We start from the raw sequence: 57,671 nt of genomic DNA, 5'->3' as shown, positions 1-57,671 counted from the left end.
TGCCATACTAATATCGCACTCGTTATAGATAAGCTCAAGCGCGCGGCGCACACCATCTTCGCCATAAGCGCCTAGCCCATAAAGAAAAGCGCGGCCAATCATCGTGCCTTTTGCGCCCAAGGCGATGGCTTTTAGGACGTCTTGACCTGAGCGAATCCCGCTATCGAGCCACACCTCGATGTCGCTGTTTTCGGCATGGACTGCCTGTACGATGTCAGAGAGGGCAGAGATAGAAGACAGCGCCCCGTCCAACTGACGACCACCATGGTTGGAGACGACCAGTGCATCGGCACCGCTACGGGCGGCGAGTATCGCATCTTCAGGCTCCATGATACCCTTTATAATCAGCTTACCGCCCCACATGTCTTTGATACGCGCCACATCGTCCCAGCTAAGACGCGGATCAAACTGCTCTGCCGTCCAAGCAGAGAGTGATGACAGATCCTCAACATTTTGTGCATGACCGACGATATTACCAAACGTGCGACGTTTGGTGCCGAGCATATTCATGCACCACTGCGGCTTGGTCATTAGGTTTAGGATATTGGTCAGTGTCGGTTTGGGCGGGGCAGAAAGTCCATTTTTGATGTCTTTGTGACGTTGTCCAAGCACTTGTAAGTCGGCGGTTAAGATAAGTGCTGAGCAATTGGCTTCTTTGGCACGGCGAATCAGATTGGCCATAAAGTCTTGATCGCGCATGACGTACAGCTGAAACCAAAACGGCTTACTGGTGTGGGCGGCGACATCTTCAATAGAGCAGATGCTCATGGTCGACAACGAAAACGGCACGCCGAATTTTTCCGCGGCGCGTGCGGCATGTATCTCACCATCGGCCCACATCATGCCAGTAAAGCCTGTCGGCGCGATGGCGACTGGCATCTTGACCGGCTCGCCGATCATCTGTGTCGCCAGACTGCGGTTATCCATATCGACCAATACGCGCTGGCGCAGCTTGATACGGTCAAAGTCAGTCTCGTTATTACGATAGGTGGTCTCAGTCCACGAGCCTGAATCGACATAGTCATAGAACATACGCGGCACTTTACGCTCAGCGACGCGGCGCAGATCTTCAATCTCAGTCACTTTTTTTAATTCAGTCATTTTTTTAACTCCAGCAATTTTTTAATGTTGAGTGTGAGGCGTTTATAGATGTTTTATTATTATGGCAAGCTGTCTTGCGACGGCGCAGACATAAATAACTGCTGCAAATCCAGCACCGAAAACGGATAATTTAAGCGTGCTGTCGGTGTGATTATCACAGGAATGGTAGTGGCAAATGTCATCATCAGCGGCTCATCGAAGTCGGCAATATCGACATACTGATAGGTCAGCCGCTGTACGGTTTGAAACTGCGCGATGACTTGTTCAGCGACATCACACAGATGGCAGCCTGTGGTGCCAAGTAGCCACCAGTTATCGATATTTTCACTAGTGTCAAGGCTAGGGTTGGCGGCTACTATGCGTGCCCGCAGCTCTGCTATATCCTGCTCTGCTATATTATTATCATAATCCATGTTTATACTCGTGCTCTATTGTTTATATCTAACGTTCTACTGCTGGCGCTTGTTTTTATGTGGGTGGCAACCGCTTCGTTTATTTGGATGGGTCATAAAAAAAGCTTATTGTAAAAAGCTTATATTGCATTGTGCTACTGACATGATAAAGAAATGGGGTAAATAATGACAGCGATTATGAGATTAGGTAAGATGACCTGCTATTTGAGTTAACTGCTTGGGCTGTTTTTGGATAAGCGGCTACCTTTTATCTTTTCAATCACTTGGATATCGCGCATGGCAAGTTTTGGCACATTTATCAAACGAGTATTTTTGGCGTTCATGTTGTTGGTCGTGGTTTTTCATGTTTTGGTCGCAGGGCTATTATTGATTTGGAAAACCCAGCCCATTAACAACAGCATGTTTATGCTGACCCATCGTCTGACCGGCGGCGAGGTCACCCAAGAGTGGGTAGAATATGATCAAATTGCCAAGTCCGCCAAGCAAGCAGCGATCGTCAGTGAAGACTCGACTTTCAGTCAGCATAATGGCTTCGACATTAAAGGCATAAAAGAGGCGCAAAAGAAAAATGAAGCGTCAGGAAAAACGACAGCTGGCGGCTCGACCATCACGCAGCAGTTGGCCAAAAACCTGTTTTTGACCGCGCATCGCTCCTATATTCGGAAAGGCGAAGAGGCGATTATCACCGTGATGATAGAGACGTTGTGGGACAAACAGCGTATCTTGACCGCTTATCTTAACGTGGCTGAGTTTGGCGATGGTATTTACGGTATCGAGGCGGCTGCACATCACTATTTTAATAAAACTGCGGCCAATCTCAACCGTGACGAGTCCGCGCTGCTCATCAGTATGCTGACCAATCCAAAATACTATGAAAACAACCAAGGTGATAGACGGCTACGTAACAAACAGCGTATCATCAAAAAACGCATGAAAAATGCAGTCTTACCACAATCAGCATCATGACGTATCGAGAAGGCAAAAGGAGTAGGGACGTGGCAGATACCAAAAGCAATGATAAGCAGCATCAGACTGACAATAGCGCCGCCGTGATGAGCATAAACGATGGGGCGCATGGGAAAAAAGACGATGATCTCGTCCACATCGCATGGCAGCGGTTTGAAGATGGCAGTTATTCACCCAGCAGTTATATCAATCGCGACCTGTCTTTGTTGCAGTTTCATCTGCGTGTGTTAGCGCAGGCAGCCAGTCCGCGCCATCCGCTACTCGAGCGCTTGTTTTTTTTGATTATTTTTTCATCAAATATCGATGAGTTTTTTGAGATACGTGTCGCTGGTATTATGCAAAAACTCAATATCGGTGATGTGTCGACCAGCGCGCACGGTATGCGGCCCAGTGAAGTGCTCAATGATATCTCTGCTGTAGCGCATGAAGCCATCGCTGAGCAGTATCGCATTCTCAATGAAGACATCTTGCCTGCGCTGGCCAAAGAAGACATCCGTTATCTCAAACGCGATGAGCTAAATAGCGAGCAGTCGGCATGGATGAAGCGCTATTTTACCGAACAAGTCTCGCCTGTACTGACGCCGATTAGTATTGATCCTGCCCACCCGTTTCCGCGTTTGGTCAATAAAAGCCTCAACTTTATCGCTACCCTAGAGGGCAAAGATGCCTTTGGTCGTGATATCAATCTCGCCATCGTTCCCGCGCCGCGCAGTCTCCCACGCGTCATACGCTTACCTGATGAGCTGACTGGCGGCAAAGAGCATCACGTCATGCTATCGGCCATTATTCATGAGCATATTGGCGAGCTGTTTCCGGGGATGAATGTCACCGGCTGTCATCAGTTTCGACTGACGCGTAATGCGGACTTAGACCTAGCGGACGATGTCGAGGATATCGCCAAAGCGTTAGAGGGTGAGCTTGAAAACCGCCGCTTCGGTGATAAGGTGCGCCTTGAGGTCACCACCGACTGCCCAACGCCCATCAGCGACTATCTGCTCAATGAGTTTGAGCTGCACGACAATCAGCTGTACCGTGTCAACGGGCCGGTCAACCTCACGCGCTTATTGTTCGATTTTAATATACCAGCGCTGCGCTATCAGCCCTTTACGCAAGCGATACCCAAGGCGTTTCGCCGCGAAGAAAAAAAGCTGGACAAAACCAGTAGCATGTTTGCTGCCATGCGCAAAAGCGATGTACTGGTGCATCACCCTTTTCATTCATTCTCGCCTGTCGTCAACCTATTATGGCAAGCTGCCAATGACCCAAAAGTTTTGGCAATCAAGCAAACGCTGTACCGCTCAGGCACCAATTCAGAAATCGTCAAAGCGCTGGCCGCTGCTGCTCGAAATGGCAAAGAAGTCACTGCCGTCATCGAGTTGCGCGCCCGTTTTGATGAAGCCTCAAACATCGCAGTCGCCAATTATCTACAAGAAGCAGGGGCGGTGGTGGTGTATGGCATCGTCGGCTACAAAACCCATGCCAAACTGATGCTAATCATACGCCGCGAGGATGATCGCATTCGCCGCTATGTACACCTAGGGACAGGTAACTACCATGCCGCCAATGCTAAGGTCTATACCGACTACGGCTTGTTTACCGCCGATCCTGATATCTCAGAAGACGTGCACAAGATATTCCAGGAGCTAACGGGTATGGGCAAGCCTGCCAATCTCAAAAAACTACTGCATGCGCCCTTTACCTTGCATGATAAGTTGATGAGCTTTATCGATGATGAGATCGCTCACGCAAAGGCAGGCAAACGTGCTCATATCATGGTCAAGGTCAATGCTCTGACGGAGCGTCGCCTGATCGCCAAGCTCTATGACGCCTCTCAAGCAGGGGTAAAAATCGAGCTGATTTTGCGCTCAATGTGCTGTTTGCGTCCACAGGTCAAAGGTTTGTCGGAAAACATCACGGTACGCTCGGTGATTGGCCGGTTTTTAGAGCACACGCGCATTTACTATTTTTATAATAACGGTGATGAGCGTCTGTATTGTGGTAGTGCCGACTGGATGGATCGTAACTTGTTTCACCGCGTCGAAGTGGCGTTTCCGATTGAAGATAAAAAACTGTTTCAGCAGATATATCAAGATGGCTTGATTAACTACTTACAAGACAATACCCAAGCGTGGACACTCAATGGCGACGGCGTCTGGCAGCAACTACAGCCCACTGCTGGTACGCCGCCACATGCTGCCCAAGAGCATTTATTAACGCTCATCAACGGGGTAGAGGCGTCGTCTTAACAGCCCTCTAATACTGACTCAAACCAAACGTTGGCTATACTGGCGTTTGGTTTTTTTTGTGGGTGCATTTGGGTACTGTTATTTACATGCTGCTGGAAGGAAGTTACAAACTGTCTTGTAACCTCACATTTATTCACACATTGATACCGCAGCACACTGGTGTCTGGCCGAGCCTTGTTTCTATAATAAAAATACACTCAATCATAAAAGCATAGAACGTAGAACGTAAAAGCCAATCATAAAAACATAGGAAAAAAGGAAGCATCTATGAGTAATCACGATACGACGCCTGATAATTCTGATACAAAATCAGACATCAAAAAAGCAGCCGAACAGGCAGACAGTCAAAAGATTCAGCAAAACCTCAAAGAAGACAAGAGAGTCGATGCGCCTGAACAGCTAAGCGAAGAAGAGCAAACCGCCTTTATCGAAGAGGATTTACGTACCGATAAATAAAAGGATAACAAATAAAAGGATAACAAATAATAGGATAAATAGTTACTCCACTTATTAGGACGTGTCCTCATTTTAAAAATGGTGATAAAAATGAAATAAGTCGCCGTCAAACAAGGAAGATAGCGCAGGTAATATCGAGATATTAGTTAGCTATTTGACAGCGTTTGGCTAGATTTGGCCATTTTTAGCCCATTTAGATGACTATCGATTGAATTGAGGACACGTCCACGCCAATACATACGTGAGGGATATAGCATGTCAGACAATACACGCCCAAATAATGAAGAAGCAGTACCGATCCACGACCCTGCCATCAAACAGCCAGACAACCCAAAAGGCAGCTATGAAGGCCGAAAGTACCAGCCAAACATAGATGGGCCAGAACAAGCCTCACAGGAGACAGACGAGGTCTATGTCGACCCGCGCAAAGAAGAAAACCTACCTGATGGCGGCAAAAACGTGGCTGATCTCAATGCTCATGATTTGAGCCAAAAAGGCAACGAATAATTCGTTGTCAATGTAGGTTGGACCCATATAAGCTATTGTAAGACGTAAGGTCGAGGGTTGAGCACGTTATTTCGTAGCCATGTAAAAGAAGTACTACGAACATGAAGTACTACGAATATCAAGTATTAATGAAAAAAATAACGATAAAAAAGACAAGGATAAGATGATGCAAACCAAAGATCCAGCATTAACCAAAACGCCCATAGATAATCATAAAGATCATAAAGATGCGCTTGGTCGCCACGATATGAGCAATAATGGCAAAAAACATGATATCGAAAATCATGAGACTGAAGAGAACACGACAGAGAATAAAGGCACAGATACCTTTGAAGAGGGCATCGTAGAGACAGAGCATGTCAATGATGGTGATAACCCTGCGCGCCAGCCAGATCGACGCGATCAAGAAGGTACTGCGTTTGATGATAACGTCAATGAAAGGACCGTCGGTAGCGAAGCACCTGATAGCCATAAGATTAACGATAAAAATCGCTATGCCACTGTCGATAATGCCCAGACACGGGTGCTAAATCCTGACGAAAAAGATCATAAAAAAGACAGATAGTTTTTTTATGATCTAGGGCACATCCTTCATTCACTTGATTTACTTTCATCTTTCTATCATAAGGAAATGCTATGAATAATCCCAATGATCACTCATTAAAACCAGCAGAGACAGCGCGATCGCCAAGACACCAGCAGCATGAACTAAAAGATGCTGACGATAATGACGGTATCGTGCCTGATGATGCGCTGCAAAAAGTCAATCCTGCGGCTGCAGAGCGTGTCACAGATGATCACGACCCGCATCACGTCGCCAAAGACCATAAGCAGTATGATAGCCCGCTGATGGAAGATGATAAATAGTTAAGCGGGCGAGCCACTATGGAACCGTAGCTCGGCATCAGGGCTGATGATAAGCTCTGCTTCTACTTCTCTAAAAAACGCCACTCGCTCATCGATAGCCTCTATCGATAGTGACTGTGCCAATGCCAAATAATCCTCAAAATGACGACTCTCTGATTTGAGCAAATAGCGATAGTATTTTGCCAATCGCTCATCATCAATCACCTCAGCCAATGCTGCAAAGCGCTCACAGGAGCGCGCTTCGATAAACGCGCCGATGATCAGCACGTCAATCATTGCCGCAGGCTCATAAGTGCGCTTATGCTTGAGCATGCCTTTGGCATAGCGCCCCGCACTTAAGTACCGCCATTCTTGACCGCGCTCATTCATGATACCCAGCACTTGCTCATAGTGCAGCATCTCCTCACGTATCAGCTGTGCCAATTTACGCTGCAAATCATAAGAAAACTCATAGCGAAACAGTAGGTTCATCGCGGTGCCAGCGGCTTTTTTTTCGCAGTTGGCATGATCTTGAATGATCAAAGGTAGGTCAGCGATAGCGGCGGCTACCCAATCTGGCGTGGTACGTGCGCCCAAAAAACCATAAACCGCAGATAAGTCTACTTTGTTCGGTGTGCGCAGCTGCGAGATATCTACACTGTCTTCTTCTGTACTGCGTTCTACTGTAGTGTCGTCATTTATAGCATGGGAATTGGTTGGCATGGTCGGTTTACTCATAGTCTGTGTCATGGTCAAAAAGTATTAGATAAGATAAAAGGTTGTTTTACAGGTTTGGGTTTGCCGCCTGAGCTTATTAAGTATTAACTATCGTTTTTATACAGAGCTGACTATATAAAAGCTTAAGAAAACGATTACCACGATTTGAGGATAAACAGCCTTAGCGCTGATAGGCTGTAGGGTATCATTATTATACAACCCCAATATTTACTTGGTGAATGGTGTTTTCTTGTTTATTTCTTTATTTGATAGTAGGATGATATTTTGTTTAGGCGGCATTTTGTTTGATGACTCAATAAAGGAGCGATCAAGGAGCGATGAGCGCCCGTTCGAGATGGCAAACATTATAACAACTGCCAGCGCGATATAAAGCAGATATCACTATCGACGAAAAGGCACAGCCATCACGCAGATCACCCGCTCATATCAAGGACGCGCCATTTTAGAGAAATGCACGCCATCTACTACTGCTATAGTGGTAGCAACTTCGTAGGTACACCCATCACAGATAGATAAGGATAACAGCATGAGCCAATCTTCTAACGCCAATCGGATTCAAAAAGGTATTCTTGCCATCGACCAGCAGTTGTATGACTTTATCGAAAACGAAGTGCTGCCAAAAGTCGGTGTGGACTCAGACAGTTATTGGTCAGGTTTTGAAAAAGTCATCAAAGAGTTCACGCCGCGCAACAAAGCGCTGCTTGCGACTCGTGACAGCATTCAAGCGCAAATCGATCAATGGCATCTAGACAATCCTACCAAAGAAGGTGAGATTGACTTCCCAGCTTACAAGGCTTTTTTGCAAGAAATTGGCTATTTGTTACCAGAAGGCGATGACTTTACGGTAAGCACCCAAAACGTCGATGACGAGATTGCTCATATTGCTGGTCCACAGCTAGTCGTCCCCGTACGCAACGCGCGCTATGCGCTAAATGCCACCAACGCCCGTTGGGGCAGCTTGTACGATGCTTTATATGGCACCGATGTCATCAGCGATGAAAATGGTCAAGAAGCAGGCAGCAGCTATAATCCCACGCGCGGCGCGGCCGTTGTCGCTTATGCCAAAGCCTTTTTGGACGAGCATTTTGCGCTAGCCTCAGGCTCTTATACAGATGTCACAGGTTTTAAAGTCGTCGATGGCAAGCTGGAAGTCAAGCTGGGCGATAGTAGCACTGAGCTAAAAGACGCCGAAAAATTCGTCGGTTATGTCGGCGAGGCAGATAGCCCCTCTGGTATTTTGCTCAAAAACAATGGCCTACACGCAGAGATTCAAATCGATGCCAGTCATCCAGTAGGTAAAGATGACCCAGCAAACATCAAAGACGTACTATTAGAGTCCGCCATTACCGCGATTCAAGACTGCGAAGACTCAATCGCTGCGGTCGATGCCGAAGAAAAAGTCGAAGTGTATCGCAACTGGCTAGGTTTGATGAATGGCGATTTGCAAGAGACGTTTGAAAAAGGTGGTAAAACCCGCACCCGTAAGCAAAACCCAGATCGTGAGTACACCACACCAGAGGGCGGCACACTGATCTTACCCGGTCGCTCACTGCTTTTGATTCGTAACGTTGGTCACTTGATGCAAAACCCAGCGATTTTGGTCGATTTGGGCAATGGTCAAGAGCAAATCTTTGAAGGCTTGATGGATGGATTGATCACACCGCTGTTGACGCTAAACGATCTAAAAGGCAAAAACGCGCTATCAAACTCACGCAAAGGCTCGATGTATATCGTCAAGCCAAAAATGCATGGCCCTGATGAAGTCAAAATGGCCAATGATTTGTTTAATGCGGTAGAGGATTTGCTCGGTCTAGAGCGCCATACGCTCAAGATAGGTATCATGGATGAAGAGCGCCGCATGACGGTAAACCTAAAAGAAGCCATCCGCCAAGCCAAAGAGCGCGTTATCTTTATTAATACCGGCTTCTTGGATCGTACAGGCGACGAGATGCATACCAGTATGAATGCTGGCCCATTTGTACCAAAAGGCGAGATGAAGTCGCAAGCATGGCAGCCCGCCTATGAGCAGTGGAACGTCGATATCGGCCTAGAAACTGGCCTGCAGGGTGTGGCGCAGATTGGTAAAGGGATGTGGGCCAAGCCTGATGAGATGAAAGAGATGCTAGAGACTAAGGCAGCGCATCCAAAATCTGGTGCCAGTACCGCTTGGGTACCATCACCGACAGGCGCCACCTTGCATAGCATGCATTATCATCAAGTCAATGTCGCCGAGGTACAAGACAGCCTAAAATCACGCGAGCGTGCTAGCCTAGACGATATCTTGACCATTCCATTGGCCAAAGACACCAACTGGACAGAGGAAGAGAAGCAGCAAGAGCTGGACAACAACGCGCAGGGTATCTTAGGGTACGTGGTACGCTGGGTAAACCAAGGCGTCGGCTGCTCAAAAGTGCCTGACATCAACGATGTGGGCCTGATGGAAGACCGTGCGACTTTGCGTATCTCAAGCCAGCATATCGCCAACTGGTTGCATCACGGTGTGGTCAGCGAGCAGCAAGTCATGGATACCATGAAGCGTATGGCGAAGATCGTCGATGAGCAAAATGCCGGCGACAGTAGCTATCAGCCTATGGCAAACAACTTTGAGCAGTCTTATGCCTTTAAAGCGGCCTGTGACCTCGTCTTTAAAGGACGCGAGCAGCCAAGCGGCTATACTGAGCCACTATTGCACCAAGCACGCTTGGATCTAAAAGCCAACGTCTAAGCCAGTGTGCATCGCTATCCCATAAATCGGCATAAAAGCTGTGTCGATGCATGTATATATCGCTACATGGCTATATTGACCCGGTGTCGATAGTAGATAGCGATAATGCTGTTTCGCTTATAAGCGCTACTTATCAGTGAATAAGTAGCGCTTTGTTTTTGTACACAATACAATGGGCATAATCGAATGGTTTGTCATAAAACTTACGATAAACCATTGGTATTTAAGCGCATTGTATAGCCATTTTTTTCAACGCCTGAGCACTATAAAAGATATGGAGTGCACCAGATATCGCGTTAAAAGTACAAAAAAATATGTTGCAAATTATGTCAAAGTTGTTATGCTTGTACTCGAAGTATGAGTTTGGTAACGGATGTTACGCAGCAGAAGGATAAAGACCAACGTTTACATGGCAGTTACTTTTTTTGATGCTGGTTATGTAAGTCATGGTTTTTTCATCTTACTGTAATAAAACTTCGCCACACTTGTTTCTGACTAATCTCGGTAGCCAGTTACACATTATATCTTTGAGGATTTGTGACGATACCATATTGGGCACTGGCTAATAATAGCTCGCTCATTACTAAAATTGTAAAGTGGAGATACCCCATGAAAAAACTACTTTTAGCTACAGCCGTTGCTGCTCTATCTGTTTCTGCAGCCAATGCCGCTCCTACCGTTTATGGTAAAGCTTTCTTAACTCTTGACCTTGTAGAAGCTGATGTCGATGTTTCTGGCTCTGGTGGTAGTGCTGAAATTAATGCAGATGAGCGTACTTCATTAAACTCTAATGCTTCTCGCATTGGTTTAAAAGGTTCTGAAGCTTTGACTGCTAACACTGATCTACTCTATCAACTAGAGTATGGTGTAGATGTTGATAACAATAAAGATCAGTTCTATTCACGTGATACCTACCTTGGTCTGCAAAACGCCCAATACGGTAAAGTGCTTGCTGGTCGTCTGACCGCTATCGATGACTACGTTAACTTTGCTAACGTTACCCAAGGTGGCGTATTAGGTGGCGATAACGTACTTGCTAGCTATGATGCTCCACGTCTTAACAACTCTTTTGCCTATTTCTCGCCTAGCTATAACAACATGCAATTTATGGCAATGTATGGCATGGATGAGTTAACTCCTGACGCAGATGGTCGTGATGTTGAAGTATTTGCTCTTGGTGGTAAATATTCAATGGGGCCAATGAACGTTGGTGCTACTTATACTCAGGCTGCTGGTGATGAGCTTAAAGCAATTCGTGTTAGTGGTAACTATGCTATCAGCCCAGTAGTGACGCTAGGCGCTCTATATCAAAACACTGATTCTGGCAGTGATGATAACGAAAATGCATTTACTCTAAGTGGCGAGATGAAAACGGCTACTCCTTGGACTGCATATGCTCAAGCTGATGTAGTTAGTAATGTTGATGGTGATAAAGATGCTGATGCTTTACGTGGTGTTGTAGGTGGCAAATATGCTATCAACGCCGCAACGACTGGTCACGTTTATGGTGCTTACCTAAACGAAGAGTACGATGATGGTACTTCTAAAGTAGATTATGATGGCTTTGGTATCGGCGGTGGTCTAGAATACAAATTCTAATCTAAGCATTAGAATTTGACTCTAAAAAACTCATCCTTCGGGGTGGGTTTTTTTGTTGTATGTATTATTTGTGACAAAAGTCTACCGCTGAGGTAGAAAATAAGACTTTCAGACAGTTTGCATTTTTGCCCTATATTTTATGGCGTATTTTTAGTAAAATCCTTCTTTACCAATTGTTGATGAGTACTATGACCAAGTTTATATTTGTGACCGGTGGGGTAGTGTCCTCACTAGGAAAAGGTATCACCGCCGCTTCTCTTGCTGCGGTCTTAGAAGCGCGTGGCGTGACAGTCACGATGACCAAGATGGATCCGTATATCAACGTCGATCCCGGTACGATGAGCCCATTTCAGCATGGTGAGGTGTTTGTCACCGAAGATGGCGCAGAGACCGATTTGGATTTAGGCTACTATGAGCGCTTTTTACGCCATTCAAAGATGAGTAAGAGCAATAACTTTACCAGTGGCCGTATCTATCAAAACGTTTTGAATAAAGAGCGCCGCGGTGAATATTTGGGCGGTACGGTACAGGTGATTCCGCATATCACTGATGAAATCAAAAGTAAAATCCTTGCCAGTGGCCAAGGCTACGACATCGCTATTATCGAAATTGGCGGTACGGTCGGTGATATCGAGTCACTTCCCTTTATGGAAGCGGTACGCCAAATGCAAGTAGAGCTAGGTCGCAATCGCGCCATGCTGATGCATTTAACGCTGGTGCCTTATATCGCCAGCGCGGGTGAAACCAAAACTAAGCCTACTCAGCATTCAGTAAAAGAGCTACGTTCTATCGGTCTGCAGCCAGATATCTTGATCTGCCGCTCTGACCACCATATCTCACAAGACAATCGCCGTAAGATTGCACTATTTACCAACGTCGAAGAGCGTGCGGTTATCATGTGTGAAGATGCGCAAAGTATTTACCAGATTCCGCGCACCCTGCATGAGCAAGATCTTGATGATTTAATCTGTGAGCGTTTTGGTCTTGATGTACCAGAAGCGGATTTAAGCGATTGGGATAAAGTGCTCGAAGCACAGCTCAACCCTGAAGCGACGGTGACGGTCGCAATGGTAGGTAAATATGTTGAATTGCCAGATGCTTATAAGTCTATCAACGAAGCCTTGCTACACGCTGGTATCACTCATAAAGCCGACGTCAAAATTGACTATATCGATGCTGAGCTATTAGAGACGGACGATGAGCTGTATGCGCGTCTAAACGATGCCGATGCGATTTTGGTACCAGGTGGTTTTGGTGAGCGCGGTACTACTGGTAAAATGAGAGCCATCACTTACGCCCGCGAAAACAAAGTGCCGTATCTGGGTATCTGTCTGGGTATGCAGTTGGCGGTGATTGAATACGCCCGTAATGTGCTGCATATCGATGCCAACTCTTCTGAGTTTGATCGTAAGACAGCTGAGCCTATCATTGGTCTGATCACTGAGTGGTTAGATGAGCGCGGCGAGTTACAAATTCGTAGCGATGATTCAGATCTCGGCGGTACCATGCGCCTAGGCGCGCAGCAAGCAGAGCTGGTTTCTGGTAGCAAGCTTGCTCAGATTTATGGCGCGAACAATATCACTGAGCGTCATCGCCATCGTTATGAGATGAACAATCGTTACATCGAGCCACTAGAGCAAGCGGGCATGACCATCTCAGGCTACTCGGCTAAGCAGCATTTGGTTGAGTCGGTTGAAATTGCAGATCATCCATGGTTTATCGCGGTACAGTTCCATCCTGAGTTTACCAGCTCGCCTCGTGGTGGCCATCCGCTGTTTAATAGCTTTGTCAAAGCGGCAAAAAAATACAGCGAAACGAAGTAGTCGTTAGCGTAGTAGGAAGTAACCGCTGCTTAGTAGAGAGAGTTGCTACTATTAAAAAAGCTATGAGTGACCCGGTAATAATTGTGCTCGCATCAATCATAAGTGCTATGCGATAACAGCATTACTATAAAAAGACTGATCTTCGGATTGGTCTTTTTTGCTTTTATACATGCAGGGGTTATGCCTAGCTGGTCGGGCAATGACAATGCTTGATCATGGCTAATTACGCTAGGATACTTTCTTTCATTGGGTTATCGGTTACAATATCAGGCAGAGACATCACTATAATAAAGAGGATAACAGCGGTATGGACAATCTAACCACAGCGCAATCGCATATCACGCTCACCACCCCCAGTCATAGCAGCATCACGATCGGTAATGATCAGCCGTTTGTGTTGTTTGGCGGCATGAACGTTTTAGAGTCCAAGGAATTGGCATTTGAGATTGCTGAGCAGTATATAGATATCTGTCAGCGTTTGGGCATCGGCTATGTGTTTAAAGCCAGCTTTGATAAAGCCAATCGCTCTAGTTTGCATTCATACCGAGGCCCAGGCCTAGAAAAAGGCATCGACTGGCTGGGGCAAATCAAAGAAAAGTTTCAAGTACCGATTATCACCGATGTACACGAGCCGTATCAAGCCGCACCGGTCGCAGAGGTTGCCGATATCATTCAGCTGCCTGCGTTTTTGTCGCGTCAGACTGACTTGGTGCATGCGATGGCAAAGACAGATGCCATCATCAATATCAAAAAAGCGCAGTTTTTAGCGCCGCATGAAATGCGTCATATCATCAATAAATGCTTGGAAGGCGGCAATGATAAGCTCATACTTTGTGAGCGCGGCAGTGCCTTTGGTTATAACAATTTGGTCGTGGATATGCTCGGGTTTGATACCATGAAACAAATGAACGTACCGGTGTTTTTTGATGTGACCCACAGTTTGCAGCAGCCAGGCGCGCGCAGTGACAGTGCTGGCGGTCGCCGTGAGCAAATCACCACCCTTGCCCGTGCAGGAATGGCAACGGGACTGGCGGGGCTGTTTTTGGAGGCGCATCCAAACCCAGAGGTGGCAAAATGCGATGGCCCCTGTGCGCTCAGAACCAGCCAGTTGGCGCCATTTTTGCGTCAGCTTAAACAGATTGATGACTTGGTCAAAGGTTTTGAGGTGTTAGATACTCACTAATACCGTCAATGGAACCCATGATAGGAGGATAGGATAATGGCGATTCAGACAGCACAAGTCAGCATCGAAAACATCGATGATGCCAAAGGCTTGGACAGTGTGATGACCGCGCTAAAAAACATCACAGGAGTGACCGCGATAGATCTGGATGCGGCAAGCAGTATAGCAACCGTGCGTTATGATGATACCGATACCAGTATTCAGGCCCTAACGGCGGCGATTAGCATGGTCGATTATGTGACGCAGCCATATCCTATCGATGCGCCGCAAAATCCACGCTATCATGATTAAACGTTATCATAATTAAAAGATACTGACGTCGCAAAGTGAGCGTCGAGCATCGCCTGCTGGATAACGTCAATCCGATATAAAAACGACGTGACAGCCGTGTATCTGATTTATTTGGATTCGACTATATAAAGTATGAAGGCCTTAGTTAATAAAGTCATACCAAAGCGCCTTGTTGTTGGCTCTGATAGGGCTTATGCTAGGACACGCCCTTAGTAAATGACTGTATTTACTTGAAACTAGGTTAGTTATATAACAATAAGGAGGCCCTCATGGCAACCCAGACTCGTATTATCAATATCGATGGCATGACTTGTGGCGGCTGCGTGGCAAGCGTCCATACAGCCACAGGTGATATCGACGGTTTAGATACCATGACTGTCGATTTGGCTGACAAGCTGGCAACGGTGACATTTGATGATAGCAAAACCAGCGCAGAAGCCATTGCGGCCGCGATCGAAGAGGCAGGTTTTGATGCAACCGTTGCCAACTCGTAAGTCTTACCGCTTTAACGCAAAACCAGCTGTCATGGCTGGTTTTTTTCATGAGAGATGCGATGGCAGCGCCTGTTGCTGACTGCAGGGCTTGAATAGAGCATAGTCGTAGCCATTTACTAGGTATGAGGCAATAGCCACGCTTGAGTAGGATTTATCTCTCATTAGATTAGGGCGTGTTCTTATTGTTATCGTTGAGCCACTATAAAATAAATACAGTGCGACTGGGAGTAATTTTGCGCAGCCTCTGGGAACGCAGCACGCAAGTAAAATTTATACCAGTAGCGCGTTTAAACTTATATAACAGTTTTATTTTCAATTGATTATATTTGCCTGCAGACGCTTTTTTCTGATTTTGACGTCTGATATTTAGATTTTTTCACCGATTTTATTATACATTTATAAACGCTATAGTCCGCCTACCCAAAACGAAGCGCCTGTTATGTAAGAGATGGCAGTTGCCTTTATAGATGCCTTGACCGCTTTTAGAGTAAACCGACTATGTAATGCGCTATAACGCAACCACGAGTTTTATTTATGAAAGATTCTACCCGCACCAGTATTGACCCGTCTTATGAGGTGGCGACTGATATTGAGTCCAAAACTGCGATAGCGCCTGAGCGTGCGCACTTGCAGCTGGCGATCGATGGCATGACGTGTCAGGCGTGTGCTTCGCGGATTGAGAAGGTACTTAGCAAAAAGCCAGCGGTATATGAGGCAAGTGTGAACTTCGCTGGTGAGACTGCCAATATCGATTATGATCCGGCGCAGACCACCCCTGAGCAAGTCACAGAGTGGGTCAACAAAACCGGCTTTGTCGCCAACCTGCAAGCCGCTGACAGCTTGTTTGCGCAGACGGATAAAGACACGGCAACCGAGTATCCATGGCGCTTGATCGGGCTATGGATTTGTCTGTTGCCGTTTTTGGTTGGTATGGCGGGTATGCTAACGGGGTTTGGTATGGCGTGGATGCCGCCTGTTTGGATTCAGTTTGTCCTAGCCACCATTGTCCAGTTTGGGCTGGCATTGCCATTTTATAAAAGTGCGTGGGCGTCTATCAAAGGTGGCCTTGCCAATATGGACGTGCTGGTGGTCATCGGTACGGTGACTATTTGGGCGTATTCTACTTATCTGTGGTTGACTCATGGCGATGGCACGTTAAGCAGCCTATTGCAAAGTGGATATGCTGGCGGACATGGCCCCGCTGTGTATTTTGAAGCCGGGGTGATGGTCATCGCCTTTGTGCGAACGGGTAAGTATTTGGAGGAGCGCACCAAAAAGCACAGTCTAAACAGTATCGATTTATTGTTATCACTGACGCCAGATGAAGTAGAGCAGCAGCAGCCCAACGGCGACTTTCATAATGTCGCATTGCAGGCGGTGCAAGTCGGTGACATTCTGCGTGCCAAGCAAGGCAGCCGTGTGGCAACCGACGGGGTGGTCATAGATGGCGGCGGCTGGTGCGTGGAGAGTCATCTGACGGGCGAGTCTGTGCCCCTAAAAAAACAAATAGGCGATGAGCTGCTGGCAGGGGCATTGGTCGAAAACGGCAGTTTGCTGTATCGCGTCAGTGCCAAAGGCAGCGATACCCAGCTTGGCGATATGGTCAAAGCCCTTAGCGACGCCCAAGGCTCAAAGGCTGACTTGGCAAGGCTTGCCGATAGAGTAACGGCTGTTTTTGTACCAGTGGTGGTGACCATCGCTTTGGCTACTTTTGGGCTAACGTGGTGGCTGACTGGCATGGTGGATACCGCCTTGATGCATGCGGTGTCGGTATTGGTCATCGCGTGTCCTTGTGCGCTCGGTCTGGCCACGCCAGCGGCTATTATGGCGGGCATGGGCGTGGCCGCGCGCCATGGCGTTTGGTTTAAAGACGCGCAAAGCCTCGAGGCGGCAGGCAATATCGACACGGTCGTGCTTGATAAAACCGGCACATTGACTGTCGGTAAGCCGTCTATCGTCGACCATGTCATGGTGGACAGCTCCATTGCTGTCGATGATGTGCTACAAATTGCGGCAAGCGTTGAGGCGCATGCCAGTCACCCCTTAGCGACCGCCTTGATCAATGCTGCGGCCGAGCGTCATTTGCCACTGATGACTGTCACTGACATCAGCGTCATCAAAGGCGCGGGTATCCAAGCCAATATCGAAGGCTTGGGTCTGGTAAAAGTCGGCACAGCAGAATTTGCCAATCTAACTTTGCCAAAATTTATGCCAAAAGTATGGCAAATCGCCAGTACCGTAGCGCTTAGTATCAATGATGAACCGCTCGGGGCGTTTGCTTTGGCAGATGATCTAAAGGCAGATACCCCGCAGGCGATAGCGGCATTACAAGAGAGCGGCATCCATGTCATCTTGATGAGTGGTGATAAGCAGTCTGTGGTCGATCACGTGGCAGGCAAGCTGGGCATCGACAAGGCATATGGCCAAATGAGCCCGCGAGATAAAGCCAGTCAAATCGCGCTGTTGCAAACTGCTGGCCATAAAGTGGCCATGGTCGGTGATGGTGTCAATGATGCGCCAGCGATGGCCACTGCCGATGCCAGCTTTGCTATGTTTGAGGGTACTGATGTCGCGCAGCATAGCGCCTCCGCTCGCTTGATGGGCGAGTCGCTGATGCATATCGATGCGGCACAAAAAATCGCCAACGCCACACTGCGCAATATCAAGCAAAACTTATTTTTTGCGTTTCTTTATAATACGCTGGGCATACCGCTGGCAGCGTTTGGGTTTTTAAACCCGATGATTGCCGCGGCGGCAATGGCGCTGAGCTCCATCTCTGTCTTGATGAACGCGCTACGTTTGACCCGTTTTCGCACTGAGGTTGAGCTAGATAATACTGTATCTACTCATCAAACTGATGATAAGCGCTTGCCAAGTGCCTAAGTCTGCTAGGGCAGTCACCTTCGCCGATATCGCCGTGAGGCCAGATAGGCGGATAACCGAGCGTTTGTATGACTTTATGAGCGTCAGTCGGTGCAAGAGAAGGGAAGTTTGGCGAAATTTATGCTATGATGCCACGTACGATAGCCGCTCATGAAAGCCGTAAATAAACGCTTGGTTTTGTCCAAACCTAGCCGATTATACTAAGTAGGCAAGATAGGTTTGGACCTGCGCTATACGATATTTTATTTTATTTTATCTTTTTTGTATTCTAGTTGCCGTTATTTATCCCACAAACTTGGCATGACCAAAGGAATTAACAGACATTATGTACGCTGAAGAAACCACCAACGTCACCGCAATTAAAGACATTCGCGCTCGTGAGATTTTAGACTCACGCGGTAACCCAACCATCGAAGCTGACGTCATTTTGGCTGATGGTACTATCGGCCGTGCTGCTGCACCTAGTGGCGCGTCTACTGGCTCACGTGAAGCCCTCGAGCTACGTGATGGCGACAAAGATCGCTACATGGGCAAAGGTGTCAAAAAAGCCGTGGCCAACGTCAATAGCCAGATCCGTAGTGCGCTTATGGACAAAGACGTCACCGAGCAGCAAGCCATTGATGATGCGATGATTGCATTAGATGGTACAGAAAACAAAGACAACCTTGGCGCAAATGCCATGCTCGCGGTCTCTCTTGCCACAGCAAAAGCCGCTGCTAAGTCACAAAGCTTGCCACTGCATCAATACATTGCCAACTTGCGCAATCAGACATCATTGACCATGCCGGTACCGATGATGAATATCTTAAACGGCGGCGAGCATGCCGACAACACCGTTGATATCCAAGAGTTTATGATTGAGCCAGTTGGTTTTACCAGCTTCTCAGAAGCCCTGCGCGCAGGTACAGAGATTTTCCATAGCCTAAAGTCTGTCCTAAAATCACAAGGTCTCAATACTGCGGTTGGTGATGAAGGGGGCTTTGCGCCCAACCTGCGTAGCAACGAAGAGGCCATTACTGTCATCATGCAAGCGATCGAGCAGGTCGGCTATAAGGCCGGTGAAGAGATTCATTTGGCGCTAGACTGTGCGGCCAGTGAGTTCTATAAAAACGGACAATATGTCTTGGCAGGTGAGGGCAACAAGGCCTTTGATAGCCAAGGCTTCTCAGACTACCTTGTAGGCCTAACGCGTCAATATCCGATCATCTCTATCGAAGATGGCTTGGATGAGTCAGATTGGGACGGCTGGAAGTACTTAACTGAGCAAATCGGTGATAAAGTTCAGTTGGTTGGTGATGATTTGTTTGTGACCAACCCTGCTATCTTGAAAGAAGGTATCGACAAGCACATTGCCAATGCGATTTTGATTAAATTTAACCAAATCGGCACGCTGTCAGAAACCCTAGACGCCATTTATCTGGCGAAGAAAAATGGCTATGCGACGATTATCTCGCATCGCTCAGGTGAGACAGAAGACAGTACCATTGCAGACTTGGCAGTCGGTACCGCAGCCGGTCAAATCAAAACAGGCTCACTATGCCGTTCAGACCGCGTAGCGAAGTACAACCAATTGCTACGTATCGAGCAGCAAGTACGCGCCAGCTACCGTGGCCGTGAAGAGTTCATTGGCCTACGTGGCTAAACGCTCTTATAGTTACAGTCGATAAGTAAGTGTATGCTGGACGATAGGCTGCTTTTGCGGTATCGTTCAGCATACTGAGCTGTGTTGATCCTCTCTGTCTTGTTTGGCGCAAACCCTTTATGAAATACTTTAGCCAATTTATGCTACTTGCCTTAGCCGTTGCAGTACTCTTAGGTCTGCAATATCAGTACTGGCTGGGTGAAAATGGCCATTTTGAGCATCAAAAACTGCTGACACAGATCGAAGAGCAGCAGCGCTTAAATGACAATCAAGTATCAGCAAATAACTTGTTGCGTACGGATGTTCATGACTTAAAAAACGGTCTTGAGGCGGTAGAAGAGCATGCTCGTTTAGACTTAGGTCTTATCAAACCTAATGAAACCTTTGTACAGGTATCCACGGCGCCGACGACGCACAGTCGTTATTAAGGCGGGCACATTAAGCCCAGTCGTTTGGCGATACCTTGGTCTTGTCATTATAACCACGATGACATTCAGACATTTTTCAATCTCTCTCTTTTTATCTTTTCCCCTTTTTTAGCGCCACCTCATGGCTCCCCGTGATTTTTCTTTGATAGGCCTTGGCTCATGAATACCACTCCTCGCATACATGCCATGATCGTTGCTGCTGGTCGCGGCAGTCGCTTTGGTGCGTCTATGGCCAAGCAGTATACCTTGTTTCAAGGCCAGACATTGCTGCAGCATAGCGTGGAGCGGCTCGCTTGTAGTGCCTTTATCGAGCAGTGCTGGTTGGTCATCGCTGCGGACGATACTACCGCGCAAATGCTCAATTTTGCCTTGCCGGTACAGTACGCCACTGGCGGTGCTGAGCGTTGGCAGTCGGTGCAGGCGGGCGTGGAGGCCATTCGGCAGTCAGGTGCTGCAGACACAGATTTGGTCTTGATCCATGATGCTGCGCGCCCAGCGGTGCCCAGTTGTGATATTGATAAGGTCATTACGGCGGCGATGCATGAGCCGTATGGCGCCATCTTAGCGACGCCAGTCGCTGACACCCTCAAGCACTCCTATGCACAAGACGCGGGGCTGCCTACTTATATTGCGCAAACGCTTGATCGCAGCAATATATGGCAAGCACAAACGCCGCAAGTCTTTCGACTAGACCAATTACAAAAAGTCCTACAGCATGTCAGTGAACAGCAGATAGCAATCACGGATGAAGCCAGTGCTTTTGAGTCTCTGAGCTTACCCATCCGCTTGGTGGCTGGCAGTCGCCAAAATATCAAATTGACGTATCCTGATGATGCCGCCTTGCTCTCTGCTATCTTGAGTCTACAAACTTGATAGCTTTTACCTTGGTAGCTTTTACGTAGACGCTAGAACCATCAGTTTTATTAACCCCCTTGATTTTTTGATACAACCGTATATTATCGCTGCAAAAAGTACAAAGCGATACTTCTATTATATTTGTTTTAGTGGATATAAAGGCGTACTAATATATCATTATTTATCTATAACCAAACTTATAAGGTAAACATAGGTTGCTTTAATGACGAAACTAGCCTATGATGTAACTAACTTAATACAATTGATATAAACACTTATAAAATCAATAATATAACAAGCCAGTTGATTGCTTCTAATTGTCTTGTCTCTAGATTTTTTTCAACGTTAGTATGGTTGTTTTAACTACATTAACCTAAATATAGGGAGAAGCGGATTGTCAATAATCAATGATTCGACAAATCCAGTAACGACGGATCTTTTCCAGCTGGTGTACATCAGCCGGATTACTTCGACTGGTCTGTCAAGTCCCAGTACACTTAATGACATCTCAGAGATTGCGATTGAACGTAACCAAACGGATGAGATTACTGGTATCCTTTGCTATGGCAATGGATATTTTTTGCAATGTGTAGAGGGGTCGGAGCAAGCTTTGACCAATCTAAAAAATCGCTTGTTGGCAGATGAGCGACACAAAGACATGGAAATTTTGGATTTTTCAGCGATTGATGAGCGCCGTTTTTCGAGCTGGTCGCTGCGCTCTATCACACTTGAGCGCTGGATGACAAGAGACCCCGAGTTGAAAAAGCTGATGCCGTTTAAGCCCTATAGCTGGAGTGTGGATGAGTGGCACAGGTTTTTGGATATCTTGCAAAACTACTACGAAGAACAAATCAGAATAGGCAATACTGATGCCCAGCCGATCAAGTACAGTACCTTAGGGGTAACCTTAAGTAAAGTAGTCGGTCAACACCAAGCGTTCTTTTTGATTCAAACGGTATTGGGCTCGATGATAGTCGTCGCATTGTTGTGGCTGATGCTATCAGATAAAATCTGGTAGGAAGTTAGCCTGCGCCGACGGGTACGGCAAAGATTTATACCAGCCTTTATTCCAGCTTCGCTATATCTTATTTATTTGACCGGACTATAAGCGGTGTGTAGCTAACTTTAAACTTGCAAACACAAAAAAGCCAGCATTCATTGCTGGCTTTTTTGTGGCTATCTATCAGACAGATAGCGTTTAATTTTGGTGGTGGGAGTACGTTGAGTCTAGAGCTTAAAAGTTAGAAAAAGGGTAGCTCGTTAGAAGGAAAGGGTGTGGCTTGCTTAACTATACCAAGTCATTGAGTCAACAAACAAACATAAAAAAAGCCCGACTCATAATATCTTATGAGTCGGGCTTTTTTGGTGGTACGCTTATCAGTCTTATCTGATGCTAAGTAAAAGTTATGCTAAGCAAAAGGGCTAATAAGCGACGCCTTATAGTGGCGTCCCCAGGGGGATTCGAACCCCCGTTACCGCCGTGAAAGGGCGGTGTCCTAGGCCTCTAGACGATGGGGACTAGTAACAATACCTCAGCTGCTTTCACCATTTATGCTGAAGTGGTGCGTATTTTAATGGCGTCTGCGTTTTCTGTCAAGCCTTTTTCTTCGTCTTTTTAAAATTAAATATCTTTTTTTGATAGCACGGCGCGGATGCAGGTCTTTGCGCTTTAAATGATGCCGAATCCATAGAGAGGTGCAAGCGCTGATGGTCAGGGCTAGTAGCATATAACCGAGGATGGTGCCCCATAACTTGAGCTGTGGATCCATAGTAGAGTCCCTCCTATCAAGCCTTGCAGTGATGACTCACATACTGCAAGGACGTGTGGGCGACTTTGACCATCTGTAGGGTGGTAAGAATACTAAGCAGTAGGCTGGTATGGCTCGTCAGCGTACTGTTTTTATTCTCATATCCTTCTCAATTAAAACACCAAGAGGGTAAAGTCAGCTAGTCTTACCAATAGCATTATTATGAGGGCATAACAATATAGGATATGTGATTAAAGGCTTATTTGTCAGTTTGCGTAGCGGTGTCAGTTTCGGTAGGCTCAGTAGCCATGGCATTTGCGAGCATGGGGTAGCTGTTTAAGATATGACAAAAAAGCTCGGCAGTTTTTTGCGTATCGTATAGCGCTGAGTGCGCGTCTTTACCATCAAACTCTAACCCTGCCGCTTTACAGGCTCGTGCCAGTACCGTCTGACCAAAAGCAAGGGCCGACAAAGTGACGGTGTCAAATACCGAAAAGTTATGAAAAGGATTGTGGTTTTTGCTATTGGTACGTAGCACTGCGGCATTTAAAAACGCCAAATCAAAATGGGCATTGTGGCCGATGAGCACGCACTGACGACAGTCCTCTGCGCGTCTGACCTCTTTTAAACCTTTAAAGATACGCCGCAAGGCAGTCTTTTCGTCTTCGGCGATGGCTTTGCGCATAGGGTTTTTGGGATCTATGCCGGTAAATGCCAGCGCACTTGGCTCTAGGTTTGCTCCTTCAAAGGGTTCGATATGGGCGTTGAGCGCATCTCCTGGATAAAACACGCCCTGCTCATTAAGCAAGATAGGGATGCAGGCAATCTCTAGTAGCGCATCTGTTTGCGCGTTAAACCCTGCTGTCTCTACATCGACGACGACAGGCAAAAATTTACGAAACCGGTCTTTTAGGCTCAGTGCTGCTTGCTCATCTGACGAACCTGCAGTGCTATCTGCGCTAGTCGCCGGTGTGTGCTCAGGGTTGCGGGGTAAGGCGGTATCGTTTTGAATGGTCATATCACGTTAAATCACTTTTGTCAGTCGTGCTGTTATATTGAATAAATAATTATTAAATTGAATAAACAATCACTAAAAAACCCTCCTACGATCTCAGCTACGCTTTAGGTAATCAAGGTAGCGTCGATATCGTCGGATAGCAAATAAAAGCGCGGGTTTTAGCATCCGCTGCCACTTATTCTTGAGTTGGCTTAGTTTTTAATCAACTTAGTCTTTAGTCGAATTAGTCTTTAATCGACCAAGGGAGTGTCTCGCCCGCCAGCAGCGGTGTCAATGAAGTGCCGTCAAAATACGGATAAGCGTTTGGCACTTGCATTGGAGTGTTTATAAGGGTGATGGTGCTTTGGTTGACAGGCAGACCATAGAACTGTGCGCCAAAACGACTGGCGAAGCCTTCTAGTTTGTCTATCTTGCCGACACTGTCAAAGGCAGTGGCATATAACGGCAACGCGATAGAGGCGCTATAGCAGCCGGCACAGCCGCACGTGGCTTCTTTTTTGTCGGTTGCGTGCGGGGCGGAGTCAGTGCCCAAAAAGAACTTTGGGTTGCCACTTGTTGCCACGTCTAACAGGACTTTTTGATGGCTTTCACGCTTTAAAATAGGTAAGCAGTAAAAGTGCGGCTTGATACCACCGACCAGCAAATGATTGCGGTTAAACATCAGATGCTGCGGGGTAATGGTCGCGGCAATATGATTGCCTTGTGCCAAGACAAAATCAGCAGCGTCACTGGTGGTAATGTGCTCGACGACGATTTTTAGAGTGGGAAATTTGACGATGATTTGTGCCAATACCTCGTCTAAAAACCGCTTTTCACGGTCAAAAATATCCACATGATCTTGCGTCACCTCACCATGTAACAATAAAGGTAAGTCGTATTTTTCTAACGCTTCAAACACATCGACGCATGCACTGATGTCAGTGACACCATCAGCCGAGTTGGTCGTGGCCCCTGCCGGATAAAGTTTGACCGCTTGGACGATACCGGATTTTGCGGCCATCTCGATGTCTTGTGGCGTGGTGTTGTCTGTGAGGTATAACGTCATGCGGGGGTCAAACGCTGCAATGCGCTCAGCGCTTATGTCGCTGTTTTGCAAGTGCGTCATGATACGCTCACGATACGCGCGGGCATCATCGACAGTTTTGACAGGGGGGACAAGGTTTGGCATACAAATGACACGGTTAAAGCTACCTGCAGCATGTGGCACGGTCGTGCCCAGTGCCTTGCCGTCGCGCAAATGAATGTGCCAATCGTCTGGCTGAAGAATGGTCAACTCTCTAATCGAATCAGTCATAAGGTCGTCGCGCTCTATATCGTCATATACGGGAAATAAAAGGGAGTGATACTGCCCGACTATCATAACAGATTTGCCTACTTGACTAAATATGTGACCAGATATAGTCGCTATGAGAGGCAGGCGGGCAACGACCTAGCTGGCATGCCAAATAACTGCCGCCAAAATATATTTATTTGAGATTTAACGCAAAAGCGCGCCGCACGGGGCAGTGGTACTTTTGCCCATAGTAAATATGATGTACACTGAGCAGGTGGTTTATTTTTTTGTCTACGATTAGCGCTTTTATCCCCACTCAATTCTCATCATCAAAACTTTATAATAGGAGTTATTCATGGCTCAACTTGATCCAAAAAATATTAATAAAATCGTATTGGCTTATTCAGGTGGTCTTGATACCTCCATCATCGCTAAATGGCTGCAAGAAACCTATGATGCTGAGGTGATTACTTTTACCGCTGATATCGGTCAAGGCGAAGAAGTTGAGCCGGCCCGTGCCAAAGCCCAAGCCATGGGTATCAAAAATATCTATATCGAAGATTTGCGCGAAGAGTTTGCGCGTGACTATGTCTTCCCGATGTTTCGTGCCAATGCCATCTATGAAGGCGAGTACTTACTCGGTACGTCTATTGCCCGTCCGCTCATCGCCAAGCGTTTGGTTGAGATTGCCAAAGAGCACAACGCCGATGCCATCAGTCACGGTGCGACAGGTAAAGGGAACGATCAGGTACGTTTTGAGCTTGGTGCGGTCGCGTTGTCACCTGATGTTGTGACCATTGCGCCGTGGCGTGAGTGGGACTTGTCAAGTCGTGAGAGCTTGATGCAATACGCCAAAGAGCATAATATTGCCATTGACTATGCTGGCAATAAGAAAAAATCGCCTTACTCAATGGATGCCAACCTACTGCATATCTCTTATGAAGGCGGTATTTTAGAAGATCCATACGCTGAAGCAGAAGAAGATATGTGGCGCTGGTCGGTCAGCCCAGAAGACGCCCCAGACGAGGCGCAGTATCTAGAGCTAGAGTATGAAAAAGGCGATATCGTTGCGATTGATGGTGAGCGCCTCAAGCCATATGAGGTAATGATTAAGCTAAATGAGCTAGGCGGCAAGCACGGTATCGGTCGTTTGGATATCGTCGAAAACCGCTATGTCGGTATGAAGTCGCGCGGCTGCTACGAGACGCCAGCAGGTACCATCATGCTAAAAGCGCATCGCGGTATCGAGTCGCTGACCCTAGATCGTGAAGCAGCGCATCTAAAAGATGAGCTGATGCCGCGCTATGCAAAAATCATCTACAACGGCTACTGGTTTAGCCCTGAGCGCATGATGCTACAGGCATTGATTGACAAATCACAAGAGTATGTCAATGGTACGGTACGTGTGAAGCTGTATAAAGGCGCGGTGAGCGTGGTTGGTCGTAAGTCAGACGACTCACTGTTTGATGAAAAAATTGCCACGTTTGAAGATGATGCGGGCGCATATGATCAAAAAGACGCAGAAGGTTTTATCCGTCTAAACGGCTTGCGTTTGGCCATCGAAGCCAGCCGCGGTCGTGATTTATCAAAATAAGCGCTTACGCTGCTTTTGATAACTTGATCATCAAAAAGCACGTCATTATATAAAATATAAAACAGAGGCCGCTATCGATAGCGGCCTCTGTTTTTTTTATGACAGTATTATGAAGATGTTATGGGGGTGGTCATAAAAAATATTGTCTATTTGGTTTGTTGAGCATTTGCGGGTGCAGTCTCGTCATCGTCTACTCGAACGATGGCGACATCTTGCTGCTGACGCTCTTTTAGGCGGTCTTGCTCTATGACTTCCTCGGTTGCCAGCACCATACCGTCTGACTTTTGGTTTTGATATTTGAGCATCGCAAGAGTACCAAGAACACCGATCACAGTGACGATCAAAAGGATAACGGGGTTTTTCCAAAGTGGCGTGGCCGCGTCATATTCAATTGGTTTTTCGCTGATGGTGGCCGGAGTGTTGTCGTTATTACCGCCGATTAACCCTAAACTGACCAAAGGCGGCTTTGGTGGATTGGCAGGCTCGGAAGTTATGCGTAGGCGATTGCGGCTCAAATAGATATCAGATATCTTTGCCAGCTGTAATAGCCAGCGCTGATGTGGTAGCGCGACGGCAGGCATTTGGGCAAAGACCAGCATGTCATTGTGATGACCTTGCTGGACATTGTCAGGTGAGCGGCCGATGGCCTTAAGGTAGTTGCCAGTGGCCAGCTGCATATCTTGTACAGGGCTTTGATTGTCAGGTCTAAACCCAGTCAGCTCATACCAATAAGGGTCAAAAATCGGGGGCACGCTAGATAGCGGCGCGCTACTCAATAGACGGTGCTCGGCAGCGTTTACAGGTGATGTTTCTGTCGCAGCAGACGGCGTGTCTATACTGTCATGTTGGCTCGGCGTTTGTGCGGCGACTGTTTTAGACGTATGAGCCTGCGCAAAACGCTCCGCTGCCAAAAACTGCGGCTGCAGCGCAAACCACTTATCGATCTCATCATTATCTAGCTGACTATAATCTGCTAAGATAGCCAGCTCACGTAGTGCAATCACGCACAAAGACGTGAGCAAAATTTGTACTTGTGGCGAGGTGGCTTTTATCTGAGAAGCAATGCGCTCACTGGCTTTGATGACTCGGGCACTATCGCTAAATATCGCATCGGCAGCGTCGTGGCGATGGTACAGCGTCGCCCCTAACGTCGCAAAGTTCATCGAGTTGTATTGGCGTAGCTCTTTGACCGCACCGCGCCCAAATAGCTTTTTGCTGACCGCCTGTCCTTGATAGCGCTGCTGATAGGCGAGGAGCGCACTGACAATAGCTTGTAGGCTGGCATCCATCGCTAAACGCGCCTGCGGTAGTGAAAGCTGGGCGGCATCTGCCAAAAGTGACACCATCGGCTGGGTATCATGATATAAAAAATCATACATCGACACACGTGTCGGTGAAATAGTCGTCATAATCTGCTAGCATCAAAAAGTGTGCCCCTATATTACGGTGCCAAATGTCTCGGCACAATCCCTTGACAATAGAAAAATTCAATCCATTGACTTACAACGCGGTTGGCAAAGATGTCAATTAGATAACTGACCGCTGGATATATCCTATGAAAAATCATGAAAACCTTGATATGCATTTGGTGATTAATATTGCTCAGCAAGCCTTAATACTCTACCAATATGATAAAAAAATAGCGCAATACGCCGTATCTACCGCCAAAAACGGTATCGGCAGCCAGCAAGATAGCGGTTGTACGCCGCTTGGCGAGCATGTCATTGCTCAAAAAATAGGTGGCAATGCGCCGATCAATGCTGTGTTTGTCGGACGGATGCCAACTGGGGAGATCTATGATGATGCGCTCGGAAAGCAATATCCTGAGCGCGACTGGATACTAAGCCGCATTCTATGGTTAAGTGGTCTCGAGGAAGGGTACAATAAAGGCTGTAATGCCCAAGGTGGCTGTGATACCTATCAGCGCTATATCTATATTCATGGCACCCCTGACACCGAGCCGATGGGCGTTGCGCGCTCGCATGGCTGCGTGCGTATGCGTAATGACGACATCGTAGCGTTATTTGCGCAAGTCAAGGAAGGTACGCCTGTGTCTATCGTGGCAGCGTAGATGGGCAGATAATGGCTTTGATCAATCAAGCGTGTCAGATACATTGCAACATCAAGCAGAATAACTTTATAGAGTGATTGATAAAACTAACTTTATAGAGGCTAGATATTATTTAGCATATTGATATAATATTTACTTTATTAAAAGTGAGCGTGTCGTGCCAGATATCGCTCACTTATGATGTCTTTTATGATAAGGATAATGATCATGTCTCAAGAAAGTCTAGTCACGTTACAACAAGCTTTTGATGAGCGCCGTTCGGTATATGCATTAGGCAATGAATTACCAGTCGCGCCGCAAGCGATTATTAACATGGCAGAGCGAGTGCTTTTGCATACGCCTTCAGCCTTTAACTCGCAGTCTTCGCGTCTGGTGGTGTTGTTTGGTGACGATCACCAAAAGCTGTGGGACATCGCTGAAGAAAAACTGCGGGCAGCGGTCGGCGACGGTGACTTTTCAGGCAGTCAGCAAAAGCTGGACGCCTTTCGAGCGGCGGCGGGTACTGTCTTGTTTTATGAAGACCGAAACGTGATCAAATCATTACAAGAGCAGTTTGCTTTATATGCTGAGCGTTTCCCTATTTGGGCAGAGCACGCCTCAGCCATGCACCAGTATGCCATGTGGACAGAGCTGCGTACGCTGGATATCGGTGCCAACCTACAGCATTATAACCCACTAGTAGATGAAGATGCCGCGGCAGCGTTTGCTATTCCGGACAGTTGGGAGCTGATAGCGCAGATGCCATTTGGTAATATCAAAGCCCCTGCTGGCGAAAAAACCTATGAGCCGGTCAATGAGCGCATGAAAGTACTGGGCCTATAAGAGAGCCAGTACTTTCATACGCCCTAGGCCTGCCTGATGATAACGTAGCCTTGTGTTACCAACATCAATGATAAAAAGACAGCTCATCGACCATGAGCTGTTTTTTTTGTATGTAGCATAATGGTTTAGATTGATATCAGCGATTTTTTGACTTTGGCCAAACGTTTTCGAAGAGCTTTATGTTGGGTCTTTAGGGTAGCAGCAAACCAGCCTGCACCAAATAGCGCACGCGTCTCTGTCGCTGATTTTTGCTGATAGTGCTGGCCATAACGCATGGCGTCGTCATAGTGGCTCAGTGCCTGTTTTGCTTTGAGCAAGTGCTTACGCTGACGCTTGAGCTTCTTTTTTACTTTCTTTTTTTTGTGGCCTGTCTTGAGCAACGGCGCGGCAAATTCATGGACATAATATAAGCTCGTTACCTGCTGGTTTAAAGCTAGTAGGGCTTGCTGACCCTCTTGCATGTCTTGGGCGCCTTTCATCTCTTGGGCGCTGCCGTTTTTCTTGGCATCGTCGGTGTCGCTCTCTTCTGACTCAGCGCCATCTAAGCATGGGTATCTTTTATGTTGTAGCCGCTCCTCGGCTTGCACAAATGCTTTTTGCTGCTTGAGGAGCACGGCTGTTAGCGCCTCTTTTGCGCTCTTGTCTGCGTGCGTCTCAAGTGCTGGATCACTCATTGCAAAAGCAATCAGCTCCAGTAAGGTTAATTGAAAGTCATTGGCACAGACAGCGTTCATGGGCCGTACCTTCATAGCGTCAATATCAGCCGTCCATTCTACAGCAGGCGCGCCATATTGCTGTAAATGTGGCTCTACAGTAGAGGCCAGATGAGTAAGGTGCTGATAGTCACTGAGTAGCGCTTGAGTTTGCTGCAGTATGGGTGACCAATCAGGGTTGATTTCATCAGAGAAGCTGGCAAACGCTTGCAGAGCAGCGTGCAGACGAGTGATACCGATCGCTAGCTGCAAGACATGTGCGTCATCATAGCGCCCAGAGACGATGGCGCTGCTATTAGGCAGCATATGTAGTAGGCAATGATGCACCGCCGCCCGTACAAACGCAGGCATACTGGTATGATTGTCGATATGAGGAAGCTGAGTGGTAGCAGTGACAGCGGGGTTATGCGCTTGTCTTGTAATCAATAGACCACCGCGCTCGGCTTTGGTGATGGTAGATAAGCACAGCTTATAACGCTTACACCAGACTTTGGCTGTCGTAAATAAAAAATCAATATCGCCTGACACCAGCTCAAGCTCAATTTCTTGAATGCGATCACGCAGCGCATCATCATTACCGTGGACAATCTCTCCATAGTCATAGGCCATCTCCAGCTGATTGTCTGCGCCTTCATCATTGTCTTCTACCAACAGGCGGGTGGTGCGCTCGACATCAGTGACATACAGCTGAGTGAGGTGTTTGATGAGTTTTTTGAGCTTAAAGGCGGCAAGAGCAGGGGCGATGGCGGTGTCTTTATATATACTCAAATCAGGCATAAGCGCATTGTTAGCGAGCATGGCTTTTACATGCTCAGGGTCTAAGGTGGCGTTGTGCTCTAGGCGAGCTGCCAGACCATCGCCGCCAGCTTTGATGGTTTGCACCCATGTATCGCCTTCTTTACGAATGCGTAGGCCAATTCCTGCTTGCGCCAACTGCTGATCAGGGGTGTCATAGTAGTGGGCAGCCATTTGTGTGGTTTGAGAGGATTTGACTTTTGCTTGACGCATCAAGCCTTTCAGCCGCGACTCTGGGACCAAAAACTTGAGTTCGATCTCTTGCATAATGACTCCTAATAATGACGACGAATGATTATTAGTCTACCATTCTATGCGTGATGATAGGACCATAAAAAGCCGCCCTACAGTATGTAGGACGGCTTTTTGTATCAGCTATACTTAAAAGTAGTCGATGATTAGAACTGGTTCATGGTGTTCTTTTCGCCGCCAGCTTTTAGCGCGTTGTCACCTGAGAAGATTTCTTTGTGATCATCACCTAAGTCAGAGCCCGCCATGGCTTGGTGCTTAACACAAGAGATACCTTCGCGGATTTCTTTGCGCTGTACGCCAGCTGCATAAGCAAGCATGCCTTCTTCACCAAAGTAGCCTTTAGCAAGCTCATGTACGCTAAGCGCTGTGGTGTGGTAAGTTGGCAGGGTGATCAAGTGATGGAAGACACCTGCTTCACGTGACGCATCACGCTGGAAGTTTTGTGCAGCAACGTCAGCGGCAGCGTCAAGCTCAGTGCCGTCGTAATCGCTACTCATCAAGTTATCTTTGTCATAGCTTGATACGTCTTTGCCTTCTTCTTCCCACTGAGCGATTATTTGCTTACGGAAGTTTAGCGTCCAGTTGAATGATGGGCTGTTGTTGTATACGAGCTTGGCTTTTGGCTGCTGCTCTTTAATGCGATCTACCATTGATTTGATGTGGGCAACATCTGGCGTTGGTGTTTCGATCCATAGTAGGTCAGCACCGTTTTCAAGCGCAGTCACACAGTCAAGTACGACGCGATCGATGTTAGTGTCTTCACGGAACTGGTATAGGCCGTTAGCCAGACGTACTGGACGTACTAGTTTGCCGTTATGCTTAAGTAGGCTATCGTTCTCATTTGCGTCTTCAATGCTTATTTCTTCCATTTCTAGGAAGTCGATGTATTTAGAAGCAAGGTCGCCTGGCTCCTGTGATACTGGGATTTTTTGCGTCAACGATGCGCCTTCAGAGTCAGTACGAGCAACGATAACACCGTCTTCGACACCAAGCTCTAAGAATGCGTAACGAATGGCATTGATTTTGGCGATGTAGTCTTCGTGCGGTACAGTGACTTTACCTGCTTGGTGACCACATTGCTTGGCATCAGATACTTGGTTTTCGATCTGAATGGCACAAGCACCGGCTTCGATCATTTGCTTGGTTAGCAAGTAAGTCGCTTCTTCGTTACCGAAACCGGCATCGATATCGGCGATGATTGGCACAACATGTGAGTCGAAGTTTTCGATTTTCTCTAAGATAGCTGAGGTATCTTGACCTGCTTCTTCAGCTGCGTTTAGCTCACGGAAGTAGTCGTTTAGTACTTTAGCATCGGCTTGACGCAAGAACGTGTAGATCTCTTCGATTAGCTTTGGCACAGAGGTTTTTTCGTGCATAGATTGGTCAGGTAGTGGACCAAACTCAGAGCGTAGGGCAGCTACCATCCAGCCTGATAGATAGATGTAGGTTTTAGATGTGGTGCCAAAGTATTTTTTCTTTGCATACATGGTTTGCTGAGCGACAAAACCGTGCCAAGCACCTAAAGACTGTGTGTATTGAGACGTATCGTTGTCATAGTCTTCCATGTCTTGACGCATGATTTTTGCAGTATATTTGGCGATATCCAAACCGGTTTTAAAACGGTTTTGCATCATCATACGTGCCGCATCAGTCTCGCTGATATTCTGCCAGTTACCGTGCTTTTGCTTTAATTCACGTACTAAGTCGATCGCTGATTTATATGCAGTTGACATCTATAGTCTCCTTGGTGGGGTGTAAAAAAAACGAAAAATTCCATGTTAAAATAACGCTAATGGTATCTGACCAGATAAGCGCATCGTGATGCTTTATTTGAGTGTTATCGGCGGCTTATCAGAGCAGAGACCATCATCAGTCATCCGTTCGAGCATCTGTTCAAGTCTTAGTTACCCTAAACAAACTTGCTCGCAAATACAAGTAAGCTACTAAACTTGGTCGGCGACAGATGATGGGTAAAATATCGATAACAATGGGGCGTATCCATATATCGCTCAGGGGCTTACGCTAAATTATTAAACAGCAGTGTCATCATTGGTGATAAGAGATGTTACAATATTCAATGCCGTACTCGCTGGGTTTGGTCGCAATCCATGACCGATATCCTCTGGATAACTGGCCTGCGATTGGGATTTTTATAACGTTGTCGCAGCGATAACTTTCATAAATGTATCTTTTGTCAACACGGTTGGCGGCTTGTACGACCGGCTCATCAGAGTCTGATAGACCGGCATCAATAGCACACAAACAGGATGGTTGTGGTCCGTGTTGCAAATCATCTACGGGATTCACTATAACTGCCTTACCAAGATTTATCTAATTTATGATAGTTATCTTTAGTATTTTTATCGGTTATAATGCATAGATAACAGAGGCTTACGACTGGTAAATCGCGTTATCATCAGTGGGCGCTAACGCAAAATATAAAATAAATAGCGATATTATGCAGTTACAGGCTGATGGTCAGCATAATTGCACAAAAAATGCCGAGCTTATAAAAGGCCTTTATTCAAAAGCCAAGAGAAATATATATGAATTTGCAGCGGGTAGATTTAAATTTATTGGTACATTTAGATGTGTTGTTACGAGAAAAAAACGTCACGCGAGCAGCCGAGCAGCTTGGCATTACCCAACCTGCCATGAGCAATATTTTGCGGCGGTTGCGCAAGCTGTTTAATGACCCATTATTGGTGCGCTCGTCTGAGGGTATGACGCCAACGGAGCGTGCATTGGAGCTGCAGCCACGTATTCGTGAGATATTGGCTGACTTGACGCAAGTGCTGGAACCACGCACAGAATTCCGTCCTTACAGCACCTCACGCGTGTTTCGCATCATGACCTCAGACTACGCCGAGGCGACGCTGGTGCCAAAACTGGTCAAAGCGCTGCGCTCTGAAGCGCCCAATGTGATTTTGGACTTTTTGACGCCCTCTGATGTCTCCTACCGTGATATGGAGCAGGGCCGTGTGGATTTGGCGATCAACCGCTTTAATGAGATACCGCAGAGCTTTCACCAAGTGCTGGTCTGGCGTGATACATTTAGTTGTCTGCTGTCCTCTGAAAGCCCTTATGCCAACCGCTTTAATCTAAAAAACTACCTAAAAGCTCAGCACGTTTGGGTATCCAAAACAGGTATGGGGGTCGGGTTTGGGGTCAATCCTGAAAAGTCTGGCGGACTTGGCTCTATCGATCAAGCATTGCAGCGCTTGGGTCAAAAACGGCAAATCAGCGTTTTTACTCGCCATTATCAGATGCCAGCCATGCTCGCAGCAAATAAAGACTTGATTGCCACTTTGCCGACACGCGTGGCTCGTATGCAGGCCAACAACGACAGTATCATCATGGAAGAGCCGCCATTTTTTATTCCTGAATTTGAGCTGACGATGGCTTGGTCGCCATTACTTCAGCATCATCCAGCCCATCGCTGGCTGCGTCAGCTGATCATGCACGTGGCGCGTCAGGTGGTCGCTGAAGAAGAAAACCCGCCACAAGAGATTCCTGTTATTAACCATTTGTTTTAATAGCATTTTTCGGGATTTAAAAAAACACATAACAGGCAGCTTAATTGTGTCGTCCTTATGAATTTATATGCCATGAACCAGCCACTCGGCTGGTTTTTTTATTTAGTGTATCTACGAATTGTCTTTTTTTATTTAGCCATTCTTAATAAGACAGTCATATTATTAACACGTTCAACACACTTCACAATATATTGTAAAACTCCTCGCCAAATACCTTGTTATTATAACCACAGATAGAAAACGACCTACTGATAAAACGAATCGTACTATCGATGAAGCACTAAACAATCAAAAGTACCAAACAATTAAATTAAAAGTGACAATAATGCTAAATACATAAAACCAAATAACAAGGACATCCACATGGCAGATATTACTACTGTGAACCCAGCCACGGGCGAAGACATTAAAAATTATGACTATATGACCAACGACGAAGTTAACAAAATCGTTGATGCGTCACACAATGCATTTTTAGAATGGCGTACCGTGAGCCATGAAGAGCGTGGCCGTATCATTCAATCTATCGGTGACAAGCTGATGGAGTATAAAGAAGAGCTGTCTCGCCTTATGACCGAAGAGCGCGGTAAGCTCTATGGTCAAAGTCAGCAAGAAGTAGATCTCTGTAAAGCAATTTGTGATTACACTGCTGAAAATGGTGTCGCTGCGCTTGCAGATGATGAGCGAGATATCGAAAGCATGAAAAAAGGTATCGTGACTTATCAACCAATCGGCGTCATCTATGGTATGCAGCCATGGAACTTCCCAGCGTATCAAGTATTCCGTTATGCCATTGCTAACTTGATGGCAGGTAACAGCGTTCTGCTTAAACATGCAGCAAACGTCACAGGTTCTGGCTTATTGATCGAAAAAATCTTCCACGAGTCTGAACTGCCAAATGATTTGTTCCGTACGATTTTGATTGACCATGACCAATCAGAAAAATTGATTGAAAATGACAAAGTACGTGGCGTAACGCTCACAGGTAGTGATGCTGCTGGTCGTATCGTTGGTCAACAAGCGGCCAAAGCAATCAAAAAATCAGTACTAGAGCTCGGTTCAAATGACGCCTTTATCGTACTAGAAGACGCTGATATAGAAACCGCTGTAGAGACCTGTACCCAAGCCCGTTTAGTCAATAACGGTGAAACTTGCGTAGCAGCGAAACGCTTTATCGTGGTCGATAGCGTGTATGACGAATTCCGCAAGCGTATCGTAGAGAAGTTTGAAGGTACAAAATCTGGCGACCCAATGGATGACAGCTCAGACATCGGTCCATTGGCGCGTAAAGACTTGCAAGAAAAACTGCATGAGCAAGTAGAAGAAAGTGTGAAAAAAGGCGCGACCGTTGCCGTTGGTGGTCAACTACCAGAAGGTAAAAGCAGCTATTATCCAGCGACCATTTTAGAAAATGTCGAGAAAGGTCAACCTGCCTACGACGACGAATTATTTGGTCCTGTAGCCTCGCTTATTCGTGCCAAAGACCAAGACGATGCCATGCGCATTGCCAACGACAGCCGTTATGGTCTAGGCGGCGCTATCTTCTCAAAAAATGAAGAAAAAGCCATTCGCTTAGCCAGTGAACAATTCGATACTGGTATGGTCTATATCAATGGTTACGGTCTTGCCAATCCTGCACTGCCATTTGGTGGTGTGAAGAACTCAGGCTATGGTCGCGAGCACGGCGGCTTTGGTATTAAAGAGTTTGTAAACATTAAAGCAGTACACGTGTTTGGAAAATAACAGTGAATAACACGTAAAACTGTTAAAGACTAAAAAGAAAAACCCAGCTACTTAATAGCTGGGTTTTTTGTGTGGGTGAAAATAATATTTTAAAACAACTAAGCGTCAATCAATAGACGTAAGGGCAGGGCAGGCAAGATACTAGAGGCTTGCTCACTTGGCGTTAATGACACGCCGCCAATAGCGATTTGTAATATCGTCCACGGCAATAGTTGATGCTCCAGCACTTGTACGCGCTTTTGCAAACTATCAGGCGTATCGGTATGACGAATAGGCAAGACCGCTTGGCTTAACACTTGTCCTGCATCCAGCTCGGCGGTGACCACATGGATACTACAGCCGTGCTCACGTTCACCTGAGCAGAGTACACGGGTATGCGTGTCTAGCCCCTTATAAGCGGGAAGTAGCGATGGGTGCAGGTTAATCATCGGTGCAGGCACGTTATCAATAAAGTCTGCACTCAATACCCGCATAAAGCCTGCCAGTACAATCAAGTCTGGCTGCCAAGCGCTCAATTGTGTGCTGGCATGCGCCTCAAAAGTCTTGATGCCCATGCGCTTGCCACTAGCAACGTGCGACAAGACAGCAACCGGAATGGCTGCATCGGTCGCACGTGTTAACGCATAAGCATCGTCGCGATTGCTGATAACGCCAACTATCTCTATCGGTAGCTCGCCTGCCTGCATGGCGTCTATGAGGACTTGTAGGTTACTGCCACTTCCGGATACCAAAACGGCAATGCGTAATGGTTTGACAGGTTGGTTTGTCTTATCAAATGACATTAACGGTACACCACGGCATCGGCTTCACGTTTGACCATTTCGCCGAGTTGCCAAGCGTTTTCACCAGCGTCAGTCAATGTTTTGATCGTTGCTTCAGCTTTGTCTTTAGGCACCACGATGACAAAACCAACGCCGCAGTTAAAGGTGCGGTACATCTCACTTTGCTCAATATTGCCTTGGGTCTGTAACCAAGTGAATAACTCTGAGAACTGCCAGCTGCTGGTATCGATACTAGCCGCTAGGTCATCAGGGAGCACTCGTGGCAAGTTATCAGTGAGACCGCCACCTGTGATGTGTGACATGGCATGAAGCGCTGAGCTACCAAGGGTATCTTGCAGCGCTTTGATGGCTTTGACATAGATACGAGTCGGTGCCATCAAGGCATCCTGAATAGGCTGACCGTCAAGCATCTCGTCGCTGGTGGTGACATCCACGCCGCTTACGTCGATGACCTTACGCACCAATGAGTAGCCATTTGAGTGTGCGCCGCTAGAGGCAAGGGCAATCAATACATCGCCTTCGCTGACGTTTTTGCCTGTGATGACTTCGCTTTCTTCGACCACGCCCACGCAGAATCCCGCTAGGTCATAATCGTCGTCTTGATACATACCTGGCATTTCAGCAGTTTCACCACCGATAAGTGCACAGTTTGCAAGTTTACAACCATCGCCAATACCAGTGACCACAGTCGCTGCGACATCGACGTCCAGCTTGCCTGTTGCGTAGTAATCTAAGAAAAATAATGGCTCTGCACCGCAAACCAACAAGTCATTGACACACATAGCGACCAAATCGATACCGATGGTGTCGTGACGTTGTAGCTGCAATGCCAATTTAAGCTTGGTGCCGACACCGTCCGTCCCTGATACCAGTAGAGGCGAGGTGTAACCAGTCGGAATACGACAAAGCGCTCCAAAGCCGCCAAGTCCGCCCACAACCTCAGGGCGAGAGGTGGCTTTTGCCACTGATTTAATACGTTGAACCAACGCATCGCCAGCATCAATATCAACGCCAGCATCTTTGTAGCTTAAAGAAGGCTTGTTACTCATGGTCATCTCACAAAATTTATAAGGAATGAAGGTGGGTCAAAAAGCGAGTTGGTTGTGATAACTCTGAAGGTCGTGGGCGCATTATACCCAAAAACCGCCCTGACTCGCAAAGCAACTTGCCACTTATTCGCTATATTTGCATCAGTTTGCGCCAGATCGTTAGTACTTGCCAAAAAACCCTTATCAAACCATAAAACATCATGACTATAGTGAATTGACTAAAAGTGACTGTTGCCTGTGATTGCACCATATGGTTTTGCTGGCATATTACTACTTACAATCATATAAGAAACAAAAAATGACGGATTTTTTGCTGTACTTTGCGATAATAGAACGCAAAATCATTGTCAATCACTGTTTACTATTTTTCATTGTTTACTATTTTCATTAGCCAATCGCAGGGTTACCCACCATGATAAACCAAACCATAGATCCTTTTTTTCGGCGCTTATTTATTGTGGCGGCGATGGTGGTGGCGCTTTTTTTATTGTATTTGATGATGCCAGTCATTATTCCGTTTGTTTTTGCTTTTGTACTGGCGTATTTGTTTAATCCGCTGGTCAAGCGCCTATCGAAATATATCAAGCGCTGGATGGCGATTATCATTGTCTATGCCACCATCACGCTGGGTATGGTGCTGCTGCTTTGGTGGCTGGTACCGACGTTATGGCATCAGTTGCAAGCGGCTTGGGAATATCTGCCAAAGGTGCTAAATTGGTACAATCAAGTCGTGCGTGAATGGTTTGCTAATAACAGCCGTATTCGTTTGCCTGAGCTAGAAGCCAAAGGGTTTTCTGAAACCTTGGTCGACTATATGCAGACGAACTATAAGTTTGCAGATGCCAGTACGATGATGAGTCAAATCATCGCCTCTAGTATGAGTTTTATTAACAATGCAGGTCTTATCGTATTGGTACCGATTTTGACTTTTTATTTTTTATTCAACTGGGATCAGCGGTTGCAGACTTGGAAGATGGCCATACCAGCACCTTATTGCAAAAAAGTGTTACAGGTAGCGCATGAGTGCGATCGTGCATTGATGGCATTTATCAAAGGTCAACTGCTGGTCATGGTACTACTGGGCGCGATATATGCGGTGCAGTTGCAGCTTATCGGCCTTGAGCTGGGTCTGATCATCGGGATGGTGGCAGGTATCGCAAGTTTTGTGCCTTACTTGGGGTTTGGTATCGGTTTTATCGCGGCCATTGTCGCCTGTTTGTTTCAGTTTGGGCTAGACTGGACCTATTTGGCATTGATTGTTGGGGCGTTTTTGGTGGGGCAAGCAGCAGAGGGCTATATCCTGCAGCCACTGTTGTTGGGGGATAAGATTGGTCTATCGCCGCTGTGGGTCATCTTTGCGGTATTGGCAGGGGCAAGCTTATTAGGCTTTGTCGGGATGCTGATTGCACTGCCTGTGTCAGCTGTCCTGAATGTGTTGTTTCGCCATTTATATGATTATTATCGCTCAACCGATCTGTATAAAGGCCACAAGCAACTGACATTGTTTAAGGATCAATGATTCATATGTCTTAGTGTTTGATTTACCCCGTGATTATCACCATTTTAAGATGAGAATGCGCCCGAATGATGAGTGATAAAAGTTATAACATGGATTGTATGAGCGTAAATGCTGATTGATGCAAAGTAAAGGGTAAAAGACTTGTCAGTCATTTTACAAATATGTTATATATAGGCGCAGTATTCACGGTATTTATCGTTCCTAGGTTGGCTTGGGTCAGCGTTCATAAAAGCACAAGCTACCCAAGCCAGTTTAAAAATATTAGTCGTTTAGCCTTTTTAGTGATTGCGCTACGCAAACCGAGTTGATGATTCATGGCAGAAGCACAGCTAAGTCTCAATCTGGACATTAAGCACGATGCAAGTCTTAGCGATTTTGCAGGTCCTGGTTGGATGTCGATTATTGATGCAGTCAGGCAGCTACATGTCGGCCTGATCGGTCAGTTATACCTGTTTGGCAGTCCTGCGACAGGCAAGTCTCATCTGTTGTCCGCTATTTGTGAGTCGTATATAGAAATGGATAAGACGGCTATCTGCTTGTCGCTCAATGAGCTGATTCATACAGATGTCCATGTCCTCTCGTCGTTAGAAAACTTTGATTTAATCGCCATTGATGATTTGGAGGTGCTAGAGCAAAGCACCCAGTGGCAAGAGGCTTTGTTTCATCTGATCAATCGTAGCCGAGAAGGGCAGCGCCAGCTATTGTTTGCTGCCAACAAACCTGCAAGTGAGTTACCCTTTGGGCTAAGGGACTTGCTGACGCGTTTGGCTCAATCGCCGACCTTTAAGGTTCCTAATGGCCATGACTTCGCTGACCGTCAAGCGCTGCTGCAATCTATCTTGCGCCGCCGCGGCTGGCAGTTTGACGACCGTATCATCGATCACTTGCTGACTGACGGGCCACACCGTATCGGTGCGATGATGGACGTGCTCAATTATATTCAGCCTATGTTTTCCAATCTTGGTCGCAGCAATATCTCCAAATCCGTCATCAGTGATGCGCTGCGTACCATCGATGAGCAAACGCTGGCCGCTGAGCTGGCAGATATTGCTCAAGAGACGCAAATAGATAGCAGCACAGCAGAGCAAGACCAACATACCATGCCACTCGACTTTTAGGCGGTGTGTTTTTTACTTCTAATAGGTTTGATTGCTTTTTCTAAGTTTGAATGCGCGATAAATAACGGCGTATGTTATGAGTAACCCCATACGCTGTCATACAAAAAACAACGGTTTTTACCCATTGTTTGCCAACTGTTTGCCAAGCCGCTTTATTCTCTAAAACGCCACATGACTACTGGACCCACTTATGAAACCACATGCTTCTTTGTTAAAAAAACTGACCACCAGTGCTTTGCTCATAGGGGCAGGTTCTGTCTCTATGCTATCGCACGCGGCCGTGACGCTGTTGGTCGATGATCATATCAAGGTTACTGCCATCAATGGTCAAGAAGTGCAGCAGAGTGCCTTTCAACCGCTCACAAAGAAGTTTACGTTGCAGCCTGGTACGCATGCGATTACGGCCAAATACGACCGTTTGTACAACTTGCGCCGTGATGAGCACGATTATTTGCGCTCAGGAAATGTCAGTGTGACCGCGCAATTAGCAGACAATCAGACCTATCGTCTGACCATGCCAAATCAGCCAGAAGCGTACGAAGCGGCGAGAGAGTATGCCAAACGTCCGACATTGGCTGTAGAGCAAAATAATACCGTGATCGCCAGCCAGCAAAGTCTCGGCAATCAACAAGGCGGACTGTTCTCAGGCTTGGGTAAAGCCATCGGCGGCGTGTTTGGTGGTGCAGGTGACGCCGAGTTACAAAACCAGCGAGCGATTGCCGCTTTAGAGCAGCCAGCGACTCAGCCGGCCCAGAGTAGTGTCAATACAGGCACCGCGCAACCTGTGCCAGCGGCTGTGCAAACCGGTAATACTCTTGATAGCTTTATGCAGTTATGGCTACAGGCGACCCCTGCGGAGCGCGAAAAAATCCGTCAGTGGATTCAAAAATAAGCAGCCTAAGTGTTTTGAACCAAAAAAAAGCACCCATTGGGTGCTTTTTTAATGCTTATGTTTTTTGTACTTATATTTTTAGTGCTTTTGTATAAGTATAAGCAGCGTATTTTATAGCCTTAGCCCAAAAATGCATTGTACATCCATACCAGCTTTTCTTGCTCTTGTACGTATTCATCAACCAGATCAGCGGTACCTTGATCGTCGCTTTCTGCTGCTAATGACGATACTTGACGCTGCTCGGCAATGAGCGCTTGTAAACCAGTTACTACGCCTTTAACGCAAGATGTACCATCTTTGACGTTTTTGTCTTCGCTGATGCTCGTGTGTTGTGCAAAATCGCTGTAAGCATGTAGCGGTGTTCCACCCAGCGTTAAAATACGCTCAGCAATCTCATCAATCTGTAACTGTAGCGATGTGTATAATTCTTCAAACTTTGGGTGCAAAGTAAAGAAGTGCTCACCTTTGACGTTCCAATGATAGCCACGTACATTTAAGTAAAACACATGGTACGTTGATAGCAGATTGTTTAATTGAGCGATGACTTCGCTCATGTCTGCTTTTTCTAGGCCAATCTGGTTGGTTGCATTATTACTCATGATATTATCCTTATAGTTTGAGTGTTCAATAAAAAGCCGTATTAAAAGCCTAGTAGCGTATCTAATCTTGAGTCACCAGAAAGATGACCAAAAAAACCACTAAAAAGCTTGATAATAAAGAAGACTAAGAGTGTAGCAAGTCATAGGCTACGTGGCTATGCTCATTCATACAATATAGCCGTTTTACCAAAAAAAATAACAATATAAATGACACGGCGATACTCGCACCACAACATCTATCAGTTGCCTATGAAGCGGCCGATAGCTAGTATCATAAACAAAGGTATCTGCTATCAAAAGCAGGTACCGTCCTCATGCCACCTTTTGGGGACTTCTAAACCCTTTTTTCTTCTACTGGTGGCTATCATAGCAAAACATCATGGATAAGTTAAATTCATTAATTTTAATCATGTGATTGGTTATTTAGAACCAAGGCGCGCCCTAGAGGTATAGAGCGCTTTTGTATCATAAGCTGCTAAAAAATATTATTAAGCAGGCGGTTGCAAGCTTTCAGGGTTTAAGCCTTTGACAGGTACCACTTCTTGGAGATGCTGACGCACGGTATCGATCGGAAACTTTTGCGCTTGTAGGCGTTTTGGGACGATCTGGCTGCCTTGTTGGCCTTTAACCTCAAACATCATAAAGATGTAATCGTCGGTTTCATCCCAGCTTTTGACAGCAGTCCATGGAATGACGGCTTGCTGAGTTTGGCCTGCACGCATCTGCATGCCGCGCATCTGATTGCTATTGAACATCTCTGGTTGATTGACAGGCATGGCCATCACCAGTCCGTGCTTTTGTACGCCCAGCTTCATCTGGCGCATCTCATCGGGCATTTCTTGATCGGCCACTTGTTTTTCAAACTCTCTTTTGACGTACCATTTAAAACCAAGGGTACGCACCAGTACATAAATCACCACGGCCACCAGCATTAACCAAAAAATAATCGTAGAGTAGCCCGTGACAAACATCAAACCTGCAATCGCTAGTATCACGACCACGGCCATGACGCCCCATTCTTTGGTCTTAAAACTGGATAAACCAAATGAGGGACTCGCACTGGCAAACAGCTCATACTGTGCTTGATGAAATTCGGCCTCGGTGAGGTTTAAGGCGATGGGTTGGAGCGTGTAAGGGTACAGGGCCATAGAGGTTTCTCAGATACTTGTGTTAACAGCGTTGGGTTTCGATCGCCAAAGCAGGACAGCGTCGCCATACTTGGCTAAAGACAGAAAAAAGACATGCGCTTATCTTACCGAAAAGCGCTCTTAAATGAAACATATAAGCGGTGCGATGGCGGGATTGGTCTTATATTTCTATGGATGCGCTGTGCGCAGGTGGTACTTTTATAAAATAAAAATCACTCCAGCATAACAAGTGCTACGGCGTGAATATAGCACCATTAAAGTCTTGTTAGGGCGTTATCGCGATATCACTGAGAACATCGCCAAAATATAGGCAAAATATAGGCAAAATATAGGCAAAACATGGTCAAATCTGCTGGGTCTTGGTATCATAGCGGCTATTATATATTCTTATAACCAGCATGGCACATCAGGCGGCTTGATATCCATCAGTGCATCATGAAGACACTCATCAGAACCATTTTAGGATAATGGGATGGTCCTTTAACAGGCCATGTAAGTCTATTATCTTAGTGGGATTGGCCTGACAGCATGCTCTGGTTGGCTGATCTGATTATCAACACGCCCTATTAAACTTTTACCCACATTTAGCGTTACAGGCGACTATTATGATTGATCCGAAACTCTTACGCGGCGATTTAAGTGATTTACAACAGCAGCTAGCCACTCGCGGCTACGAGCTTGATATGGCTTTTTGGCAAAATATCGAAACCGAGCGTAAATCGCTACAAGTCAAAACCGAAGAGCTGCAATCGCGCCGTAATGCGGGTGCAAAGCAAGTGGGCGTGCTAAAAAAATCCGGCGAAGATGCCAGCGAGCTACTGGCCCAAATGCAAAGCATCAGCGGTGAGATTAAGGCGGCAGAAGATGAGCTGCGCACCTTGCAAGAGCGCATCACACAAGCGGCCATGCAAATCCCCAATATTCCAGCAGCAGATGTGCCTGTCGGAACGTCAGAGGATGATAATGTCGAAGTGCGCAAATGGGGGACGCCGCGTCAGTTTGATTTTGACATCAAAGACCATACCCATATCGGCGAAACCTTGGGCATGCTGGATTTTGAAGCGGCCACCAAGCTGACCGGTAGTCGTTTTAATGTGCTCAAAGGGCAGCTGGCACAGATGCATCGCGCTTTGATTCAGTTTATGCTGAACACACATACGGTCAAGTACGGCTATCTTGAAACTTATGTGCCTTACATCGTCAATAGCGAGAGCCTAAAAGGCACCGGCCAACTGCCAAAGTTTGAAGAGGATTTGTTTAAACTGACCAATCATACCAATAACGATGAGATGGATTTTTATCTGATTCCGACTGCAGAAGTGCCGATGACCAACTTGGTACGCGGCGAGCGTTTGGATATCAAAGAGCTGCCATTGAAGTTTACCGCCCATACGCCCTGCTTCCGTAGTGAAGCTGGCTCACATGGCCGTGACACCCGTGGTCTGATTCGTCAGCATCAGTTTGAAAAAGTCGAAATGGTCAATATAGCCACTAGCGAGCAGTCAGATGATTTGCTTGAGGCGATGACAGGTCAAGCCGAAGATATCTTGCAGCAGCTAAATCTGCCTTATCGGGTGGTACAGCTGTGTACTGGTGATATGGGTTTTGCTGCGCAAAAAACCTATGACATCGAAGTATGGCTACCAAGCCAAGACACCTATCGTGAAATCTCTAGCTGCTCAAACTGCGGCGACTTTCAGGCGCGCCGTATGGGCACACGAGTCAAAGATGGCAAGCAAACCAGCTTGACTCATACTCTAAACGGTTCGGGTTTAGCGGTTGGTCGTACGCTACTGGCCGTGATGGAAAACCATCAAAATGCCGATGGTAGCATCACTATTCCAGAAGTATTGCGTCCGTTTATGGGCGGTGCTGAGCGCATTGAAATCTGAGAGTAATGACATCATGAATACTTTGTCTATAGTTGATGAACTAAATTACTCACAATTTCTCATCTATGGTCAAAGTACAGGCGACGATTTGTTAGGCTTTGAAATAGATGTCAATGTATCTTTCTGTTGTATGGAAAATAGTGTTGGCTGCGATTTTCTTGATCAAGAACGCCATGATGATACGAATTGCATGCTTACGTTACGCTGCAAATTTGCAAATAACGTAAGCTATCAGCAAGTGGCAGATTATTTAGAGAAGCAATGGCTTCAACATGTCTGCTATCGAGAGTTTGAGAAGCATCATATTGAGGTCGTTAACGACCAATTGATTTTTTATTATGTGACCCGATCAAGTCGTGGACTAGGAGTAACAGGGAAAATTGTTGCTACTTAGTTTATAATGAGCCACCTATTTAGATATCTAAGCAAATTCAGTTCAATAACCTTTTTTAATCAAATAAACTTTCCTTTAATATCAGGACACGCTATGCCCACCCCAATTAACGAACGTAAACTAGCCAATGCCATCCGTGTACTGTCGTTTGACGCGGTTCAAAAAGCCAACTCAGGGCACCCGGGCGCGCCGATGGGCATGGCCGATATTGCCGAGGTTTTGTGGCGTAAATTTTTAAAGCACAACCCTGCCGATCCTAACTGGCACAACCGCGACCGTTTTGTCTTATCAAATGGTCATGGCTCGATGCTGATTTATGCATTGCTACATTTGACTGGTTATGACGTCAGTGTCGATGACCTAAAAGGCTTTCGTCAGCTGCATTCAAAAACCCCAGGTCACCCTGAGTATGGCTATACCCCTGGTGTTGAGACGACCACAGGCCCACTCGGCCAAGGTATCGCCAATGCCGTTGGTTTTGCGATTGCCGAAAAGACCCTTGCCGCCCAGTTTAACCGCGATGGCCATAACATCGTCGATCATCATACCTATGCGTTTTTGGGCGATGGCTGCTTGATGGAAGGCATCAGTCATGAAGTGTGCTCGCTAGCTGGCACGCTAGGGCTTGGCAAGCTGGTCTTCTTTTATGATGACAATGGCATCTCAATCGATGGAAATGTCGAGGGTTGGTTTACCGACGATACCGAAGCTCGCTTTGAGTCTTACGGCTGGCAAGTTATCAAAGTCGATGGTCATGATACTGATGCGATCACGCAGGCAACTGAGCAAGCGATTGCAGAAACTGCTAAGCCAAGCCTAATTATCTGCAAAACGACTATCGGTGCTGGTAGCCCGAACAAACAAGGTCTAGCAGCCAGTCATGGCGCGCCACTTGGTGATGACGAAATTGCCTTGACTCGTGATGCGCTGTCTTGGAAACATGCCCCATTTGAGCTAGACAATGAAATCTATGAAGCGTGGGATGCCAAAGCCAAAGGCGATGTGCAGCAAAAGAACTGGGATGCTGACTTTGCAGCGTACAAAAAAGCCTACCCAGAGCTGGCAGACGAGCTATTACGCCGCCTAAATGGTGAATTGCCGGCTGATTTTGCTAGCCAAGCACAAGCCTACATTCAGCAAACGCAAGAAGAGGGTGGTGATGTTGCTAGCCGTAAAGCCAGCCAAAATGCGATCAATGCTTTGCAGCCATTATTGCCAGAACTACTAGGCGGCTCGGCAGATTTAGCGGGCTCGAACCTTACGCTATTTAAAGGCGCTAAAGGCATCGAGAAAGATGCTGATGGCAACTACATCTACTACGGCGTGCGCGAGTTCGGTATGACCGCGATTGCCAATGGTATTGCCTTGCATGGTGGCTTTATCCCTTACGTAGCGACGTTCCTCATGTTTATGGAATACGCGCGTAACGCCGTGCGTATGGGCGCACTGATGAAGCAGCGCGTCATCCATGTCTATACCCATGACTCGATCGGTCTGGGTGAAGATGGCCCAACGCATCAGCCAGTTGAACAATTGACTAGCCTACGCACCACGCCGAATCTACGCACATGGCGCCCTTGCGATGCGACCGAATCGGCTACGGCTTGGGTAGAAGCGATTAAGTCAGCAAACAATCCATCTGCCTTGATCTTTAGCCGTCAGAGCTTGCCACATCAAGCGCGCGATGAGAGCCAAGTCGCGAACATCGCCAAAGGTGGTTACGTACTAGCCAAAGAACAAGGCGAGCTACAGGCCATCATCATCGGCACCGGCTCAGAAGTTGGTCTTGCGATGCAAGCGCACAAGACGCTTAGCGAAAATGGCATTGGTGTACGTGTGGTGTCTATGCCATGTGCCGAGATCTTTATGGAGCAAGACGCTGATTATCGCGAGTCAGTATTGCCTGCCACCATCCGCGCCCGCGTCGCAGTAGAAGCGGCGCACGTAGACTACTGGTATAAGTTTGTCGGTCTCGATGGCAAAGTCATCGGTATGACCACTTATGGCGAGTCAGCACCAGCCAACGATTTGTATAAAGAGTTTGGTATTACGGCCGACGCTGTGGTTGAAGCGGTAAATAGTTTGGTCTGATTAATCAGAGCTTAGACTGAGTTTTTGAGTCCCAAAAAGAGCTGCTAGAGTAATCTGGTGGCTCTTTTTATGATTTAATTTTTGGTTTTAGAGCTGTTGATGTGGTCTACTTATATCGATATTATCAGTTGTGAAATAATTGCTATCGTTAGTACTAAAATTTGTGTTTCGACGCGATGCTTTAGTGGTAAGTACGAACTATATTTCAGTTATAGTTTAACAAGTATACTGGATGCACTGTATAGAATAAAATTTATCTTTATTCAATATATTGAGAAAAACGATGCAAAACTTTATTCAAATCATATCTGAAAGTACAGAATCAAATATTGAAAACTTTAATAGAGTCGAAGAGTTAACTCGTAAAGAGCTTGAAAATTTAGGTTCAACTAGGTTGGTACTAACACTTCAAAAGATGCAGTGGGAGAGAAGTATTTTCGCTATAGGAATGTTTTCACTATTTGAGGCAGTTGTTCAAAAGGAACTCAAAATCGAGAAAGGCTCAGCCTTTAAAGAGCTAAAACAAAAGCTTAAAAGTCATCATAAGATAGAGTTACTTGAAAGTTTTGAGGATTTTTATTACGCAATCAATGTATTGAAGCATGGAAAAGGCATGTCTTACGCAAAGCTTTTGGAGAAGTAAAGTAATCTACCGTTTGAAATCACACCAGCTGGTTCAACATTTAGAAACGAAGGTGATGTGTCAGAGATAGAAACTCTAGTTTGCGTAGACAATAATTTTTTAGAAAAATGTTTAGCAGTTATTTGCAAATGCTATGATGAGATATTTAGAATTTCATTATAATGTCTATCTTGCTGATACGTCAGGTCCATTATATAAATTATTTAAATGTGATCGTTTGTCTTGTTATTGAACTGAGATAAAACCATGTCCCTAAAATCCAGCTTTAAAGGTTTCTTAGGTGAAACTGTCATCAACGTCGCCATGTGGCTCAAGCTTGAAAAAGACGTGTATCATCGTTTAAATAATGTCACCTTGCCATTAGCCAATAGTGGCAGTACGCAAATCGATCATATTATCGTCTCTGTATATGGCATCTTTGTGATTGAAACCAAAAACTATAAAGGCTGGATATATGGTAGCGAGAAGCAAAAGCAGTGGACACAAGTTTTCCAAAATGGAAGTAAGTTCAAATTTCAAAATCCATTGCGCCAGAACTACTTGCACATTAAGACGCTTGCAGATTTATTAGGCTTGGAGCTGAGCTACTTTCATTCAATGATTGCTTTCATCGGTGAGTGCGAGCTAAAAACCCGTGATGAGCTACCCGAACACGTGTTAACAGGTGGTATGGTGTCTTATGTGAAGAAGAAGCAAGATAAAATACTCACCGAAGACGAGGTCACATCTATCGTCGAGCAGATCGAGAGCAATAAATTTAGCAAGTCATGGCGCACCAATCGCCAACACAAAGCCTATCTAAAAGACAAGCATAGCAACCCAAGTAAGAATACTGAGAATCCTACATCTGAGTCTATAATAAAAGAAACCGTTGATAGAACTATCCTAAAGAGTAGAGAAGTGCATCGATGGTCTGGTCAAACTGAGATTGACTCTAGCGAGTTACCGATCGATAGTTTGAATACTCAGCAAATAATCAAACCGCATGATATGGCTGATAAGGTTTTTCTTACGCCATTTGAGATTGTAGAACCTGAGCCAAAAGTGAATAAACCTGAGATACTTAAAGCGACAGACTATGACGCTAATATCGATCACGCGCCAACCTGCCCAAGATGCAATGGTGAGATGGTCAAACGTGTGGCAAAAAATGGCGCACGCAAAGGACAGTCCTTTTATGGGTGCGCGCAGTTTCCTAAGTGTCGCGGCGTGGTTAATGTAAGCTAATATCTATTTAGCGGTTTCATCATCGATCGCACACACCTCAGAGCGTACGATAAAGCGCTTGCCTTCAGGTATTTCAAGCGAAAAACTTGCTCCGCGACCATCGACTACATCGATAGTTAAGTCAGTATGCTGCCAGAGCTCAAATTGTGCTTTACCCATATAAAACGGACAGCCTACCAGCTCGCCAACAAGCACATCCTGATCGCCTACTTTAAACTCTCCTAATGGATAGCACATCGGCGAGCTACCATCACAGCAGCCACCTGACTGATGAAACATCAGCTTTCCATGCTTGGACTTTAGTAGCTCAATCAACGCCTTACACGACTCTGTTGCTGCCAGTTTCATATCGTACTCCTTCTTATGGCCCATCCATGGTTTATATAATTGCTCTCTAGTATCAGTATGCCACAGTCAAATCAAAAAGGTCGCATCATCTTCAGACACATCACAACTGGCATATGACTAAAAAGATACGACCTTCGGCTGATAATTGACAGTTGGAATAACTATGCAATAAGTTTATAACACTGTCATTTTACTATCCGTTATTGATTATAGTCGATGACGATACGACCTTCGATTTTGCCATCATGCATCCGCGCAAAAATATCATTGATGTTCTCTAACGGCTCAGCTTTGACGGTCGCTTTGACTTTGCCTGCCGCTGCCATGTCTAGCGACTCTTGTAAGTCTAGGCGCGTACCGACGATCGAGCCACGAATGGTAATGCCATTTAACACGGTATCAAAGATAGAGACAGGGAATTCGCCTGTTGGCAAGCCGTTACACACCAAGGTGCCACCGCGGCGGAGCATGCTTAGCGCTTGGTCAAAGGCTTTGGCCGATACCGCTGTCACAAGGGCGCCATGAGCGCCGCCGATCTGCTCTTGGAGATACTCGCCAGGATCGGTGTCTTTGGCGTTGACGATGACTTTGGCGCCCAGCTTTTTGGCAAATTCAAGCTTCTCATCGTCGATGTCGACCGCCGCGACATTAAGGCCCATGGCAATGGCGTACTGAACGGCCATGTGCCCAAGTCCGCCGATACCTGAGATCACCACCCAGTCGCCAGGCTTGGTATCCGTCATTTTAAGACCTTTGTAGACGGTGACACCCGCGCACAGCACCGGGGCAATCTCGATAGAGTCGACGCCTTCAGGGATGATACCGACATAGTTGGCATCGGCCAAGACATACTCAGCAAAACTGCCGTTTACTGAGTAGCCGGAGTTTTCTTGCTGCTCGCAGAGCGTTTCCCAGCCGCCTAGGCAATGCGTACAATGTCCGCAAGCAGAGTAGAGCCAGGGCACACCGACTCGGTCGCCTTCTTTGACGTGATGGACGTTGTCGCCGACAGAGGTGATGATACCGACGCCTTCGTGTCCAGGGATAAATGGTGGACTTGGTTTGACTGGCCAATCTCCTTCAACGGCATGAAGGTCCGTGTGACAGACGCCTGAGGCCTCCATTTTTACTAATATCTGACCGGCACCTGGGGTTGGGATATCCACTTCTTCAATCTGCAAGGGTTGTCCGAACTCATGTAGTACGGCCGCTTTCATTTTATTACTCACGTTGCATTCTCCTTATCGCGGATGGTGAGTTGATAGATATCATATCTACCAACTCATTACTTTATGGCGGCTGCCATAAAGTGCGTGACAGACAGGCTTAAAAGAAGCCCATCTTTTTGGGACTATAAGAAACCAGCATGTTTTTGGTTTGCTGATAGTGGTCGAGCATCATTAAATGGTTTTCACGTCCGATACCAGATTGTTTGTAACCACCGAACGCCGCGTGTGATGGATAAATATGGTAGCAGTTGGTCCAGACGCGGCCCGCTTGGATACCACGGCCAAAGCGATACGCCTTATGTACACTACGAGTCCAGACGCCTGCACCTAGGCCGTATAAGGTATCGTTAGCGATTTTCATGGCTTCGTCATCGTCTTTAAACTTTGTGACGGCAAGTACAGGGCCAAAGATTTCTTCTTGGAACACGCGCATGTCATTGGTGCCCTCAAAGATGGTTGGCTGCACATAATAACCATCGCCCAGCGCGCCATCATGTTTGGCTTGTTCGCCGCCGACCAATACTTTTGCGCCTTCTTGCTTACCGATATCCAGATAAGAGAGAATTTTTTCTAATTGGTCTGAGCTGGCTTGCGCGCCAATCATGGTATCAGTATCTAGCGGGTTGCCCATCTTGATGGCCTTGACGCGCTCGATACAGCGTTGCATAAATTCATCATAGATACTCTCATGTACCAGTGCGCGTGACGGGCACGTACAGACCTCACCTTGGTTGAGGGCAAACATGACCAAACCTTCGACCGCTTTGTCCAAGAAGTCATCGTCTTCATCCATCACATCGGCAAAGAAGATGTTGGGGCTTTTACCGCCCAGCTCTAGCGTCACAGGAATGATGTTTTCACTGGCGTACTGCATGATAAGGCGGCCGGTCGTGGTCTCACCTGTAAAGGCGACTTTATTGATGCGCGGGTTAGAGGCCAGTGGTTTACCTGCTTCAACGCCAAAGCCATTGACGATGTTTAGTACGCCCTTTGGCAAAATGTCAGCGATACCGATGGTCTCTAGCATAAATAGCACGGACGCTGGCGTTTGCTCAGCTGGCTTCATGACGATACAGTTACCAGCGGCGAGGGCGGGGGCGATTTTCCACACCGCCATCAGGATAGGAAAGTTCCACGGAATGATTTGTCCGACCACGCCTAGTGGCTCATGGAAGTGATAAGCAACGGTGTCTTCATCGATCTGGCTGATGCCGCCTTCTTGCGCGCGAATGGCACTGGCAAAGTAGCGAAACTGATCGATAGCCAGCGGGATATCCGCCATCAAAGTCTCACGCACAGGCTTACCGTTTTCGTAGCATTCGGCGATAGCGATGGCTTCGAGGTTGGCTTCCATCTTGTCTGCGATTTTGAGGAGCAAGTTGGCGCGTTCAGCGACACTGGTTTTGCCCCAAGCGTCTTTGGCAGCATGTGCGGCATCGAGTGCTTTTTCTATATCGGCTTCTTTTGAGCGTGCCACTTGGCAGATGATTTTGCCATCGATGGGGCTTGGGTTGTCAAAGTATTCACCATCGATGGGGGCGACCCACTCATTATTGATGAAGTTGTCGTATTTTTTGCGGAATTGGACGGGACTGTTTTCAGTATTGGGATAGGCGTATAACATGAACGACTCCTTGTTGGGTATTATGATGGTTGAAACATAAATATTTGGCCTTCCTAACCAAGCTATGACTCTATCGTACTGAGCTTTGGCGTTGAGTGATAATGACTTTTTATAATGATATATTCCGTATCACATAACTTTATGTTATGCGATTGGCGTCTGCTAAAGTACTTTGTAAAGTGAGTGCAGCTGTTATAATTAAATGGCAGTGCCGCACACTTGGGTGCGATGCAGTGCGGTATTTTTACTTCCTATTTTCTTTTATTACTTATTGGTTTGGATATATGCGTCAATCTTCTGCTCTTAATATTTTAAAAACAGGTCAAAACGTTTTTTTGACTGGATCGGCAGGGTCGGGTAAGACTTATACTCTTAACCAATATATTGATTATTTGCGCGCGCGCCGTGTGCCAGTGGCGGTCACAGCCAGTACAGGCATTGCAGCGACGCACATGAGCGGCACCACCATTCACAGCTGGTCAGGAATAGGCATCAAAGATGAGCTGACGGAGCGCGATTTGAGCAATCTATCGCGCAAGCAGTTTTTGGCAGATCGCCTAAAAGAAACAGCGGTACTTATTATCGATGAGATATCGATGCTGCATGCCAAGCAGCTAAACTTAGTCAATCAAGTGCTCAAACACGTGCGCAAAAACGACAGTGCCTTTGGTGGTATCCAAGTGGTCGTTGCCGGCGACTTTTTTCAGCTGCCACCGATTGGCAGTCGCGGCGAGAGTAACCGCGAAAAGTTTGCCTTTATGTCTGAGGCATGGCTCGATGCCAAGTTTCATATTTGCTATCTGTCTGAGCAGCATCGTCAAGTGAGCGAGGCGGCCAATGGTGGACTGGATTTGGATGACATTCTCAACCAAATTCGCCGTCAGGAAGTCACCTTTGAGGCGATTGCGGCACTAGAGGCGACCTATGATCAAGACGTCGATATCAAGCGCACCCGATTGTATACTCACAATCTCAACGTCAATAAAATCAATGATAAAGAGCTGGCCGCCCTAGATGGCGAGATGATGCGTTTTGAGGCGACCTCGACGGGCGATAGTAAGCTGGTCGACACTCTCAAAAAGACCGTGCGTACCCAAGATGAGCTGACGCTCAAAGTCGGCGCTAAGGTGATGTTTATCAAAAACAACACCGAGCTTGGCGTCTCGAATGGCACCATGGGTGAGCTGGTTGGCTTTACCGCTGTCAAGATAGACGATGGTAAGGGCAATAGCGAAGCCTTAATTGAAGAAGTCGATGCAGACGATGACGCAGAGACGGCCAAAAAGACAGATACGTCAGACAAACAGACGGCAAAAACCAAAAAGCCCACCACGCAAAAAATGCCTGTGGTGCGGCTAAACTCAGGCCGTGAGGTCGTCGCTGAGACAGAAGAGTGGATCATCGAAGATGAGACAGGGGAGGTGCTGGCAAGCTACAGCCAAGTGCCGCTTTGTCTGGCTTGGGCAATTACCATTCACAAATCGCAAGGCATGACCCTAGAGGCCGCAGAAATTGATCTGTCGCGCACTTTTGAGCTGGGCCAAGGCTATGTGGCGCTCTCACGCCTCAAGTCGCTAGCAGGGCTGCAGCTACTTGGCATGAATGAGATGAGTCTGCAGTTAGACCCCCTCGCACGCGGGGCGGACAAGCGGTTTTTGGCGCTCTCCGACGAGGCGGATGCCAACTATGCCATGCTCAATGAAGAGAGTCTGACACAGGCGCATGACAAGTTTATCTTAAAGTCGGGCGGTACGCTGAATCAATCAGTGATTGGTGCCTACGCAGCGCTACAAAAAAAGCGCCGTGAGCAGCAGCAGGCAAAGATTGACAAAAAACAAAAACGCCGCAACCAAGTCGCTGATAAGTCCCAAAGCACCTTGCTGACAACCAAAACGCTCCTCGAAGAGAGCTTGTCTATCGCTGAGATATCACAAGCGCGCCAGCTGTCGCAATCTACCATCATGCGCCATATTGCAGAGTTAAAAGCGCAGGACCCAAGCTTGGCCTGTGACCATCTGCGCCCAGACGATGAGGTGATGACGGCAGTAGGTACCGCTTATATCGCGATCAAAGTCGCCAACAACCCCAATGACTTTAATGATGATGGTAGTGTTAAGCTGCGCCCAGTCTTTGAGCATCTCAAGCAAAGCATTGACTACAACACCATTCGTCTGGCCTTGATTTTTATTACCCCATAGGGCTGGGCGATGATGTGATATCGTCTCAGTGATTTGCCGTGTTTTTTATCTTTATAGCGATATGTTTTTATGCCTGATTTTTCTAGCGCCACTTATCAACTGACCTCTGATCCAGCCGTCGCCGCGATGTCTTATACAGGCGAGCATACCCAGCCATTACGAGTGGCGATTAATGGCTTTGGCCGTATTGGGCGTAATGTACTGCGCGCCTTATTAGAGCGTTTTGAAGTCTTGGGTCGAGCGATTCATGTGGTGGCAATTAATGACTTGGCACCTGCTGATATTTTATTGCATTTATTAAAGTTTGATAGTGCGCATGGCCGCTTAAGTCAGCTGGGCGTGGCAGCTGAGCTGGTGGTAGCCAGTACGGATGAGAATAAAACCCAGCTGTGCCTGACCAAAAACAGCCTGACTTACTGTATCAATATGCTCTCAGAGCCGGATCCCGAGAGCCTGCCATGGCAAGCGTTAGGGGTTGATGTAGTACTGGAGTGTACGGGGCACTTTCGCTCTTATGAGCAGGCGCATCTGCATATCGAGGCGGGCGCGCAGCAGGTCATCATCGGTGCAGCGCCTTTTGATGATGTCGATGCCTGTATCGTGATGGGCGTCAACAGCGATACCTTGACGCGGGCGCTACCGATTATCTCGAGCGTCTCATGTACCACCCAAGCGCTGGTACCGCTGATCGATACCCTTGATAAGGCTTTTGGCGTTACCTCCGCGATGATGACAGAGATTCATGCAGTCACTGCTGACCAGACTGTGCTCGATCAAGCGCACCGAGATCCAAGACGCGCCCGTGCCTCAGGTCATAACATCATACCTACGACCTCGAGCAGTATCGCTGCCACTGAGCGTGTATTACCGGCGATGGTCGGCAAGATCAATGGTCACTCTATCCGTGTACCCACCATCACCGTTGCAGCGATCGATGTGACCTTTGTCTTTGACACCCAGCCTGTCAGCACTGAGGCGATTCGTGAGGTGCTGACAGCCGCCAGCGACGGTCATTTGCGTGATATCATGGCCTATACCGATGAGCCACTAGTATCCAGCGATTTTATCCATCAGACCGAGTCGCTTATCATTGATGGTCAGCAGTTGATGCAGGTCGGTACGCAGTATAAGGTTTTTGCTTGGTACGACAACGAGTGGGGTTATGCCAATAGACTGCTTGATATGTGTTTGCATTTGGCCTCCAGCGGTCATTAAATTCGTGATTTGTGCTCATCGATAAATTAATTTAATTTTTTTAGATTATCTGCTTGCATTATGAAATGATATCTATATAATGATGCACCAATGGAGACGTGGCAGAGCGGTTGAATGCACCGGTCTTGAAAACCGGCAAGGGTTCATAGCCCTTCGAGAGTTCGAATCTCTCCGTCTCCGCCAAATTCAAAAAGCCCCAATCAGGGTGTAATGGACATTTTTCATGCTGGCGTATGGTCTAACGCTATATACTGTCTATATTTGCAAGGAATCAACGCCATGGATCAAAAAACTGCCCTTTTTGTCGTGATAAACACACCAAGAAGAATGGACGCAAGCTTGGCAAACAGCAGTATCAATGTCTCGCTTGCAGACGGCAGTTTTTAGGTGGAAAAAGACTCAATAACCAAACCCTTTGGACTGAATACACTCAGGGAAAACAGACCTACCAACAGCTGGCTGATAAATATCACTGTAGTCTCAAGACCATTCAAAGACGCTTAGATAAAGTCAGTACCCAGTATCAGATTAAGCAACCAAAGACTGCTAATATCATCATGGACACCACTTACTTTGGTCGCAAGTTTGGTTTAATGGTCTTTATGGACAATACCACTAAAGCCGTACTTTATTACGCGATAGTGGGTCATGAAACCAACAGTGCCTACAAGCAAGGTGTTGATCATCTAGTATCGTTAGGCGTTGATATACAAAGCATCACCTGTGATGGTAGACGAGGACTGCGTACGCTATTCACCCACACCCCTTGCCAGATGTGCCAGTTTCATCAAGTGCAAATAATAACTCGCTATCTTACTCGTCGACCTAAGAACAGTGCCAGTATCGAGCTTAGACGGCTCACTTTAGACTTAACTAAGCTTGATAAAGCCACGTTCACAAAATGCTTAGATCAATGGTATTTAACCCATGAAGACTATCTGA

At 46.7% G+C, this 57,671-nt stretch carries 47 protein-coding genes, 2 tRNA genes and 1 pseudogene (1 of these 50 running past the window's edge); 34 read left to right on the top strand and 16 right to left on the bottom strand.

What is annotated here, in order from left to right:
• Positions 1-1,101, bottom strand: the 5' portion of a protein-coding gene (locus tag JMX98_RS00250) for an alpha-hydroxy acid oxidase (protein ID WP_201583497.1). Its footprint begins 90 nt before the window's first position; the window shows 1,101 of its 1,191 coding nt (coding positions 1-1,101); its start codon is at positions 1,099-1,101; its stop codon lies beyond the left edge, outside the window.
• 59 nt (positions 1,102-1,160) lie between these two features.
• Positions 1,161-1,514 carry a glutaredoxin family protein gene (locus JMX98_RS00245; RefSeq protein WP_201583495.1) on the bottom strand — a complete coding sequence of 118 codons (354 nt, stop codon included), beginning with the start codon at positions 1,512-1,514 and terminating at the stop codon, positions 1,161-1,163.
• A gap of 276 nt (positions 1,515-1,790) precedes the next feature.
• On the opposite strand from JMX98_RS00245, the gene mtgA reads away from it, so the two are divergent.
• From mtgA to JMX98_RS00215, 6 genes are all read left to right on the top strand, one after another.
• Positions 1,791-2,480 carry a monofunctional biosynthetic peptidoglycan transglycosylase gene (gene mtgA, locus JMX98_RS00240; RefSeq protein WP_201583493.1) on the top strand — a complete coding sequence of 230 codons (690 nt, stop codon included), beginning with the start codon at positions 1,791-1,793 and terminating at the stop codon, positions 2,478-2,480.
• A gap of 86 nt (positions 2,481-2,566) precedes the next feature.
• Entirely contained in the window at positions 2,567-4,726 is a 2,160-nt protein-coding gene (gene ppk1 / locus JMX98_RS00235) for a polyphosphate kinase 1 (protein WP_227679942.1), read from the top strand.
• A 267-nt stretch (positions 4,727-4,993) separates the two neighbouring features.
• The gene (locus tag JMX98_RS00230) at positions 4,994-5,182 is read left to right on the top strand and encodes a hypothetical protein (protein ID WP_105243957.1); all 189 of its coding nucleotides are present in this window, start codon (positions 4,994-4,996) and stop codon (positions 5,180-5,182) included.
• 255 nt (positions 5,183-5,437) lie between these two features.
• Positions 5,438-5,689 (top strand): hypothetical protein, encoded by a 252-nt coding sequence (locus tag JMX98_RS00225; protein ID WP_100749811.1) that lies wholly within the window; start codon positions 5,438-5,440, stop codon positions 5,687-5,689.
• 163 nt (positions 5,690-5,852) lie between these two features.
• On the top strand, positions 5,853-6,254 hold the full coding sequence (locus JMX98_RS00220; RefSeq protein WP_227679890.1) for a hypothetical protein: 402 nt from the start codon (positions 5,853-5,855) through the stop codon (positions 6,252-6,254).
• A 71-nt stretch (positions 6,255-6,325) separates the two neighbouring features.
• Complete coding sequence (locus JMX98_RS00215; RefSeq protein ID WP_201583492.1) at positions 6,326-6,556, top strand: hypothetical protein; 231 nt, start codon at positions 6,326-6,328, stop codon at positions 6,554-6,556.
• Here JMX98_RS00215 and JMX98_RS00210 read toward each other — a convergent pair whose 3' ends face one another.
• Positions 6,557-7,273 carry a tRNA-(ms[2]io[6]A)-hydroxylase gene (locus JMX98_RS00210; protein ID WP_201583491.1) on the bottom strand — a complete coding sequence of 239 codons (717 nt, stop codon included), beginning with the start codon at positions 7,271-7,273 and terminating at the stop codon, positions 6,557-6,559.
• A 526-nt stretch (positions 7,274-7,799) separates the two neighbouring features.
• On the opposite strand from JMX98_RS00210, the gene JMX98_RS00205 reads away from it, so the two are divergent.
• The 11 genes from JMX98_RS00205 (at position 7,800) to JMX98_RS00155 (ending at position 22,214) form a co-directional block, all read left to right on the top strand.
• Positions 7,800-9,998 (top strand): malate synthase G, encoded by a 2,199-nt coding sequence (locus tag JMX98_RS00205; RefSeq protein ID WP_201583489.1) that lies wholly within the window; start codon positions 7,800-7,802, stop codon positions 9,996-9,998.
• Positions 9,999-10,607: 609 nt separating this feature from the next.
• On the top strand, positions 10,608-11,597 hold the full coding sequence (locus JMX98_RS00200) for a porin (protein ID WP_201583488.1): 990 nt from the start codon (positions 10,608-10,610) through the stop codon (positions 11,595-11,597).
• A 188-nt stretch (positions 11,598-11,785) separates the two neighbouring features.
• Positions 11,786-13,420, top strand: coding sequence for a CTP synthase (locus tag JMX98_RS00195; protein ID WP_201583487.1), 1,635 nt, complete (start codon positions 11,786-11,788; stop codon positions 13,418-13,420).
• A 307-nt stretch (positions 13,421-13,727) separates the two neighbouring features.
• On the top strand, positions 13,728-14,603 hold the full coding sequence (gene kdsA / locus JMX98_RS00190; RefSeq protein ID WP_201583477.1) for a 3-deoxy-8-phosphooctulonate synthase: 876 nt from the start codon (positions 13,728-13,730) through the stop codon (positions 14,601-14,603).
• Between the two features lie 36 nt (positions 14,604-14,639).
• Positions 14,640-14,894 carry a heavy-metal-associated domain-containing protein gene (locus JMX98_RS00185; protein ID WP_201583474.1) on the top strand — a complete coding sequence of 85 codons (255 nt, stop codon included), beginning with the start codon at positions 14,640-14,642 and terminating at the stop codon, positions 14,892-14,894.
• Between the two features lie 269 nt (positions 14,895-15,163).
• A complete protein-coding gene (locus JMX98_RS00180; RefSeq protein WP_100749802.1) occupies positions 15,164-15,388 on the top strand; it encodes a heavy-metal-associated domain-containing protein in 225 nt (74 codons plus the stop codon).
• 534 nt (positions 15,389-15,922) lie between these two features.
• Positions 15,923-18,271 (top strand): heavy metal translocating P-type ATPase, encoded by a 2,349-nt coding sequence (locus tag JMX98_RS00175; protein WP_201583472.1) that lies wholly within the window; start codon positions 15,923-15,925, stop codon positions 18,269-18,271.
• 325 nt (positions 18,272-18,596) lie between these two features.
• Positions 18,597-19,913 carry a phosphopyruvate hydratase gene (gene eno, locus JMX98_RS00170; RefSeq protein ID WP_192995604.1) on the top strand — a complete coding sequence of 439 codons (1,317 nt, stop codon included), beginning with the start codon at positions 18,597-18,599 and terminating at the stop codon, positions 19,911-19,913.
• Between the two features lie 119 nt (positions 19,914-20,032).
• Positions 20,033-20,341, top strand: a complete 309-nt coding sequence (locus tag JMX98_RS00165; protein WP_100749800.1) for an FtsB family cell division protein — start codon at positions 20,033-20,035, stop codon at positions 20,339-20,341.
• A 159-nt stretch (positions 20,342-20,500) separates the two neighbouring features.
• Positions 20,501-21,214 carry a 2-C-methyl-D-erythritol 4-phosphate cytidylyltransferase gene (ispD, locus tag JMX98_RS00160; RefSeq protein WP_201583470.1) on the top strand — a complete coding sequence of 238 codons (714 nt, stop codon included), beginning with the start codon at positions 20,501-20,503 and terminating at the stop codon, positions 21,212-21,214.
• Positions 21,215-21,590: 376 nt separating this feature from the next.
• Complete coding sequence (locus JMX98_RS00155; RefSeq protein WP_201583468.1) at positions 21,591-22,214, top strand: BLUF domain-containing protein; 624 nt, start codon at positions 21,591-21,593, stop codon at positions 22,212-22,214.
• Positions 22,215-22,639: 425 nt separating this feature from the next.
• Here the strand turns inward: JMX98_RS00155 and JMX98_RS00150 are convergent.
• The 3 genes from JMX98_RS00150 to pyrC all read right to left on the bottom strand — a co-directional run bounded on the left by JMX98_RS00150 (position 22,640) and on the right by pyrC (position 25,256).
• Positions 22,640-22,715, bottom strand: a tRNA-Glu gene (locus JMX98_RS00150).
• A gap of 488 nt (positions 22,716-23,203) precedes the next feature.
• Positions 23,204-23,962 carry a ribonuclease T gene (gene rnt / locus JMX98_RS00145; protein WP_201583466.1) on the bottom strand — a complete coding sequence of 253 codons (759 nt, stop codon included), beginning with the start codon at positions 23,960-23,962 and terminating at the stop codon, positions 23,204-23,206.
• A 223-nt stretch (positions 23,963-24,185) separates the two neighbouring features.
• Complete coding sequence (pyrC, locus tag JMX98_RS00140) at positions 24,186-25,256, bottom strand: dihydroorotase (protein ID WP_201583454.1); 1,071 nt, start codon at positions 25,254-25,256, stop codon at positions 24,186-24,188.
• A gap of 334 nt (positions 25,257-25,590) precedes the next feature.
• Here pyrC and JMX98_RS00135 point away from each other — a divergent pair, with 334 nt between their 5' ends.
• On the top strand, positions 25,591-26,829 hold the full coding sequence (locus tag JMX98_RS00135) for an argininosuccinate synthase (RefSeq protein WP_201583452.1): 1,239 nt from the start codon (positions 25,591-25,593) through the stop codon (positions 26,827-26,829).
• 146 nt (positions 26,830-26,975) lie between these two features.
• Here JMX98_RS00135 and JMX98_RS00130 read toward each other — a convergent pair whose 3' ends face one another.
• The gene (locus tag JMX98_RS00130; protein WP_201583449.1) at positions 26,976-28,238 is read right to left on the bottom strand and encodes a hypothetical protein; all 1,263 of its coding nucleotides are present in this window, start codon (positions 28,236-28,238) and stop codon (positions 26,976-26,978) included.
• A gap of 146 nt (positions 28,239-28,384) precedes the next feature.
• Between JMX98_RS00130 and JMX98_RS00125 the strand changes: the two genes are divergently transcribed.
• A complete protein-coding gene (locus JMX98_RS00125; protein ID WP_201583446.1) occupies positions 28,385-28,900 on the top strand; it encodes a L,D-transpeptidase in 516 nt (171 codons plus the stop codon).
• A 207-nt stretch (positions 28,901-29,107) separates the two neighbouring features.
• Positions 29,108-29,722 carry a nitroreductase family protein gene (locus JMX98_RS00120; RefSeq protein ID WP_201583443.1) on the top strand — a complete coding sequence of 205 codons (615 nt, stop codon included), beginning with the start codon at positions 29,108-29,110 and terminating at the stop codon, positions 29,720-29,722.
• Positions 29,723-29,847: 125 nt separating this feature from the next.
• Here the strand turns inward: JMX98_RS00120 and JMX98_RS00115 are convergent, their stop codons facing one another.
• Together JMX98_RS00115 and JMX98_RS00110 are read right to left on the bottom strand one after the other, a co-directional pair.
• A complete protein-coding gene (locus JMX98_RS00115; protein ID WP_201583441.1) occupies positions 29,848-31,497 on the bottom strand; it encodes a CYTH and CHAD domain-containing protein in 1,650 nt (549 codons plus the stop codon).
• A 131-nt stretch (positions 31,498-31,628) separates the two neighbouring features.
• The gene (locus tag JMX98_RS00110; protein WP_201583439.1) at positions 31,629-33,215 is read right to left on the bottom strand and encodes an isocitrate lyase; all 1,587 of its coding nucleotides are present in this window, start codon (positions 33,213-33,215) and stop codon (positions 31,629-31,631) included.
• Between the two features lie 813 nt (positions 33,216-34,028).
• On the opposite strand from JMX98_RS00110, the gene JMX98_RS00105 reads away from it, so the two are divergent.
• Both JMX98_RS00105 and JMX98_RS00100 read left to right on the top strand, forming a co-directional pair.
• The gene (locus JMX98_RS00105; RefSeq protein ID WP_075106784.1) at positions 34,029-35,018 is read left to right on the top strand and encodes a LysR family transcriptional regulator; all 990 of its coding nucleotides are present in this window, start codon (positions 34,029-34,031) and stop codon (positions 35,016-35,018) included.
• Between the two features lie 363 nt (positions 35,019-35,381).
• Complete coding sequence (locus JMX98_RS00100; RefSeq protein WP_201583438.1) at positions 35,382-36,761, top strand: NAD-dependent succinate-semialdehyde dehydrogenase; 1,380 nt, start codon at positions 35,382-35,384, stop codon at positions 36,759-36,761.
• A gap of 98 nt (positions 36,762-36,859) precedes the next feature.
• Here the strand turns inward: JMX98_RS00100 and purN are convergent, their stop codons facing one another.
• Together purN and purM are read right to left on the bottom strand one after the other, a co-directional pair.
• The gene (gene purN / locus JMX98_RS00095) at positions 36,860-37,543 is read right to left on the bottom strand and encodes a phosphoribosylglycinamide formyltransferase (protein WP_201583437.1); all 684 of its coding nucleotides are present in this window, start codon (positions 37,541-37,543) and stop codon (positions 36,860-36,862) included.
• Entirely contained in the window at positions 37,543-38,592 is a 1,050-nt protein-coding gene (gene purM, locus JMX98_RS00090) for a phosphoribosylformylglycinamidine cyclo-ligase (RefSeq protein ID WP_201583436.1), read from the bottom strand. Before purM ends, purN begins: the two co-directional genes overlap by 1 nt.
• 412 nt (positions 38,593-39,004) lie before the next feature.
• Between purM and JMX98_RS00085 the strand changes: the two genes are divergently transcribed.
• The 3 genes from JMX98_RS00085 (at position 39,005) to JMX98_RS00075 (ending at position 42,121) form a co-directional block, all read left to right on the top strand.
• Positions 39,005-40,111, top strand: a complete 1,107-nt coding sequence (locus JMX98_RS00085) for an AI-2E family transporter (protein ID WP_201583425.1) — start codon at positions 39,005-39,007, stop codon at positions 40,109-40,111.
• Positions 40,112-40,425: 314 nt separating this feature from the next.
• On the top strand, positions 40,426-41,229 hold the full coding sequence (gene hda / locus JMX98_RS00080; protein WP_201583422.1) for a DnaA regulatory inactivator Hda: 804 nt from the start codon (positions 40,426-40,428) through the stop codon (positions 41,227-41,229).
• A 190-nt stretch (positions 41,230-41,419) separates the two neighbouring features.
• Positions 41,420-42,121, top strand: coding sequence for a DUF2057 family protein (locus JMX98_RS00075; protein WP_201583419.1), 702 nt, complete (start codon positions 41,420-41,422; stop codon positions 42,119-42,121).
• 119 nt (positions 42,122-42,240) lie between these two features.
• On the opposite strand, the gene JMX98_RS00070 is transcribed toward JMX98_RS00075, so the two are convergent.
• Both JMX98_RS00070 and JMX98_RS00065 read right to left on the bottom strand, forming a co-directional pair.
• Positions 42,241-42,720, bottom strand: coding sequence for a Dps family protein (locus JMX98_RS00070; RefSeq protein WP_201583416.1), 480 nt, complete (start codon positions 42,718-42,720; stop codon positions 42,241-42,243).
• A gap of 488 nt (positions 42,721-43,208) precedes the next feature.
• Positions 43,209-43,868, bottom strand: coding sequence for a YcxB family protein (locus tag JMX98_RS00065; protein WP_201583412.1), 660 nt, complete (start codon positions 43,866-43,868; stop codon positions 43,209-43,211).
• 605 nt (positions 43,869-44,473) lie between these two features.
• On the opposite strand from JMX98_RS00065, the gene serS reads away from it, so the two are divergent.
• The 5 genes from serS to JMX98_RS00040 all read left to right on the top strand — a co-directional run bounded on the left by serS (position 44,474) and on the right by JMX98_RS00040 (position 50,115).
• Entirely contained in the window at positions 44,474-45,760 is a 1,287-nt protein-coding gene (serS, locus tag JMX98_RS00060) for a serine--tRNA ligase (protein WP_201583409.1), read from the top strand.
• A gap of 13 nt (positions 45,761-45,773) precedes the next feature.
• Complete coding sequence (locus tag JMX98_RS00055; protein ID WP_201583406.1) at positions 45,774-46,154, top strand: hypothetical protein; 381 nt, start codon at positions 45,774-45,776, stop codon at positions 46,152-46,154.
• Between the two features lie 93 nt (positions 46,155-46,247).
• Entirely contained in the window at positions 46,248-48,245 is a 1,998-nt protein-coding gene (gene tkt / locus JMX98_RS00050; RefSeq protein WP_201583403.1) for a transketolase, read from the top strand.
• Between the two features lie 283 nt (positions 48,246-48,528).
• Complete coding sequence (locus JMX98_RS00045) at positions 48,529-48,888, top strand: hypothetical protein (protein WP_201583401.1); 360 nt, start codon at positions 48,529-48,531, stop codon at positions 48,886-48,888.
• A 246-nt stretch (positions 48,889-49,134) separates the two neighbouring features.
• Positions 49,135-50,115 carry an NERD domain-containing protein gene (locus JMX98_RS00040; RefSeq protein WP_201583399.1) on the top strand — a complete coding sequence of 327 codons (981 nt, stop codon included), beginning with the start codon at positions 49,135-49,137 and terminating at the stop codon, positions 50,113-50,115.
• A 3-nt stretch (positions 50,116-50,118) separates the two neighbouring features.
• Here the strand turns inward: JMX98_RS00040 and JMX98_RS00035 are convergent, their stop codons facing one another.
• The 3 genes from JMX98_RS00035 to JMX98_RS00025 form a co-directional block, all read right to left on the bottom strand.
• On the bottom strand, positions 50,119-50,463 hold the full coding sequence (locus JMX98_RS00035) for a DUF779 domain-containing protein (protein WP_201583397.1): 345 nt from the start codon (positions 50,461-50,463) through the stop codon (positions 50,119-50,121).
• A gap of 200 nt (positions 50,464-50,663) precedes the next feature.
• On the bottom strand, positions 50,664-51,692 hold the full coding sequence (gene adhP, locus JMX98_RS00030; RefSeq protein ID WP_201583395.1) for an alcohol dehydrogenase AdhP: 1,029 nt from the start codon (positions 51,690-51,692) through the stop codon (positions 50,664-50,666).
• 97 nt (positions 51,693-51,789) lie between these two features.
• A complete protein-coding gene (locus JMX98_RS00025) occupies positions 51,790-53,316 on the bottom strand; it encodes an aldehyde dehydrogenase family protein (RefSeq protein WP_201583392.1) in 1,527 nt (508 codons plus the stop codon).
• A 284-nt stretch (positions 53,317-53,600) separates the two neighbouring features.
• Here JMX98_RS00025 and JMX98_RS00020 point away from each other — a divergent pair, with 284 nt between their 5' ends.
• From JMX98_RS00020 to JMX98_RS00005, 4 genes and pseudogenes are all read left to right on the top strand, one after another.
• The gene (locus JMX98_RS00020; protein WP_201583390.1) at positions 53,601-55,514 is read left to right on the top strand and encodes an AAA family ATPase; all 1,914 of its coding nucleotides are present in this window, start codon (positions 53,601-53,603) and stop codon (positions 55,512-55,514) included.
• A gap of 126 nt (positions 55,515-55,640) precedes the next feature.
• Positions 55,641-56,729: a type I glyceraldehyde-3-phosphate dehydrogenase gene (locus JMX98_RS00015; RefSeq protein ID WP_201584064.1), complete on the top strand. Its 1,089-nt coding sequence runs from the start codon at positions 55,641-55,643 to the stop codon at positions 56,727-56,729.
• Between the two features lie 92 nt (positions 56,730-56,821).
• A tRNA-Ser gene (locus tag JMX98_RS00010) sits at positions 56,822-56,912 on the top strand.
• 374 nt (positions 56,913-57,286) lie between these two features.
• Positions 57,287-57,671 (top strand): annotated as a pseudogene (locus tag JMX98_RS00005) (hypothetical protein); the annotation flags it as partial.

This window comes from Psychrobacter sp. HII-4, from assembly GCF_904846595.1.
Taxonomy (GTDB): domain Bacteria; phylum Pseudomonadota; class Gammaproteobacteria; order Pseudomonadales; family Moraxellaceae; genus Psychrobacter; species Psychrobacter celer.
This window is presented reverse-complemented; position numbering and strand designations above follow the sequence as displayed.

Bases quoted from the DNA above. Each gene is read 5' to 3' on its own strand.
- JMX98_RS00105 (WP_075106784.1), top strand. From the start codon at position 34,029: ATGAATTTGCAGCGGGTAGATTTAAATTTATTGGTACATTTAGATGTG.
- purM (WP_201583436.1), bottom strand. From the start codon at position 38,592: ATGAGTAACAAGCCTTCTTTAAGCTACAAAGATGCTGGCGTTGATATT.
- ppk1 (WP_227679942.1), top strand. From the start codon at position 2,567: ATGAGCATAAACGATGGGGCGCATGGGAAAAAAGACGATGATCTCGTC.
- JMX98_RS00165 (WP_100749800.1), top strand. From the start codon at position 20,033: ATGAAATACTTTAGCCAATTTATGCTACTTGCCTTAGCCGTTGCAGTA.
- JMX98_RS00025 (WP_201583392.1), bottom strand. From the start codon at position 53,316: ATGTTATACGCCTATCCCAATACTGAAAACAGTCCCGTCCAATTCCGC.
- JMX98_RS00130 (WP_201583449.1), bottom strand. From the start codon at position 28,238: ATGACGACTATTTCACCGACACGTGTGTCGATGTATGATTTTTTATAT.
- mtgA (WP_201583493.1), top strand. From the start codon at position 1,791: ATGGCAAGTTTTGGCACATTTATCAAACGAGTATTTTTGGCGTTCATG.
- JMX98_RS00185 (WP_201583474.1), top strand. From the start codon at position 14,640: ATGGCGATTCAGACAGCACAAGTCAGCATCGAAAACATCGATGATGCC.
- JMX98_RS00070 (WP_201583416.1), bottom strand. From the start codon at position 42,720: ATGAGTAATAATGCAACCAACCAGATTGGCCTAGAAAAAGCAGACATG.
- JMX98_RS00205 (WP_201583489.1), top strand. From the start codon at position 7,800: ATGAGCCAATCTTCTAACGCCAATCGGATTCAAAAAGGTATTCTTGCC.
- JMX98_RS00040 (WP_201583399.1), top strand. From the start codon at position 49,135: ATGTCCCTAAAATCCAGCTTTAAAGGTTTCTTAGGTGAAACTGTCATC.
- JMX98_RS00055 (WP_201583406.1), top strand. From the start codon at position 45,774: ATGAATACTTTGTCTATAGTTGATGAACTAAATTACTCACAATTTCTC.
- tkt (WP_201583403.1), top strand. From the start codon at position 46,248: ATGCCCACCCCAATTAACGAACGTAAACTAGCCAATGCCATCCGTGTA.
- JMX98_RS00200 (WP_201583488.1), top strand. From the start codon at position 10,608: ATGAAAAAACTACTTTTAGCTACAGCCGTTGCTGCTCTATCTGTTTCT.
- JMX98_RS00035 (WP_201583397.1), bottom strand. From the start codon at position 50,463: ATGAAACTGGCAGCAACAGAGTCGTGTAAGGCGTTGATTGAGCTACTA.
- ispD (WP_201583470.1), top strand. From the start codon at position 20,501: ATGAATACCACTCCTCGCATACATGCCATGATCGTTGCTGCTGGTCGC.
- JMX98_RS00215 (WP_201583492.1), top strand. From the start codon at position 6,326: ATGAATAATCCCAATGATCACTCATTAAAACCAGCAGAGACAGCGCGA.
- JMX98_RS00115 (WP_201583441.1), bottom strand. From the start codon at position 31,497: ATGCAAGAGATCGAACTCAAGTTTTTGGTCCCAGAGTCGCGGCTGAAA.
- JMX98_RS00230 (WP_105243957.1), top strand. From the start codon at position 4,994: ATGAGTAATCACGATACGACGCCTGATAATTCTGATACAAAATCAGAC.
- JMX98_RS00075 (WP_201583419.1), top strand. From the start codon at position 41,420: ATGAAACCACATGCTTCTTTGTTAAAAAAACTGACCACCAGTGCTTTG.
- JMX98_RS00245 (WP_201583495.1), bottom strand. From the start codon at position 1,514: ATGGATTATGATAATAATATAGCAGAGCAGGATATAGCAGAGCTGCGG.
- JMX98_RS00225 (WP_100749811.1), top strand. From the start codon at position 5,438: ATGTCAGACAATACACGCCCAAATAATGAAGAAGCAGTACCGATCCAC.
- pyrC (WP_201583454.1), bottom strand. From the start codon at position 25,256: ATGACTGATTCGATTAGAGAGTTGACCATTCTTCAGCCAGACGATTGG.
- JMX98_RS00175 (WP_201583472.1), top strand. From the start codon at position 15,923: ATGAAAGATTCTACCCGCACCAGTATTGACCCGTCTTATGAGGTGGCG.
- JMX98_RS00210 (WP_201583491.1), bottom strand. From the start codon at position 7,273: ATGAGTAAACCGACCATGCCAACCAATTCCCATGCTATAAATGACGAC.
- JMX98_RS00020 (WP_201583390.1), top strand. From the start codon at position 53,601: ATGCGTCAATCTTCTGCTCTTAATATTTTAAAAACAGGTCAAAACGTT.
- JMX98_RS00045 (WP_201583401.1), top strand. From the start codon at position 48,529: ATGCAAAACTTTATTCAAATCATATCTGAAAGTACAGAATCAAATATT.
- JMX98_RS00125 (WP_201583446.1), top strand. From the start codon at position 28,385: ATGAAAAATCATGAAAACCTTGATATGCATTTGGTGATTAATATTGCT.
- eno (WP_192995604.1), top strand. From the start codon at position 18,597: ATGTACGCTGAAGAAACCACCAACGTCACCGCAATTAAAGACATTCGC.
- JMX98_RS00065 (WP_201583412.1), bottom strand. From the start codon at position 43,868: ATGGCCCTGTACCCTTACACGCTCCAACCCATCGCCTTAAACCTCACC.
- JMX98_RS00085 (WP_201583425.1), top strand. From the start codon at position 39,005: ATGATAAACCAAACCATAGATCCTTTTTTTCGGCGCTTATTTATTGTG.
- hda (WP_201583422.1), top strand. From the start codon at position 40,426: ATGGCAGAAGCACAGCTAAGTCTCAATCTGGACATTAAGCACGATGCA.
- JMX98_RS00195 (WP_201583487.1), top strand. From the start codon at position 11,786: ATGACCAAGTTTATATTTGTGACCGGTGGGGTAGTGTCCTCACTAGGA.
- JMX98_RS00015 (WP_201584064.1), top strand. From the start codon at position 55,641: ATGTCTTATACAGGCGAGCATACCCAGCCATTACGAGTGGCGATTAAT.
- JMX98_RS00220 (WP_227679890.1), top strand. From the start codon at position 5,853: ATGATGCAAACCAAAGATCCAGCATTAACCAAAACGCCCATAGATAAT.
- JMX98_RS00100 (WP_201583438.1), top strand. From the start codon at position 35,382: ATGGCAGATATTACTACTGTGAACCCAGCCACGGGCGAAGACATTAAA.
- purN (WP_201583437.1), bottom strand. From the start codon at position 37,543: ATGTCATTTGATAAGACAAACCAACCTGTCAAACCATTACGCATTGCC.
- JMX98_RS00110 (WP_201583439.1), bottom strand. From the start codon at position 33,215: ATGTCAACTGCATATAAATCAGCGATCGACTTAGTACGTGAATTAAAG.
- kdsA (WP_201583477.1), top strand. From the start codon at position 13,728: ATGGACAATCTAACCACAGCGCAATCGCATATCACGCTCACCACCCCC.
- JMX98_RS00180 (WP_100749802.1), top strand. From the start codon at position 15,164: ATGGCAACCCAGACTCGTATTATCAATATCGATGGCATGACTTGTGGC.
- JMX98_RS00135 (WP_201583452.1), top strand. From the start codon at position 25,591: ATGGCTCAACTTGATCCAAAAAATATTAATAAAATCGTATTGGCTTAT.
- serS (WP_201583409.1), top strand. From the start codon at position 44,474: ATGATTGATCCGAAACTCTTACGCGGCGATTTAAGTGATTTACAACAG.
- JMX98_RS00120 (WP_201583443.1), top strand. From the start codon at position 29,108: ATGTCTCAAGAAAGTCTAGTCACGTTACAACAAGCTTTTGATGAGCGC.
- rnt (WP_201583466.1), bottom strand. From the start codon at position 23,962: ATGACCATTCAAAACGATACCGCCTTACCCCGCAACCCTGAGCACACA.